The sequence below is a fragment of the Marinomonas hwangdonensis genome, from assembly GCF_003721245.1.
GTDB lineage: Bacteria > Pseudomonadota > Gammaproteobacteria > Pseudomonadales > Marinomonadaceae > Marinomonas > Marinomonas hwangdonensis.
This window is the reverse complement of the sequence record NZ_RIZG01000002.1, coordinates 346029-402386: the sequence shown is the minus strand read 5'-3', so window position 1 is coordinate 402386 and position 56358 is coordinate 346029. Positions and strand designations below refer to the sequence as shown.

Below are 56358 nucleotides of genomic sequence, written 5' to 3'. Positions count from 1 at the left end.
CGGTGTGATTGGTCAATAGGTATGCCCTATCTACGTGATGTAATGTATCTATATTTATCAAGATCTTTCGGGTAAGCTATGGATTTGTAAGAAAAATACACTGAAAGGATTGGTTTATTCATGCAAATTAGGCGGTTTCGAGCACCTGACATGCGGCAAGCGATACGCAAGGTTCGTGATGCTGTTGGCCCCGATGCGGTCATTTTGTCAAATCAACGTCTGCCTACTGGCGAGATAGAGATTGTTGCGGCCCTAGATTATGACGGATCTCTCCCTCCCTCTATGGCGCCAAAGCGTCAGCCTAACTACCAGCCAGAACGAACCGAAAATAAAACCGACCCCAGTGCCGAGTATCTAGAGCGCATTGAGAGAGCTAAGCAACAAGCACCTGTTCAGAATTCTCCTGTTCGTCCCACTGACAAACGCTCCTCTGTTGCATTTGAAATGCCACCTCTAGAAAAGGACAAAGAGGACATTGGTATTGCCGAATCTTTGTCTATTCAAAAGAATGAAAGCGATAAGCAATTGCGTGATATGGAGCAGGAGCTTAAGAATGTCAAAGCCATGCTTGAGCAGCGTCAACGCAGTGAAGAGCGTTCCGAGCTAAAAGAAAATGCGATCGAAATACGAACCCGTGAGAAACTTAAAAAGTTAGGTTTGTCTGATTTTGTTATTTCAAGGCTCATCGATGATATTGATCTTAAGGGGCGCGAAGATGACTGGAATCGTCTTCTTGCTCACTTGGCTGATTATATTCCTGTTCGTTCAGGCTCGCCAGAACTCAAAGGCTGTATCGCATTTATGGGGCCAACGGGTGTCGGCAAAACGACATCAATTGGTAAAATTGCCGCTCAGCATGTGTTAAAACATGGTTCGGATGGAGTTGTGCTAATTACTACCGATACCTATCGAATTGCGGCCCATGAGCAGCTAAGAACCTTTGGTCGTATTTTGAATGTGCCGGTTGAAGTAGTAAATGAATATTCCGATCTGAATGAAGTGTTGGCTAAATATGCCCATTATTCTTTGGTCCTAGTCGATACAGCGGGCATGAATCCGAGAGATTCAAACTTAGAGCGCCAGTTGCTGATGATGAAAAGAGCGCGCGCAAGTCTCAAAAAACTATTGGTTCTACCTTGTACAAGCCAAAGGCAAGTATTAAAGACAGTTGTCGATATTTATTCCCAAGTACAATTAGATGGCTGTGTCTTAAGTAAGTTAGATGAGTCGGCATCACTTGGTGAAGCAATTAGTGTTGTTATAGAAGAAGGGTTGCCCGTCGTTTATATTGCTGATGGTCAGCGAATTCCCGATGACATAGAACCTGCACGCGCACATAACCTGATCAGTAGAGCGGTTTATACGGCTGAGCACTACAGTCAGCTTTACGGATCATTAAAGTACGGTAGCTAGTAAAAATATGTTATTACTGAAAGCGTTGCACTAAACTATGTAGTACAGTTGGTGATCGCGACATGTTTAAATGATAAAGGTTGCTTAAATTTTTTTATGCAGATAAAGAGCGGATATAACACATATTCTAAAAAAGCAACGTTGGCTGTCGATGTGATAGTCGAGCAATATGGATATTTGGTAAAGAAAATTGCTTATCATTTATTGGCTCGATTGCCCGATAGTGTTGACGTTGATGACCTTATACAAGCCGGTATGATGGGGTTGATTGAGGCTTATAAACGTTTCGAATCCACGAAAGGGGCGAGCTTTGAAACGTATGCAGGTATCCGCATTCGTGGTTCTATCATGGATGAAGTACGTAAAACCGATTGGGCTCCTCGCTCCGTTCGCAGAAATGGTCGTGCTGTGTCTAGTGCAATAAGGGAGTTGGAAGCAACGCTAGGTCGTGATGCTTCCGATCTGGAAGTTGCGTCTCACATGGGTATCAAAATAGATGAATATCATGAAATGATACATTCTTCGCTGTCTACTCAGTTGTTTAGCTATGAAGAAATGCTAGACTCTGATACAACTAGTTTAGACAGTGTCGAGTCAGAGTCTCACAATACACCTTACTCATTAGTTGAGGAGGGGGATTTTCAGAGTCAACTGGCAAAAGAAATTGATAATTTACCAGAAAGAGAAAAGTTGATTTTGTCTCTTTATTATAATGAAGAGCTCAACTTAAAAGAAATTGGTGCTGTACTAGGTGTCAGTGAATCAAGGGTCAGTCAAATTCATAGTCAAGCGGCTATGCGATTAAGGGCTAGACTAAGCGATTGGCGAGATTAATTATGAGCGGTGAAATATTACCTTTGGGGTGTGGAGGTTGCATTGGATAAAAATATGAAAATCCTAATTGTTGATGACTTCTCGACAATGAGACGAATCATTAAAAACCTGTTACGGGATTTAGGGTTTACCAATACAGTTGAAGCAGATGATGGAACAACAGCCTTGCCGATACTTCAAGGTGGAACGATCGATTTTCTTGTAACAGACTGGAATATGCCGGGTATGACAGGAATTGAGTTGTTGCGTGCTGTGCGAGCGGATGAGAAATTAAAAAGCATTCCGGTTCTTATGGTAACGGCTGAGGCAAAACGTGATCAAATTATTGCCGCTGCGCAAGCGGGTGTTAACGGTTATGTTGTCAAGCCATTTACTGCGGTAGCCCTCAAAGAAAAAATTGAGAAAATATTCGAACGAATAGACGCTGCTAAATAAGGATTTTCGATGTCAAAAGTATTGGGGTCTGGATTAGTGGAATTTGAAAACCTAGTAAAAGACGGTGCGGTAGATCTTCTGAATCACCTTGAAGTGGGCGATTTCAGTGGGGCTATAAAAATAATCCAAGAATTGAGTGAGGCTCGTCACAATAGTTTTTACAACGAAGTGGGTTGTTTAACCCGTAGTTTGCATGATGCTATCCGTGATTTTCAAATTGATTCTATGGATTTAGTTATTGGTGAAGGTGGTAATGATTCCGCAACCAAAATTACTGACGCATCCGACCGCTTAAATTACGTTATTGAAACAACTAGTGCCGCCGCCAATAAAACTATGGACATGGTTGACAGTAGTGTCCCTGTTGCCAGTGAACTACAATCACAAGCACGGGCGCTAAGAAAAGACTGGGGACGTTTAATCCAACGTGATTTAACGCCGCAGGAGTTTCGTGATCTGTATAAACGCATAGATGTTTTCTTATCTTATGCGGACGAAAGTGCCACCACATTGCATTCAAACCTCAACACAATTCTCCTAGAGCAGGGTTATCAAGACCTTACCGGTCAAGTGATCACTAGAGTGAATGATTTAATTCGTGATGTAGAAGAAAAACTTGTGCATCTCGTTGCTGTTGCTGGACGCGTTGATAGTATCTCTGGTATGGAACATCAAGAGAGTGAAGCCGAACACGATGATACTCGTGGACACGGCCCATCTATCAATAAACAAAACAACCCTGAAGTACTGAATAGTCAAGACGAAGTAGACGACTTGCTATCAAGTCTTGGTTTCTAGAAGGAGCTGAGGATGAGTTTCGAGGTCGATGAAGAAATTCTACAAGATTTTTTGGTAGAAGCTGGTGAAATCCTAGAGCAGCTCTCTGAACAATTGGTAGACATTGAACAAAACCCTAATGATAAACAGTTACTAAATGCAATTTTTCGCGGTTTTCATACCGTCAAAGGTGGCGCTGGATTTTTACAGTTAACGGCATTAGTTGATTGCTGCCATTATGCCGAAAACGTATTTGATATATTGCGTAACGGCCAACGTAAAATAGATTCCAATTTGATGGATATCGTTTTACAAGCACTTGATGCAGTCAATGAAATGTTTGATACAGTGCGTGCTGGTGGTATTCCTGAGCGTGCCTCGCCTGAATTGATCGCGGCTTTGAGTGCCTATGCTTCTCCTCCGACAGAAGAAGAGCTTTCGGGCCAAAATGACGACGAAGATGATGAAGCATCAGACGATGAAGTAGTCGATGACGAGCCAGAAGAAAGCGAATCAGAGTCACTAACTGAGTCTGAGGAACCTGCTGATATATCAGACGATGAATTTGAATCTTTATTAGATGCGCTTGGTGGTGCCTCTTCAGAGGCGTCAGGTAGCAGCGAAAAAACAGCATCGGTCGCAGAAGTAAAATCAGATGATGAAATTACAGAAGACGAGTTTGATGCTTTATTAAACCAGCTTCATGGCAGCGGTGCTCCTGGTCTCAGTGATTCTTCGACAGACAAACCAGATAAAAAGGAGGCTCCAAAGGCAAATTCATCTGCTGAGTCTGCTTCTTCAGATGAAATTACGGAAGATGAATTTGAAGAACTGTTGAATAAGCTTCACGGTGAAAGTGGTTCTCCTAGTGGTAAAAAAGACACAGATAAAGACAGCTCAGAAAAGCAAGCTGGGTTAAGCGGAGGAGAGTCTGACTTAATTACAGAAGATGAATTTGAGTCTTTACTAGACACCTTGCAAAGTAAAGAGAGTAAGTCAAAGGCTGAACCAGAAAAGCCAAAAGTCGCGCCCAAAGCGCCTCCAAAGCCAAAAGCTAAGCCAGCTGAAAAAGCGAAAGTGGTCCCAGATCACCATGAGCCAGATCCTGATCAAAGCAAAGAAAAGTCCGCCAACTCGCCGGTAGTGCAAGAAACCACAGTACGTGTTGATACTAAACGTTTAGACGACATTATGAACATGGTGGGTGAGCTTGTGCTCGTTCGAAATCGCCTTGTTCGATTAGGTCTTCAAAGCGAAGATGAGTCAATGGGTAAAGCGGTATCAAATCTGGATGTGGTCACCGGAGATTTGCAAAACGCGGTGATGAAAACACGTATGCAACCAATCAAGAAAGTGTTTGGTCGTTTTCCACGTGTCGTGCGAGATCTTGCTCGAAGCATGAAAAAAGAAGTTAACTTAGTGCTTCGCGGAGAAGAAACCGATCTTGATAAAAACTTAGTAGAAGCCTTAGCTGACCCGCTTGTCCACTTGGTTCGCAACTCTGTGGATCATGGTATTGAATCACCAGACGTTCGCGAAGCAAGCGGCAAGCCTAGAATGGGTACGGTTACCTTGTCAGCGGAGCAAGAAGGTGATCACATATTACTTTCCATCGAAGATGATGGTGCGGGCATGGACCCTGATTTTCTTCGCAGTAAAGCTGTCGAGAAAGGGTTAATGGACGCAGACGCGGCAGAAAGATTGTCTGATAATGAAGCCTTTAACCTTATTTTTGCAGCAGGGTTTTCAACCAAAACCGTTGTGACCGATGTGTCAGGCCGTGGGGTCGGCATGGACGTTGTTAAGACCAAGATTTCTCAGCTTAACGGAACGTTAGACATTAAGTCAGCTTTAGGTCAAGGATCTAGATTTAATATCAAGGTTCCCCTAACGCTTGCCATTATGCCAACTCTTATGGTGACGTTATCGGATCAGGCGTTTGCTTTCCCATTGGTGAGTGTTAATGAAATTTTCCATCTTAATCTGAAAAAAACCAATGTCGTCGATGGACAACGAGTCGTTGTTATTCGCGGTAAGACATTGCCAATTTTTAACCTTAAAAACTGGTTAATTAAAGGGAATAATACGGCTGAGCTGCCTGCAGAGGCGCACGTTGTTGTTATCCAAGTTGGTATCAGTGAGGTGGGCTTTGTTGTTGATCAGTTGGTAGGCCAAGAAGAAGTGGTTATAAAGCCTTTAGGAAGAATGCTACAAGGCACAGCAGGTATGGCTGGTGCAACCATTACAGGTGATGGGCGTATTGCATTGATTCTGGATGTACCTAGCATGTTGAAAAGTTACGCATATAGGTAATATGTTTTTCATTTAGGAGATGTTTAATGCCTGTTAAGGTATTGGTTGTTGATGACTCTGGCTTTTTTCGACGCCGACTGGTTGAAATTTTTGAAGCAGATCCAAGGTTAACCGTTGTTGGTACAGCGAATGATGGTCGAGAGGCAATTGAGAAAGTACAGTCACTCTCTCCTGATGTGGTAACCATGGATTACGAAATGCCAGTGTTAGATGGTATAGCGGCTGTTCTTAATATCATGAAGCTCAAGCCTACACCTGTGTTAATGTTTTCTTCTTTGACACACGAGGGCGCTAAAGTCACTTTGGATGCTCTAGAAGCGGGTGCGGTTGACTTTATGCCTAAGAATTTCGAGGATATTTCTCGAGATTCAGCAGTAGTGAAGCGAGCTTTGGTAGAAAGAGTATTAACCGTTGCCAAAACACGGTTAGCGGGCAGTCGTCAGCCAGTGGCGGCGCTAGGACCAAGAGAAGCGCCAAAACCAATCGTCACTAGTCGTGGTGTTATCATTCCTCGAGCTAGAAAAAAAGTCAGTTTGGTGGCTCTTGGGACATCAACAGGCGGTCCAATGGCGTTGCAAACGGTGTTGACCAAGTTGCCAGCAGATTTCCCTGCGCCTATCGTAGTGGTGCAGCATATGCCTGCTGCTTTCACAGGAGCTTTCGCTGAGCGCTTAAACAATATTTGCAAAATTACTGTGCGTGAAGCAAAAGACGGTGATCGTTTAGTACCTGGTGTTGCACTTTTAGCGCCCGGTGGTAAGCAAATGATGATTGATTCAAGAAATGGCGGTTGCGTACGCGTTTTAGATGGCGACGATAGACTTAACTTTAAGCCTTCTGTTGATGTGACATTTGGTTCAGCGTCAAAATGTTATCCAGGTAAAGTACTTTCTGTTGTTATGACTGGCATGGGGGCTGATGGCCGCGAAGGCGCGCGCATGCTGAAGAGTTCAGGCTCAACAGTGTGGATTCAAAGTGAAAACTCCTGTGTTATTTACGGTATGCCCATGGCTGTTGAGAAAGCCAATTTAGCCGATGATATAATTGATTTAGACCACATTGGTGAGCGTATTGTACGTGAGGTAAGCTAATGGATTTTGTGACATTAGCTGGTTTGGTCATCGCTTTCAGTGCGGTGTTTCTAGCGAATTGGCTAGGAGGGGGGGAGGCGATTCTTTTACTGAATCTCCCTTCAGCCATTATTGTTATCGCTGGCAGTATCGGTGCCACTCTCATACAAAGTAGCATTCAAGAAGCCTATCGTGCTTTGTCTATTCTGAAATGGAGCCTATTCCCTCCCGTATATGACCTTGATGCCGCCCGCGCATTACTGAATAATTTAGCTCACAAAGCCAGAAGATTGTCTTTGTTGTCTCTTGAATCTGATATCGAAGCAATTAGGAATCCGTTTTCGAGTAGGGCCTTACAAATGGCCATTGACGGTACTGATCCTGATTTGCTCATGGACAGATTGCATGATGATGCCGTCCGCATACATGAAAAACGTATGCGGAGCGTGTCTTTTCTGGAGTCTATCGGTGGATATGCGCCTACATTAGGGATTATGGGGTCTGTGCTTGGTCTGATACAAGCCATGGCCAACTTAGATAGTCCTGAAGCGTTAGGTCATGGTATAGCGGTTGCCTTTGTATCAACGCTTTATGGTCAAGGTTTTGCTAACCTCATTATTTTTCCGATAGTAAAAAAGTTAACAGGACACATAGATAAAGAGCTGCTTTATCACCAGTTGCTCATTGACGGAATTTGTGGAATTGCCGTTGGAAAACACCCTTACCGTTTAGAACTTGAGCTTAACGCTTATGAGTGACACCTCGCGGCCCTTAAGGCATCGTCAAGCAACAAAGCGGCCAGTGGCATCGGCTTCTCAAGGGCGGGATCGCTGGATATTGTCTTACGCTGATTTTATCACTCTGTTGTTTGCTTTTTTCGTCGCTCTTTACTCTATTTCTCTTCAAAATCAAGGTGATGAGCAACGTCTTAAAGAGACACTTCAGGGTGTGTTTGATGCTGTTCAGAAGTCTGTGAAACCTATCAATATTGGCGAACCTGTCGTTGGGGAGCCACAAAGTGTCGACGTTGTGGATACCAAGCCAATTCCTGTTGCTCCGCCCGCTATTGAAGAAACCGTCTCTTCTGCTGTATATGCTTTATTAAGTCAGGTGGTGGAGAATCAGTTTTCAGGGCTCCATACAACAGGCCAAATTTCTGTCACGGAATCTGCTGACTGGGTGAATTTAGAGCTCAGATCGGGGTTGTTGTTTGGTCAAGGGGAATACGAATTGACCAATGAAGCGGTCGCTTTACTGATGTTGGTGGCAAATGTTTTAAAAGCTTATCCTTCGGTCATATTAGTTGAAGGTAATACGGACGATTTACCCGTTACTTCGCCTCGTTTGGTGTCAAATTGGCATTTGTCTGGTTTGCGTTCAGCCTCTGTTGTAGACGAATTAGTATACCAAGGAGTCGACCCTAAAATGGTCGCGCCCATCGGTTTTTCCAGTGAGCAGCCAAAAGTTAGGAATACAAGCGATTCTGCAAGAGAGCAAAATAGACGCGTCGTACTAAGGATTAGTAAACGAGAAGCGGATAATCTGCATGATTACTTGTTTCAGTAGTGTATTACTGTATATGATTGCAAACAATTAGTAGGCACATTAATAGCATAGGTTATCAGGGGAGTCGGAGTGCACATTTGGGCAGTGGCGAATCAAAAAGGCGGTGTTGGAAAAACCACCACTGTTGTTTCATTAGCAGGGTTGCTTGCAGACGCTGGTAATAGAGTATTAATGATGGATCTTGATCCACACGGTTCTCTGACCAGTTACTTTCGATTCGATCCAGATTCCGTTGAAAAAAGTGCGTACAATCTATTTCAAACCTCCGGTAAAATACCTGCAGATCTCCCCGCTTCGCTTATTATTAAAACGGGTCATCCGAATTTATCACTCTTACCTGCGTCAACGGCCCTCGCAACGCTTGAGCGTCATGCTCAGGCTCAAGGAGGTATGGGGCTAGTGATATCTAAAACACTAGCGATACTCTGGGATGAGTATGATTATGTATTGATTGACAGCCCACCTGTTCTGGGAGTCTTGATGATCAATGCGTTGGCTGCGTGTAAGCAACTTATTATCCCCGTACAGACGGAGTTTTTGGCTATTAAGGGGCTAGAAAGAATGGTCAGGACTTTAACGATGATTAATCGAGCCAGAAAGCGTCCTGTCCCTTTTTTAATTGTACCGACTTTATTTGATAGACGGACTCAGGCATCCAATAAAAGTTTACGAAGTTTAAAAGACACTTATGACGATCTGGTATGGCACTCGGTGATTCCAGTAGACACTAAATTAAGAGACGCCAGTACAGCAGGAATTGCACCCTCAGCTCTTGATCCTAACGCTAGAGGCATTAAAGCGTACGAGAGTTTGATGGAATCATTGCTGAACCCAGTAGGATAGTAACGATATATGAAAGAGACAAAGAGTAAAGACACTACTCTCATTGGGCCGCAAATTGCCTTGCAACGCTATCTTGACGATCTTTTGCAAGAGGCTACTGCGAAGGAAATGTCGGATCTGCAGGAAGAGGTGTCTTTTACAGAAGACCCTCAATCTAAAAACTTGTTTAAAGATTCTGAAAAAACAAAGATTATCGAGCCAGAGCCAGAGCCAGAGCCAGAGCCAGAGCCTAAAACGTCAAAAACTGATCCTTTGCCTTGGGCAAATGGTCGGTTTGAGTGCCTGCTTTTTTATGTCGGCGGATTAAAGCTCGCAGTGCCCCTAGTAGAGTTGGGTGGGATATTTCAAAGCGGTCAAGATAAGCTCACGGCTATTTTTGGTCAGCCAGAGTGGTTTATGGGAATGGCGAATATTGGAGACATCAACCTTCGAACAGTAGATACTGCTCGATGGGTCATGCCCAATCATTATGCAGGTGAAATGAAGGATAACTTTAAATTTGTTATTCAGTTAGACAGAACAAATTGGTGCGTTGCTTGTGAGCGAGTAGCAGAAGCTATCACTTTAGAACCATCGCAAGTAAAATGGCGGACAGACAGAAGCAAACGACCTTGGTTAGCTGGAACAGTAATTGAGCATATGTGTGCTATTTTAGACGTCCAAGGGTTTATTGAGCTGTTAGATGATCCAAAACATGGGTTTAAGAAGTCACTTAAATAATGGACAAAGGTTATTGAGTGCACTTAGGAGGAAATAATGGCAACAAATATAGCATTAAAAAGCGACACCCAGTCTGATGACCCAATGTTACAGTGGGTGACTTTCCGCTTAGAACATGAGATTTATGGCGTCAATGTGATGCAAGTAAAAGAGGTGCTTCGCTACTCTGAGATTGCAACCGTACCTGGTGCGCCCAGTTTTGTGTTAGGTATTGTGCATTTACGGGGTACTGTGGTCACTGTTATCGACACTTGCCAGCGTTTTGGTTTGCCATCTGGAGAGATCACTGACTCTACACGTATCATGATCCTTGAAGTTGAAGGCCATATTATTGGTATTCTTGTTGATGCAGTTTCTGAAGTGGTTTACCTGCGACAGTCAGAGATTGAACCATCACCTAATGTCGGTAACGATGAGTCATCCAAGTTTATTCAAGGTGTGTGTCATAAAAATGATACTTTGCTGATACTGGTTGAGCTTGCCAAGTTGCTTTCGGACGAAGAATGGTCTGATGTTGCTTCATTGTAAGTTGTTAAGGTAATGTTATAGATGGAATCTCAGTGGTTATTCAACTTCCTGCTAATGTTACAATTTGCCATCTTAATTGGTGTTATTGTGTGGGCGTTGCGTTTGTCTAAGCGTTTAAACCAGATGAAACAACGGCATGAAGAGTCTGAGCTAAACCAGAGAAAGCAGGTTCAAGTGCTTGCGTCTGGATCGATAGGTATGGGGCGTCGACTGGTTGCTATAGAAAAGAAATTAAACCTTGCTGTTGAGAAGCAGTCTGAGATTTTATCCAAAGAAGGTGGGGTCTCATACAACCGTGCTATGGAACTGTTGGAAATGGGCGCCACCGTTGATGATCTTGTTTCTAAATGCGGCTTGATACGTGCTGAAGCAGAACTGATTAGTTTGTTGAAACAAGAGTCACGAAGAAATTCCGACTACCATTGATGGCTTTTAATGCTGTGCGCAAAGGCAATAATCTCGGCAATCGCCAGATACAAGGCTTCAGGTATCTCTTCCCCCAAATCCAAAGTACTGAGCATTTCAACTAGCTCAGGACTTTGATGTAATAATACATTATTTTCCTTCGCAACCTGCATTATTTTGTCAGCCAATAATCCGCTTCCCTTGGCAGTAACCGTGGGTGCGGAGCGGTAGTCGTATTTCAACGCGACGGCTTTTTGCATTAGCTCCTCACATCAATGAGTGATTGCGTATTTAACGTCATACTGGTTTCTTTATCCAGTTTGGATTGAAATGTATCTAGCCTTTCCACCTCTATGTCTTTATCAAGTAATTGCTGGCGTAAACTAGGCATGTTTTTTTGCAGTATTTTCACTGTGTCTGGGTGTTCTGCCGCGAACATAATCCCTACTTTGTTACCTTGAATGCTGGCCCTTGCGTCAAATCGACCTGTTTCCTCGAAATCAAATTTTAATTTCACCAGCCAGCGTCTGTCCTGTAGTGCTTGTTCTTGTGTGCTGGCATCCTGATCGATTTCAACCTGCATCATGTGAAGGGTATTCCCATTTTTGATGGGAAGTTCAATATGCAGTGGGTAATTTGGCGTCGCCGTCGTGTTTTGGTCTGAAAGGTGCCGTAGTTGGCTTGTGGTGATGCGCTCGATAGCGTTAGCAATGTGTTCAGTCGGTGTGTTGCCAAGGCGTAGCGCGCCAATATTTTCTTGGCTATCCTTCAGGCGCATTAGATTGAGTTTTAAATCGGTGGGTGAGAGCGTTTTATTATTGAGCAGTAAGGATTCTGAGAATAATCCGCTGGTCTGAATCGCTTGTTTCATGTTGTCAGACGATGCTGTTAAAGCGTTTAAGTTGGGCAAGTTTTGAATAAGTTGCTGTAACGCTTGCTGGGTCTGTGGTGACAAAGAAGAAAGTGAGCTCCCCAACGTCTGTAGTTGCTTAATCATATGGGTCATATCTGTAAGTGATAATTGTTTTGGAAGGCTTTGTTTAAGCGCTTCCAAATACACGGGGTGGGTGCTCGTGTTGGATTTGTTAGGAATGGCTTGCACGTTATTATTGGCATCAACCATGACCCGGATTGTCTCCCCCAGTTTGAGTTTTGTGCTGGTCATTATGGGGAATTCGGTTTGACCATCACTCACCATGGTGATCTGTTGATTGGTGGTAGGCGCAGTAACGGTTAAATTCACCACACGGGAGGCCAGCATGACATTGTCTGCTTTGGTTGTGTTCGTGATGGAGGATTGAGATGCCCCCAGTGCTGGAGAGCCTGTCTTAAGTTGGTTGTTAGATAAAAGTTCAAGTGCTACTTGAGCGCCTTTTTTTTTGGTGATTTGCGCAGATTGAAGGGTGCTGACATCGATTGGATCGCCCGCGTTAATTAAACTGAAAGACTGGTTTGCGCTAGAGGCGTGTAATAACTGTGCGGGCTTGCCTTGAAAAAGGAGGCTTTCACTGCCACTGAGTTTAATGGTGCTCATGTTCTCAATTAGCTTAATTTCACTTCCAAGCTTGGCTAAGGGGCCAGCGTTATAAAGCACACTGCTGCTTGCATTGCTTTGTTTGTTGGATGAGGTATTTAGCATAGATCGTATATCAGAGATCATCTGGGCTGCCTATTTGTCCATAATTTTCATATAATGAGTGATCTTTGTTAGTGATAATGACAGGATGTTTACCCCTTCATTTTGTGTTCAAGTAATCACTTATAACTGATTTTGTATCGGCCAATTTGGATAAATCTTTTGCAATCTTCTGCTTCTTTAACAATATCAGACCTTTGGATTGAGCGTGGGGGAAATGACCTGTGTAAAGGGTTGTCCTTTAGTATTCATCCTGGTGAAGCCTGGCGTGTCTTAGGCGGTAATGGTACTGGGAAGACGTCTTTGCTGAAAGTGATAGCAGGGATTTCAATGCCCTTAGAGGGGGAGATTTTTTACTTGGGTCAAAACGTGACTTCAGATCGCAGCCCACTTCAGCAGGAAATGGTGTATCTTGGTCATTTAATGGGGGTGAAAAGTGCCTTAACGGTTGAAGAAAATCTTCGCTGGTACTGCCCTGAACGCTCACTAGAAGAGTTACACAATGTGGCTAAGGATTTAGGTCTTTTTCCGTTTTTAGCCTCGCTTGTTAAAACATTATCAGCCGGTCAACAGCGTCGAGTGGCATTGGCGCGTTTGTGGTTAAGTAAAAAAACACTTTGGCTATTAGATGAGCCGTTTGCTTCATTAGATGTTGAAGGGGGAGTAATGCTAGAAGTGTGTATTCAGCAGCATCTAACATCAGGCGGCTTAGTGTTGTTAAGCACCCATCAGAGCCTATCCTCAATTATTCCCCATGATGTTGTGTTGCAACCATGACGTACCGTTCTTTTCTTATCTATGAATTTTTGGTTTTGTGGCGGCGCAAGCAAGACGTTTTTAATGCGTTGTTATTTTTTATTATTGTCGTGATTCTATTTCCATTGGGGGTCAGCGCTGAACCCGCTTTTTTGGCTCAAGCGGCCTCTGGCATTATCTGGTGTGGCGTTGTCTTATCTATTTTGATCTCAATTGATCACATGTTTAAAGAAGATTATCAGGATGGTTCCCTTGAGCAGTGGATTGTCAGTGGTTTGTCTTTACCCCTGTTGATGCTGTTAAAAGTGATGGCAAATTGGGTGGTAATCATATTGCCGTTATTGATAATGATGCCTCTGTTAAGTGAAATGCTGTTTATGCCAAATACGAGTTTTTGGGCATTGGTATTGACCTTGCTAGTTGGGACGCCTGGTTTATTTTTGATTGGGGTGATGGGAGCGGCGTTAACGGTCTCGGTGAGACAAGGAACCATGTTAGTCATGTTATTGATTTTGCCCTTATATTTACCAGTATTGATTTTTGCAACGTCCGCCGTTCAGGCAGCTCAATCTGGGTTGCCCTATTCTGGATTTCTGGCCATGCTATTGGCGCTGTCTTTGATGTCACTGGTGGTGTCGCCTTTTATGACAGCCATGGCGATAAAAGCGAGTGTAAGCGGATGAGTTGGTTATGGTTTCATAAGTTGGGTTCTCCAAAATGGTTTTTCTTTTGGTCGAAATCTTGGGCTTTGCCTGTCTTTTGTATTGGTTGTTTTGGTCTTGTAGTGGGATTAGTGTGGGGGCTGGCATTCGCACCTGAAGATTACCAGCAAGGAAACAGCTTTCGTATTATTTATATTCATGTTCCTGTAGCGATGTTAGCGCAATCTTGTTATCTCGCAATGGGCGTCGCTGGTTTGATTTTTCTTGTCTGGCAAATGAAGATAGCGCCTATGTTCATCAAAGCCATAGCGCCTATTGGGGCAGTTATGGCGTTAATGGCTATGGTATCGGGGGCAATATGGGGTAAGCCAACATGGGGAACTTGGTGGGTATGGGATGCAAGATTAACCTCGGTCTTAGTGTTGTTTCTACTCTTTATGGGGGTTATTGCCCTGCAAAACGCATTAGAAGATATAACATTAGCGAATAAAGCCGCCGCCATAATGAGCGTGGTGGGGCTAATAAATTTGCCCATCATTAAGTATTCGGTCGTACTTTGGAATACCTTGCACCAAGGGCCGACGTTTACCATAACGAAAAAGCCCGAAATGCCCGCAGAGATGTGGTTGCCCTTGTTGATTGCTGTTGTTGGTTTGTATTGCTTAGTCGCGGGATTGCTGCTTTGGCGAATACAGTCTGAAATCATCCTGCGTGAGCATAGGTCAAATTGGGTAAAACAAGAGGTAATGGGCAATGGCCTTTGATAGTTTTGCGGATTTCTTGGCGATGGGAAGGCACGGAGTGTATGTCTGGTCGGCTTATGGTGGGTGTGCTTTGGTGTTGTTATTACTGATTTGGCAGACTCTTTCCATGCGTAACAAGGCGCGCGACACAGTGCGAAAACGTTTTTTAAGAGATCAAGCTCGCTAATGCATCCGCAAAGACAAAAACGCCTACTGGCGGTTATCGCTATCGTGTTGGTTTTGGGTGCTGCGCTTGCTTTGGTGATGTATGCCCTCAAGCAAAATATTAATTTGTTTTTTTCCCCTTCTCAGATTGCCATGGGCGAAGCACCCAGTAAAACTAATATTCGCGCGGGAGGATTGGTGGTAGAGGGCAGTGTACAGCGCGACCCCAATAGCTTGGCGGTGTCTTTTCAAGTCACGGACTTTCAACACAGTGTCACCATAGAGTATCAAGGCATTTTGCCGGATTTGTTTAGAGAAGGGCAGGGCGTGGTTGCGTTAGGACAACTGAACGAGCAGGGGACGTTTGACGCCTCACAAGTGTTGGCAAAGCACGATGAAAAATACATGCCCCCAGAAGTGTCGGAGGCATTGAAACCTGTTGAGAAACCGGCCCCCGTCGCTACACCCACTTATTATTAGTTTAGGTTTATTATGTTGCCTGAAATTGGTCAGTTTTCTCTGATATTGGCTTTGTTTTTTGCTTTATCCTTAGCCATCATGCCTTTGGTTGGCTACTGGAAAGGACATCAACTTTTACTGGAGACCGCCCGTCCGCTGACGTTTATCATGTCCGCCTTGGTATTGATGAGTTTTGTTATTTTAGCGGTGTCATTTTTAACGAACGACTTTTCTGTTTTGTACGTGAGTCAGAACTCCAGCATCAAGTTGCCTATTTGGTATAAATTCAGTGCTGTGTGGGGCGGGCATGAGGGTTCGCTGCTATTTTGGGTGCTCATATTAGTCGGCTGGTGTTCTGCTGTAGCGTTGAAAATACGTTCCTTACCTATGGATATTGGCCCGATTGTACTTGCTGTTTTGGGCAGCATTTGTGTTGGTTTCCTGTCTTTTCTGCTGTTTACCTCTTCGCCATTCGTGCGCTTATTGCCCGATACCCCCCCTGATGGGGGAGATTTAAATCCGTTGCTACAGGATTTTGGTTTGATTGTTCATCCACCTATTTTGTACATGGGCTATGTGGGGTTCGCAGTGGCTTTTGCTTTTGCTGTGACGGCATTAATTACGGGCAATTTGAACGCGGCATGGGCCCGCTGGGCGAGGCCTTGGACTGCCTGCTCATGGGCCTTCTTAACGTTGGGCATTACCCTTGGAAGCTGGTGGGCGTATTATGAATTAGGCTGGGGCGGCTGGTGGTTTTGGGATCCTGTTGAGAATGCCTCCCTTTTGCCTTGGCTCTCAGGAACGGCTTTGCTGCACTCGTTAGCGGTCACAGAAAAACGTGGGGTGTTTAAAAGCTGGACGGTTTTATTGGCGATTTTCACTTTTAGCCTGTCGTTATTAGGGGCTTTTCTGGTGCGATCGGGTGTATTGACGTCGGTTCATTCCTTTGCAGCCGATCCTACTCGTGGTGTTTTCATTTTGGGATTGCTTGTGGTATTCGTCGGTGGCAGCCTATTCTTGTATGCCATTCGTGCCTCTCAGGTGCGATCAAGTGTCACGTTTGGGGCGACGGGGCGAGAAGCATGGCTGCTGCTTAATAATATTTTATTAACAGTGCTAACCCTAACTGTTTTATTAGGGACTCTGTATCCTTTGATTTTCGATGCACTGAGATTGGGAAAAATCTCTGTTGGTGCGCCCTATTTTAATAGCGTATTTACGCCTATTGCCCTTTTACTTATTGTTTTTATGGCGGTCGGGCCTTTGTCGAAATGGCATAAAACGTCATTGAATAGCCTGTTAAAAGCGTGTGTTATCGCGGCGATCTTAGCGATGTTAATAGCGGGTGGTTTAGTCTATCGCTTTGAGTTTGGTTGGTTAGCTTGGGTGTGTTTGTCCGTGGCATCTTGGGTGTTGTTACTCTCTCTCGCTGATTGGTTTAGTAAGGTAACCGCAGGTTCAAAAGGCATGATTCCTCGTGCGCGCCAATTACCCAGAAACTACTATGGCATGTTATTGGCGCATATTGGTGTGGCGGTTACCTTGATTGGTATTATCTTGGTCAGTATCAATAGTCATGATTCTATGCTGCGATTGTCACCAGGGGATAAAGTGAGCATGGCGGGTTATGAATTCCGTTTTGATCGCATGGAGCAGATTCAGGGGTCAAACTATGTATCGAATAAAGGGCAGTTTACGGCGTATCAATCGGGTCGTGCGGTAGCTGTGTTGTATCCTGAGAAACGGTTTTTTACCACAAGGCAGCAAGTGATGACGGAAGCCGCACTGGATGCGGGGTTTACTCGTGACTTGTATATTTCTTTGGGTGAGCAACTCGATGAGTCCGCATGGGGAGTGCGCATTTACGTTAAATCCTTCGTGCGTTGGATTTGGCTTGGTGGCTTGATGATGATGGCGGGTGGTTTGTTAGCCGCGCTGGATAAGCGTTATCGCCAGCGAACAGGAGGTTAATAATGCGGCGTTTTGTATTTTTTCTACCCTTAGTGTGTTTTCTAATATTGGGTGGTGTTTTTTATTCGCAATTAGGCAAGGACAATCAATATGTACCCTCGGCACTTGTGGGGAAAAAGGTGCCAAATTTCACCTTGATCTCGTTAGAGAATGATCAAATGGTGACTCAAAAGGATTTGCCTCATGGACCATATCTGATGAATTTCTGGGGCACCTGGTGCCCAGCATGTCATATCGAACATCCTTTTTTAGTCGAGCTTGCTTTGAAGGGTGTTCCTATTATTGGAATTGATTATAAAGACCAGAAACACTTGGCGGAACAGTGGCTAATAGAAAAAGGCAATCCGTACCAGCAGGTATTGATGGACGAGATGGGGCTATTTGGCTTAGATATGGGGGTGACAGGTGCGCCAGAAACCTTTGTCATAAATAGCTCAGGTGTGATTGTGCATAGGCACCAAGGCGTCGTTAATGAGCAAAATTGGCCAGAGCTCAAAGGATATTTGAAATGAAGCGGTATAATCCTCTTGCCCTATGGTTGTGTGTGTTGTTTTCTATGTTGAGTTTTGCGCACTATGCTCTGGGGCAGGAGCAGATGACTTTTCGCTCTGAGTTAAATAAAACCCGCTATCAAAGTTTACTGGCAGAGTTACGTTGTCCAAAATGTCAGAACCAAAGTTTAGCGGATTCAAATGCGGGTATTTCGGTTGATCTTCGTGAGCAAGTCCACTTTATGATAGAGCAAGGAAAAACAGATCAGGAGATTGTTGACTATATGGTCGCGCGTTATGGCGCTTTTGTGTTGTACCGCCCTCAGCATTCTTCGGCGACGTTTTTGCTTTGGTATGGTCCTTTTATTTTGCTGGCGATCGGCTTTTTGGTTTTTACCACAGTGGTAATGAGCAATCGCAAACGACGAGGTCGTTCATTATCATGATGACTTATTTGTTCATGGCCATCATGATATTAGTGTGCATTGTCTACTTTTATTATGCCGTGAAACGCTCAGCGAGCCAGCTGACACATTCCTCTCAGGACAACTTCTCAAGGGTTAGGCGAGTTGAAATCGCACAGGAAGAAGCGATGGGGCGACTTACTCCTAGCGAAGCTCGACAGCTGCTAAATGATCTTGATCAAGAGGTTGACTCGCAAAGTAATCAGTCACGTCGATTCTTTAGTGCTGACGTGTCTTTAGCCCGTTGGACGATGTTTAGTGTTGTTGCTTTGTCAGTATTGGGTAGTGTGAGCCTATACCAACAGCTGGGGTACGCCACCGAGGTCGCCTTTACAGAAGATTTGCGAAAGCAACAACTGACACCAGAAAAGATAACGCGTTTTTTGCAATACCGAAGTGAACGTTACGAGAGAATAGAAGATTGGTATTTTTTAGCAACGGATTATATGAACGCGAATAAATACTCAGAGGCGGTGAGTGCCTTTGAAAAAGCGTTAGAAAAGCCGTCACAGAATGCGCAAGATCACACTGCCTTACTGGTGGAATATGCCCAAGCCATCTTTTATGCCAATGATAATCAAAGTTCGCCCAAAATGCTGGCGGTCGTTGAGGCCATCCTGCAACAAGACCCAACTCAAGCCATTGCACTTGATTTAAAGGGGGTAGCCGCCTTTTCACAACAGAATTATTTAGGCGCTGTACTGGCTTGGCAGGAAGCCATTCGTTACAGCCCGCGTTCGGTAGAACGTTTGGCTTTGCTATCAGACATTGCCAAGGCTCGGCAACGGGGTCGGATTGATTATCAGCAAGTTGCTCCTATTATTACTCACCAATTAGCGGTAAAAATAGAGTGGGACGAGGGTGACAGGAAGTGGCAGCCGGATGATGTTCTCTTGGTATACGCGGTAATAAAGGGGCAAAAAATGCCGGTGGCAATACAGCGGATTTTCCCTGACGACTTGAACCAGCCGATTTTACTAACAAATCTTGATGCTTTAATGCCAACGGTGACTCTCGCGGAAACGGAGACAGTCGATTTGATGGTAAAATTGTCGAGTATTCATGACAAGGATCTGACAAAAGGGCGGATTATCGGTATAAAAGAGAGTTTACTCATAAATACTAAAGAGATTTTCGCAATCAACGTGGCCTTGTAATTGAATCCTGAGGCGCTTCGTTTGATAATACCGTAACTTTAATTGATGCTATTCGGAATGTGTAATGGAATTTAGCTTGCGTGAATGGCTAATCTTGATTGGGGTCGTCATTATTATAGTGATTCTCATTGATGGATTTCGTCGCTATAAAAAGGGTCAAGAACTTACCCATCTTGAAGAAGATCTTACTGATTACGACGATTATGACAGTGACACTGCAGATCTACAAATGCCCATTCGGCATAAAAAAGCAGCGTCTGTGTCGGTAGATCCTATTGTAAATGCGTTTGAAAGTGCTCGTCAGACGGCTAAATCGCCCCTCGCCGATGTGCCTCATAAGGTAGATTCTGGTCCGGAGCTTTATCGAAGTGACGATTTACATCTTGATGAGTTAGCCTCTTTGGTGCCAGAGCGTGACTTTGGTGATTCTGCGGTGTCTGAGCAAAATTACTCTGATGACGGCTTTTACGAACACGATGATTTGGATCTTGATTTCGCTGAAGGTAGCAGTAAATCGTCTACTTATGATGATTATGAACACAATTATTCTCAAGTGGATGTAGGGCAGCCTACTTCGACCCATTCTATTAAAGAAGCGAATGAAGCCGAGCAGCAGGCGAGTCCTGCAGAGATTGAAGAAGTGATTGTGATAAACATACTTGCTCCTGATGGTAAGCCATTTGCGGGTATGGAGTTGCTACAACTGATTTTGAATTGTGGCATGCGCTATGGCGAGATGGACATTTTCCATCGTCACGAGGATGGTTTTGATCGTGGTCGAGTGCAATTTAGTATGGCCAATGCGATTGAGCCAGGTACCTTTGACCTTGATACTATGGGCGAGACAGAAAGTCCGGGCGTGAGCTTTTTTATGGGACTACCAGGGCCTAAGAACAGCATGAAAGCGTTTGATTTCATGCTCGAAACGGCTCAAACCTTAGTACGCAACTTGGGCGGCGAATTGCGTGATGAACGACGCTCGCCGATGAGTGAGCAAACCATCGCACATTGTCGACAACGAATACGTGATTTTGAGCGCCGTCGGTTAATGCGCAATAAGCAGTAAGATAAACCAAGGCCCCGAGGGGCCTTGTTTTTTGCCATTAATATTTACTACAAGCCAAAAGCAATCGAGTTAATTGATCTATGAGCCAAGAGACAAACATGACGCATCAGCAGATGCTGGAGTTGATTCAGCAACTTAACGATTACAGCTATGCTTATCATGTAAAAGACGATCCCATCGTTCCTGATGCAGTATATGACCGTGATTATCGCCAGCTTCAGGATATAGAGGCCAAACACCCAGATTGGATTCAAGCGGAATCTCCCACTCAGCGTGTCGGTGAAAAGCCCGACAGCGGTTTTGCCAATGTCGCTCATACAGTGCCCATGTTGTCTTTGGACAATGCTTTCGACAATGAGTCCTTGTCAGATTTCGATCAGCGTATTCGTAAACTGCTCAAAGTGGACTCTATTACCTATTGCTGTGAGCCTAAATTAGATGGTTTGGCGATTAGTTTACGTTATGAAAACGGCCGTTTAGTTAGAGGTGTGACTCGTGGTGATGGTTTGTCTGGTGAAGACATTACGTCAAATATTAAAACGATTTATTCTGTGCCGCTGAAGTTACGCACGCAAACGCCGCCTACTGTTCTAGAGGTGCGCGGTGAAATCTATATGCCGAAACAGGGCTTTGAAAAGCTCAATGCTTTAGCGTTAGAGCAGGGTGAAAAGACGTTTGTTAACCCACGTAATGCGGCGGCAGGCAGTTTACGCCAGCTTGACCCTAAGATTACCGCGACTCGTCCTTTAGTGATGTGTGCCTATTCGATTGGCTATGTGGAAGGTTGGGATCAGCCTAAAAGCCATTACGAGGGGTTGCTACAGTTGAGCGAGTGGGGCTTTCGTATCAATGATCTGATGGCGACAGCAGAAGGGGCGCAAGCTTGTATTGATTATTACGAGATGCTTAACGAAAAGCGTGCTGATTTGTCCTATGACATTGATGGTATTGTTTACAAAGTCGATCAAATCGCTCAGCAGAATCAATTGGGTTTTATTGCTCGAGCACCACGCTGGGCGATTGCTAGGAAGTTTCCTGCGCAAGAGGAAATGACCCGAGTGCTCGGAGTGGACTTTCAAGTGGGTCGTACGGGGGCGATTACCCCGGTCGCACGATTAGAGCCTGTGTTTGTTGGCGGTGTAACGGTTTCTAATGCGACCTTGCACAATAAAGATGAGATAGCGCGTTTGGGTGTCAAAGTGAACGATTATGTGATTGTTCATCGCGCAGGCGACGTGATACCTAAAGTCGTTCAGGTCGTGTTAGACAAGCGCTCCGCTGACGCGACAGAGGTAGTGTTTCCAGAAATATGCCCTGTGTGTGGTTCCGCCTTAGAACAAGTGGCAGGCGAGGCTGTGATTCGCTGTACTGGCGGTTTAGTGTGTGGGGCGCAGCTAAAAGAGTCCCTAAAGCATTTTGTTTCTCGTAAAGCCATGGACATTGATGGTTTAGGCGATAAGTTGATTGAGCAGCTGGTGGATCAAGAACTGGTTAAAACACCGGTGGATATTTTTACCCTCAGTGAGAAGAAAGACACTCTGTTAGCGATGGAGCGCATGGGGCAGAAATCGGTTGAGAAGCTGCTTGCTTCTATTGAGACGGCAAAGAATACACAGTTTAATCGCTTTATCTATGCGCTAGGTATTCGTGAAGTGGGTGAAGCGACGGCTCGGGCCTTAACAACTTACTTCACGGCGCTGGAAGATTTAATGGCGGCCGATCAAGATGCTTTGGTAGAAGTAGAGGATGTGGGGCCTATCGTTGCGCAACATGTCAGGCTGTTTTTTGATCAAGAATTAAATCGAGAAACCATCAAAGGTCTGCTAACGGCTGGGGTTGTCTGGGAGAAAAAGCAGCCAGTGTCAACGGATGAATTGCCGCTTTCTGGCAAAACCTACGTGGTAACTGGTTCTTTAAGTCAATTTAGTCGTGATCAAGTAAAGGATAAATTGCAGGCATTAGGTGCTAAAGTTAGTGGTTCTGTATCGGCGAAAACAGACTGCTTAGTTGCCGGTGAAAAAGCGGGTTCGAAACTTACCAAAGCCCAATCCCTTAATGTACCAATCATTGACGAAGCTGGGGTTATTGCCCTGCTGAGTCAACATGGAGCAATATAATTGGATACTTTAATACCCTACGATTCGTTAGCCCCAGATACCTTAGAGACCATTTTGGATGATATCGTGTCCCGTGATGGCACCGATTATGGCGATTACGAGTTGTCAGTGGCGCAAAAACGCCAACAGGCACTGCAATCTTTGAAAAAAGGCGAAGCGGTGCTTTTGTTTGATACAGAAAGTGAAACCATCAAGATGGTACGAAAAGAGGATATGACCCACTACGATCTTATGTGAAGAACGAGTGGATCATGACAAAAATAGCGATAATCTTACTCTGAACAGTCACGCAGGCAGTGGTTAATGTTGTGATCCATAATGCGAGAAGGTTCTTGTTCTGTGTTGCGTCCCACGACCTTTGCCGGCACACCGGCCACCGTTGTGTGATGTTCAACGGCTTCTAGTACAACGCTGCCTGCACCGATTTTCGCCCCTTCACCGACCTCAATATTGCCAAGGATTTTCGCGCCAGCACCAATTAATACGCCGGTGCGAATCTTAGGATGGCGATCACCGTGCTCTTTGCCAGTACCACCAAGGGTCACAGATTGTAAAATAGAGACGTTATCTTCGATGACGCAGGTTTCTCCCACTACCAAGCCCGTAGCATGATCCAGCATGACACCGCAGCCGATTGTGGCCGCGGGATGAATATCTACACCAAATACCATGGACATTTGCCCCTGCAAATACAAGGCTAAGCTTTTTCGGTTATTACGCCACAGCCAGTTTGCAACACGGTAAGTTTGTAATGCGTGAAAGCCTTTAAAAAACAGCAGAGGTGTTGTAAAAGTATCGCAAGCCGCATCACGCTCTTTGATGGCTAAAATGTCTTGCTCGATGCATCGTACAATGCCAGAGTGAGTATCTGCCATGGCTTCTTCAAAGACTTCTCGTAAAACCATAGCGGGTATTGATATGCTATCAAGCTTGCTAGCGAGTAAAAAACTCAACGCTGAGCACAGTGACTCATGACGTAAAATGGTCGTGTTGAAATAACTGGCTAAAATAGGTTCATCTTGTGCAAGCTTGTGTGCCTCAGCTTGTAAAGACGACCATAGATTGTCAGAAGTCACGGCTTGTTGCATTGAAGTACTCAAGGGGTATCCACCTATGTCGATTCACGTTTAGAATGTAGGTTATAAGGTTAGGGTTAAACAATACAAGGGGCAATTTAGAGATTGCCTAAAAAGATGGAGATAACATGTCTAAAAAAAATGTTGCTGATGCACTGCATATCTTTTATGAATTAAATACAACGATTTCGGATGCGTATTGGGAAACCAATGATATTGACCAAAAAGATCGTTTTTTTGCGATGAAAGGCATACTACAAGACGAGCTTGATGAATTGCATAAATTGAGTTTGCAGGATCATGTTTATCCGTATGAGCCTATTAACCCAAGCTTGTTGCAACTAAGTGAAACCTTACGCGCTTTGTTGCCAGAATTGAGCAAGTACGTTTATCGACCACAAACCTCTAGTCGCTTTAAAGATTTGATTCCAAGCGCTTGTGAATTATTCGAGTTGTGAGTTTGATTCAGCCGACTACCTTAAGTAGTGATTAGCTCAATAATATATCTCTTGTGCGGCAGCATTGAGTGAAGGGTACTCCGCTCTAATGCTGCTGCCTAGGTTTTTAGCGTACCGCCTTCAGAAAAGACTTTCTTTGGGTTCATTGCTGAGTTCACTGCTTTCGCTTTAGGTCGCGAATTAAAAAGCGACTTGGGTGAAGTAGGTGCCCGATGTCTTGCTCCAAAGGTGAGGGAGTTTGGGTTATCAAGCTGGCTAAATATTCCCCGCTTAGTGGCGTTGAGACTAAGCCTCTAGAGCCATGTCCAATGTTGACGTACAGTGTTTGACAGGGTTCGGCAACCTGGTCAGTTTTCCATTTTGCGTTTTTACTTAACGTCGAAAACGCTTGTTGATAAGCCGCTTCAGATTGCACTGGCCCAACAATAGGTGTGTAGTCAGCAACAGCGCAACGAAACGACACTCGGCCTTCGCAATCTTCGGTTTTAAAGGGGCTGTTTTTCAGCCCTAATAAACCTTCCAATATATTGAGATTTCTTTGATGGCCTTCTTCTCTAACCGTCTTGTCGTTGTCTTTTAAATCATAGGTTGAACCAAAGTGGAGTTCGCCATTGATAGGGGGGGAGAAGTACCCAAATTCACATAGAACACTGTCGATTTGAATAACATCTGGATCAATGCCACTGTCTAGGCATGCGCGTACCGCGTCGTCTTGCTTCATCTGAGAAACTTGTCCGCGGATCGCGGAGGTAGGCAGGTGGGGCGTAAGTTGCAGTTGGTTCGTGGCGTTTGCTGTGCACAAGACCACATGAGAGAACTCTGTTATCTGAGCGTCGGATTTGGCCTGCCACACCGAGACCCTACTTTCAGAGCCTAGGTTGTCAGAGCCAGAAAAAGACGACGTGCTAGCTAAATTTAATGTTTTGAGTGGTGTGTTGAGTCGCACCTCAATGTTCGGATGAGACAGCAAGTGTTCACAAAGAACCTGTGGTGCAACCCAGCCTGACAAAGGTAGAAAAATACTGTCTGGTTTTTGTGTTGATGCGTGCAGCACGCTATCAGGGTAGAGTTGTTGGCTCAAAAGCTTTTGAAAGCGTTCAGCTTCCTTAGCGTTTTTGGGGATCTGGATTAAGCCACACTGGTCCCAAAAAGGGCGCTTATGATCAAGAGCACTGCTTAATGTGTTAAAGAAACGTGCAGCGTGCAGATAAGCGCTTAAATAAAAACGGTTTAACCTAGTATCTTGAGCCGTCAGTTTGGGGTACAACATGCCTTGAGGATTGCCGGATGCCTCACCTGCGATGATGTTGCCTTGCTCCCAGACTTGTACTTTAACGCCTTGTTTTGCTAGAGCGTATGCCGTGTTGGCCCCTGCTAAGCCTGATCCAACCACCAAGACGCGAACGGGCGTGTTATTACTTGGGGTGTCATGACAAACATTAAACCAGGCTTGTCCCTGCGCCATGCGTTCGGTTAATGGTTTGCAAGTTTTGTTGAGTTCACCCACCGTCATTTCGCGTTTCTGTCCGAACCCTTTGACTTTTCGAACATCAAAGCCCACGCTTTTTAAACCTCTGCGAACAATGCCAGCGGCCGTAAAGGTTGAAAAGGTGGTACCTTGATGGCTGAGTCTGTGTATGTGTTGAAATAATGTATCTGTCCACATTTCAGGGTTTTTACTGGGGGCAAAACCATCCAAAAACCAAGCATCTATATCTGCATTTAAAGCGGCAAAACCGTCTTCAGCGTCACCAAACCAAAGTGTTAGCTGCACTCGTCCTTGCTCTAATTCCACCCGATGAAAGCCGTGACAAACATCCGGGTAAGCGTCTATGAGCTCCGCACTGAATGCACTCAAAGACGGCCACATTTTTAGCGCGTCCGACAACATCTCTTTGGTTAATGGGAATTTTTCGACTGAAATAAAATGCAGTTGTTTATCACAGGGTGCGTGCTCTAAAAAAGCGTGCCAAGTGCAGAGGAAGTTTAACCCGGTACCAAAGCCCGTTTCTGCAATGACGAATGCCGATTGTTGGCATCTTGCCCAGCGCTCGACAAGCTGATTGTTTTTTATAAAAACGTGCCGAGATTCTTCCAGCCCAGATTCTTGGTCAAAATACACGTCGCTGAATTGGTCGGAATGAGGCGCGCCATCGTCCCCCCAACTCAGATGCGGAGAGCTCAGTTGGTAGCTAGTCAACACGGACAACACTCTCAATCGTAACGGGCGTAGTAGGGACGTTCTGGTAAGGCCCAACATTGGAAGTAGACACAGCGGCAATAGCGTCAACAACCTCCATACCGCTAATCACTTTACCAAACACTGTGTAGCCTGCACCGCCACGAACACCGTGATTTAAGAAGGCATTGTCGACATGGTTGATAAAGAATTGTGATGTCGCACTGTTTGGGCTTTGCGTACGAGCCATGGCCAAAGTACCGCGATTGTTGGCTAAACCATTGTCCCCTTCGTAAGCCACCGCTTGGTGTGTCGTTTTGCGCGCTAAATCTTCAGTGAAGCCGCCACCTTGCACCATGAAGCCTCGAATAACACGGTGAAAAATGGTGTTTTCATAGAAGCCTTCGTCGACATAGCGTAAAAAATTCGCGACCGTTTTAGGCGCAGCTTCGTCGTCTAGATCAACTCGAAAAGTTCCTTGATTAGTAACAATGTCGACTTCTATCGCATGTAAATGCGAACAAAAAGCGAGAAGAACCAGACTAGTAATGATAGATTTGCGCATGAAAGAAGATTCCTTAATAAATGTAACACGAACGTTATTGTAGCGGAGAGAAAGCAAATGCGAACTGCAGCCGTAGAAATTGAATATTGTACCTTATGTCGTTGGATGTTGCGCGCAGCCTGGCTCTCTCAGGAGCTACTTACTACATTTGACGGTGATATTAAAAGTGTGACCTTGTTACCAACCCAGGGTGGTATTTTTAAAGTTCGAGTCAATGGCACAGAGATTTGGTGTCGCAAGGCCGAAGCGGGTTTTCCAGAAGCAAAGGTATTAAAACAAAGAATGCGTGATGTGATTGATCCAGAGCGGAACCTAGGGCATTCAGATACATAGATTGCCTCCAACCGCCTTTTTTTCCTCCTTGTCTTTGGGGAGATAAAAGGCGGCTGGAAAGTGTTTCGTATTTTAAATCTTTGGGAACACTTGTTTAAAAGGTTTTACGGTCACTTTTTGGTATACGCCAGCGTCCACATAAGGATCTGCGTCGGCCCAGGTTTGAGCGTCTTCTAATGTTGCGAACTCTGCCACTACCACACTGCCAGAAAAGCCCGCATTTCCAGGATTGTCTGAGTCTATCGATGGATTGGGACCAGCTAGGACCAAACGGCCCTCGTTGTGCAACACTTCCAAGCGTGCCAGATGAGCAGGTCTTGCTTCAAGTCGATCGTTCAGACTGTTAGGCACATCTTCACCAATAATTGAGTACAACATGTTTGTTTCCTTTTTATAATTGCAATAAGGTTTTTTTGCCGACAACGGCGGTGTATTTGTAGATGTCTGTTTTAACGTAACAGGGCTAATAAATAGCAGAAAAATGTAAAACAAGCCCATAATAAGGACTTACAAGAAAGTCGAATAGTAATTTCATAAAAAAACCAACTTATGTATGCTGTTGTTACTCTACTCATCATTACTTTAAAAGAACATAGACTTCATGCCTGAATCCGAACGTTATCGAAAAGTCGATTTGCACTCACATTCTACTCGCTCTGATGGACAGCTTACGCCAACGGAGTTAGTCGATCTCGCGGTGGAGCAGGGCGTCTCTTTGTTTGCGCTGACGGATCATGACAGCCTCGATGGCATTGTCGAAGCTCAAGTACGTGCCGCTGAGCATAACTTAAGTTTTATTAATGGTGTTGAATTGTCGACGCAATGGAACGGTATTCCTCTGCACATGGTCGCGTTGAATTTCGATCTAAACAATCCTGCCTTGCTTGAGGTAGTCACACAGAATCAAACGATTCGTCTCGACCGAGCGCGCCGTATTGCCGACTTACTGATTAAACAAGGTTTGCCGGACTTATTTGATGAAGCCATTGCCTTGGCGGGAGACAGTCAGCTTGGGCGACCGCATTTTGCCAGCTTATTGGTTAATAAAGGGTTAGTAAAAGACGCCAATAAAGCTTTTGATCGTTATTTAGGTAACAAAAGATTAGGGCAGTTGCGCGATGTTTGGCCAGAGTTAGAAGAAGTATTGACCGCGTTATCTGGTCAAGGAATGGAGTTGATTTTAGCGCATCCCAAACGTTACCCCCTTACAGTGACGAAGTTAAAGCGTCTGCTAAGTGATTTTAAAAAATGGGGAGGAACAGGTATCGAAGTGGTTTCTGGTAACGAGCGCCCTGACAGTGTCCGTTTGTTAGAGCGTTTATCAAAAGAATTTTCTCTAAAAGCCTCCGTCGGCAGTGACTATCATGGGCCATTTGGACCATGGATGCAGGTGGGAAAATTTACTCAGATACAGGAAAGTCACCTTGATTTGATATGGCAGAACTGGCCATAACTCAAGGCGTATCTTTATTAGCGTGTTATAATACAAAACTACCCTTGATGCACATAGTCCATTTAATACACACAGCCCGTTAAATACGTTTAGAAATGGAGAATAGGTTGAGCCAATTTTTTCAGATACACCCCGAAAACCCCCAAGCAAGATTGATCAAACAGGCCGCTGAGGTAATTCGAAACGGGGGCGTCATTGCCTATCCAACGGATTGTGGTTATTCGCTTGGTTGTCACCTTGGTGATAAAACCGCGCTGGATCGGATTCGCGCTATCCGTCGTCTAGACGATAAACATAACTTTACTTTGGTGTGCAAAGATTTGTCGGAAATTTCAACCTATGCGAGGTTCGATAACCGCTTGTATCGTTTGCTTAAAAATAATACACCAGGGCCTTATACTTTTATTTTTAATGCCACCTCTGAAGTGCCTCGACGTCTACTTCATCCAAAGCGAAAAACCATCGGCGTTCGCATTCCAAACAGTCCAATCGTATCGGCTTTATTGGCTGAACTGGGCGAACCTATCATGAGTGTGTCACTGATTTTGCCTGGCGAAACAGACCCCATGATGGACCCTTATGATATTCGTGACACCTTGCAACACGCTTTGGATTTAGTTATTGATGGGGGGTTTTGTGGGATGGAGCCGACCACTGTGGTGAAAATGGATGCCGATAGTATCGAAATCGTTCGTGTTGGGGCGGGTGACCCTAAACCGTTTGAGTAAATTATTGAATTTTCAGCTGTCAAGGCCGATGGTCTCTGGCTTATAATGCGCGACAGTGATGAAAAAATGAACGCTAAATGCGCATAAAATAGTCAATTAATATTATCAAAACTGGGTTGCTGAGAAGCATTCCCTCTAAGAGGTTCGTAATGGACGAAAAGTTACAAAAAGTATTAGCAAGAGCAGGTCAGGGTTCACGTCGTGAGATGGAGACTCGTATTCGTGAGGGTCGTGTATTGGTTAATGGTGTGGTTGCTACATTAGGCGATCGCGTCAGCACTAAGGATACGATTACGATTGATGGCTACGAGATCGTAGCGACCGAAGCCGGTGAAAACCGTCGAGTGATCATCTACAACAAGCCAGAAGGCGAAGTCTGTACTCGCAAAGACCCTGAAGGTCGACCTACCGTATTTGATAAATTACCCAAATTACGTGGTGAGCGCTGGATTGCGGTAGGGCGTCTCGACATCAATACATCTGGTCTTTTGTTGTTCACCACAGATGGTGAGCTGGCAAACCGTTTAATGCACCCATCGACGGAAATAGATCGCGAGTATCTTGTTCGGGTTATGGGTGAGGTGAAAGAAGAGAACTTAGCGGCTTTGAAGAAAGGCATTATATTAGACGACGGTGTCGCGAAATTTACTGACATTGTTGACGGCGGTGGTGAAGGTATTAACCGTTGGTTCTATGTCTGTTTGATGGAAGGTCGTAACCGTGAGGTTCGTCGTTTGTGGGAATCACAAGGTGTGAAAGTGAATCGCTTGAAACGCGTTCGTTTTGGCCCTGTATTTTTGCCGTCGAAAGCCAAAGTCGGTCGTTGGGTAGAGATGGAAGAAACAGAAGTAAACTCTCTGTGTTCTATGGTGGATTTGAAGCTATCTGAGCTAAAACCTAAAACTCAGCAACAAAAGCTTGAACTGAAACGCCATAAAAATAAAGCCACAGCAGGCGGCGCTCGCCGTGGTGGTGCGGCGAAAGGTTTTGATTGGCAGAGCAGCGATAAGCAAGAATTTAAGCCCAAGAAACCGGGTAAAAGATCCTTTCGTTAAAATACAATACAGTTTGGAGTAGTAAGAGCATGGGGCGCTGGATGTTTGCATTGTTGGTTATTTTGGTCGTGGTTTTTTTTGTTTACGTCAAAGTAAGCAGTAAAATGCCGGAAGACCTTGGCATCACGGAGGGTGTCTTAAAGTCCTGCCCAACGGCTCCAAACTGTGTATCTAGTCAAGCGTCTAGTGATGATGAGGTACATTATGCTGACCCTATCATCTACACTGGCGAGCGCAAAGCAACGCAACTACTCATTGAATCAAGTATGTTAAATCACTCTGATATGAAGGCGCGTCTTGTCACCAGTGAGCTAGGTTATGTTCACTTTAAAGTGAAAAGTCGTCTGATCGGTTTTATTGATGATGTTGAATTTTATCTGCCAGAAGGCGACAGTATTGTGCATTTTCGCTCGGCTTCGCGCGTTGGTTATTATGATTTTGGTGTCAATCGTGAGCGAGTAAGTAACATTCGTGCGTTGTTATCGAACGGGTCATCATCGAATTAATTACTCATCAATAAAGGTTACCTGCACTGAATAAGGAACATCTGTGAGTCTGGAAAAAAATACCATTTTGATTGTTGAGGACGATGAGCGTCTCGCTTTGTTGACCCAAGAGTATTTACAAAAAAATGGTCTAAATGTGGCCATTGAGCCTGATGGTCGAAATGCGATATCGCGTATTATTGCCGAGCAGCCCTCTTTGGTGATTTTAGATCTAATGCTGCCTGGCGCCGATGGCTTTACGGTATGTCGCAGTGTGCGTCATGAATATACTGGTCCTATTTTAATGTTAACAGCCCGAGGCGATGACGTAGATCAGATTCTTGGTCTTGAAATTGGGGCGGATGATTATGTTGCTAAACCCGCAAAGCCTAGGGTGTTGCTAGCACGTATCCAATCCTTATTGCGTCGGAGCAGCCAAAGTGCAGAGATCTCTTTTGAATTGCCAAAAGAAGATCAAAACATTGTTTTTGGTCCGTTAAAAATAGACAATTCTCGTCGTGAGGCTTGGCTAAAGGAAGATGAATTAGAGTTGACCAGTGCGGAATTTGATCTTTTATGGCTGCTAGCAAGTAATGCAGGGCGTATCTTAAGCCGCGAGGAAATCTTCAGTGAGCTTCGTGGTATTGAATATGACGGTCAAGATCGCTCGGTTGACGTTAGGATTTCTCGCATACGTTCTAAAATTGGTGACGATCCCATTCATCCTCGACGAATAAAAACCATACGAAGTAAAGGTTACTTGTTCGTTAAAGAAGTTTAATAGCAAATGAACGGCGATGTTTGGCGCTTGTATCGGCACCTCATTTTAGGGGGTGTCGTAGTCGTCGTGAGTTGTTACATCGTTATGACATTTGCGCAAATTCGCTTTGGTGAAATGAGAGTGGAAAGACTGCTCTGTGTGGATGCGAATTTCAGTGCTGCTCTTCTACTAACACAAGCCAGTGAAACCGTTGCAGATTCCCGCTTGTCTTGGCAACGAATAATCACTGAGCCTCTACCGCTCGCCACTGTCTCTTCCTATATTGCTAATAAAAAATGGCTTAAACTACCGGATAATAGTTATCAGCTTACTTTTGGCCCTCCTGATAACCCTGTTTTAATAGGTAGCGCCTCTCAGGATAGTTATTTTTTCTTACTCGAATCGCTTATTGCGTCGTTTTTAGCCTCCAGTCACCTCGATTCGTCAGAAAAGAGGCAGTTATTGCGTGACATGCCTTGTGTATCCGAAAAAGCGTACCCTATTGACTTCGTCAATCCCGCCTTAGGGGTGACTTTAATTCATCGATCTTATGGCGAACAGGGCTTTATCTGGAAAAGTGCTGAGATGGACAGTCCTGTGTACTTTTCTGTTACCCATGATGATGAATTCTCCTTAACACTCTTAGCTGTTGCTGCGGTGGGCATAAGTATCACGGTAATGTTGCTGGTTATTTGGCGTGAGCTTTTGTCGCTGGACTTCAAGCGTAAAACATTTGAAAGTATAACTCGGCAAATTGCCCGAGGTCGAAGTGGTTTGCCCAAAGGTGTGCCAGATAGCAGTGGTACGCTAAAAGAATTGGCGTATTCATTTGATTCTATGTCATCGCATATCCAGCGACTCCTCAATGTTCAACGAGAAATGATAAACGCTATTTCCCATGAGTTAAGAACACCGATTGCTCGTTTACGATTTGGCTTGGAGGTCATGAAAGACGACGTTGATGACAATGTGACGAAAACAATAGAGGCCTTAGAAGGTGATGTTGAAGAGCTGAATACACTAGTAGATGAAGTGCTCACTTATGGGAAATTAGAAAGTGGCTCACTGTCTCTTAATTTTAGTGAGGCATCCATTGCGTCAGTGGTGAACACCATTTTGCATCATAACCATTTATTGCTGCAGCACTTGCATGTAACCGTGTCGATAACGGGCGACGATCAAGCGTTAATAGATGAGCATCACCTGAGCAGAGCAATACAAAATCTAGTATTAAATGCAGCAAAATACGCTGAAAGTGAAGTGGTTATAACGCTTTCTAAAGACGATGCGCGCTGGCAGCTAGACATAGAAGACGACGGACCCGGTATCGCGTTTGAAGACAGAGATAAGGTGTTCATTCCTTTTGAGCGGCTGGATAACAGCCGTACCCGAGCATCAGGGGGTTATGGACTGGGCCTAGCCATTGTTCAACGGATTGCTTTTTGGCACGGTGGTGCCGTGCTCATTGACGCCAGTGATTCAGGCGGGGCGAGATTCAGTTTGATTTGGTCTCGTGATCAGCATCAGCACACCTTGTCCTGATGCTTTAGTGATTTGGAAAATGTTTTGTTAGCGCAATCTTACAGCTCAGGCGCCAATATACCTTTGAGGTTTTTAAAGCAGGTTTTTGATGCAGTATTGATTAGATCTTCCATGTAGGCATTATCTCGCTGATCTTTTCTGATAGCCAGATACAACTTACACCATACGCCTTCCTCACCTAATGACTTGGTAATGACATATTGCCGATTAGTGTATTCTGTTAACGCCCAGTTTGGTAAACAGCATACACCACGACCACTTGCGACCAGTTGCATCATCATTAGCGTCAGCTCGCTATGACGTATTTTTGCCGGTGAAACGTCGGCTGGATTCAAAAAGTGCTTAAAAATATCTAGGCGTTCTGTCTCAACGGGGTAGGTGATCAAAGTTTCTTTAGTAAAATCGTCGGGTGTTAAAAAGTCTTTTTTAGCCAGAGCGTGATGTCGAGAAAGAGCCACCTGAGACTCGTATTGAAACAAAGGAATGTATTCAATATTGGGAATGTCTTGCGGATCAGACGTAACAACAAGATCTAAATCTCCACGAGCCAAAGCGGGTAATGGCATAAAACCAAAAGCGGTGGAAAGGTCAAGTTCCACATCGGGCCAGTGTTCACGAAAATGGTCTATGGTGGGCATAAGCCATTCATAGCAGCTGTGGCACTCGATCGCGATATGCAAGCGCCCACTTTCACCTTCTGCAAAGCGTTGTATGTCGCGCTGAGCAGAGCGGAAAGAAACAAGCACATCATCAGCCAATTGTAATAGGCGTAAGCCCGCACTGGTAAATCGAACGGGTTTGGTTTTTCGAATGAAGAGTGGGCAGCCCAATTTTTCTTCAAGATCTTTGAGCTGATGAGAGAGGGCGGATTGTGTTAAGTGGACCCGCTCGGCGGCTTCGACTAAGCTTCCTGTTTCTCTTAGTGCGGTCAGTGTTTTTAAGTGCCTAACTTCAATAATGCTCATAGTAATTCACTGTTGATGAGTTTTCTTCAATGCCTAGGGGCAAAAAAGGCTCGCTGGAAAGGGGATTCCAAGCGAGCCTATTGTGTTAGCGACACAGCAAAAATTCAAGTAGCGCTTTTTGTGCGTGTAGGCGGTTTTCGGCTTCATCCCACACCACACAGTCAGGATGATCAATGACGTCAGCAGCCACTTCTTCACCCCGATGAGCAGGGAGGCAATGCATGAACAGAGCGTCTTGATTTGCTTTGGCCATCAGCTCAGCATTGACTTGAAAGCCGTCAAAGTCTTTCAGACGCTGTTCTTGTTCATCTTCTTGACCCATAGAGGCAAACACGTCAGTGACGATCAAATCTGCGCCTATGGCGGCCTCGTGAGCGTCATGCAAAACCGTTACTCTGTCGTTGTGTTCAGCGACTAATTCGGCATTGGGCTCGTACCCTTTAGGGCAGGCAATGACCAGTTGAAAGTCGAGTAAGACAGCGGCGTTGATGTAGGAGTTACACATATTGTTGCCGTCTCCTACCCAAACCACCTTTTTGCCTTCAATTGAGCCACGATGCTCTTGATATGTCTGCATATCGGCCAGTAGCTGACAGGGGTGGTAGTCGTCGGTCAGTGCGTTGATCACTGGCACAGAAGAATATTTAGCAAAAGTTTCGACGGTTTTGTGATCAAAGGTACGAATCATCACCGCATCCACCATACTAGAAATAACACGAGCACTGTCTTCAACAGGTTCGCCGCGACCAAGCTGGGTGTCGCGAGAAGAAAGAAACAGAGCATGGCCACCAAATTGTGCCATACCAGCTTCAAAAGATACCCTAGTTCGTGTTGATGACTTCTCAAAAATCATCGCTAGAACTCGACCTTTTAATGGTTGAAATAACGTGCCTTCGTGATGGATCTTCTTAAGCTCAGAAGCTCTCATTAATAACTGTTTTAACTCATCGGAGGTTAGATCCTTCAGAGTAAGAAAATGTCTGGGCGACACGCTAGGACTCCTTGATTGTCTTTTGAAAAGGGAATCGAACAATTTAATACACTCGGGTGAACGAGTAAAGGGTAATTGACAAGAGAAAGTGCAAAGGAAAGGCGCTTTTTGGGGTTGTAAATAGGTCCTAAGACCCCATAAACTGAAGCAAGTTATAACGCATAAAATGTCTTACATTTTGCAAGGGTTTATAGGCACTATTTTCCATGATGAGTGCAGAGTTTCAAAGCGAGGTTTTTTGATATGAGTAATACAATCGAAACAATTAAAGAGCAAATTAGCACTAACGACATTTTGCTTTACATGAAAGGCAATCCGCGTGCTCCTCAGTGTGGTTTTTCGTCAAAAGCTGTGCAAGCTTTGATGTCTTGCGGTGAGCGTTTTGCGTTCGTCAATATCCTAGAAAATCCAGACATTCGCGCCGAGTTGCCCAAATTTGCTAACTGGCCCACTTTTCCTCAGCTTTGGGTAAAAGGTGAGTTGGTAGGCGGTTGTGATATTATTGTCGAGATGGCAAGCAACGGTGAGCTACAGGCTTTGATCAACGACGCCGTGGGTTCTTCTAAAGAGTCATAGCGTTTAAAGTTATGAAATACTAATTAATCAAGGAGATGTTAAAGATGTCAATTTTAGTCGGTAAAAAAGCACCAGATTTTACAGTTCCAGCCGTATTAGCAGACGGTCAAATTGTGGATTCTTTCAATTTGGCAGAGACGATTAAAGGAAAGTACGCTATCGTATTTTTCTATCCTTTAGATTTCACATTCGTTTGTCCTTCAGAGATCATTGCTATGTCTCACCGTATGGACAAGTTCCGTGAGATGGGCGTAGAAGTTATTGGTGTGTCGATCGACTCTCACTTCACGCACAATGCATGGCGTAATACTCCTGTTGAACAAGGCGGTATTGGTGCGGTTGAATACACGCTTGCTGCTGACATGGACCATGCCATTGCGAAAGCGTATGGTATCGAGTCTGAAGGTGGTGATTCTTACTACCCAGCGGGTGTGGCGATGCGTGCGTCTTTTGTTATTGACCAAAAAGGCATTGTGCGTTCACAAGTGGTAAACGATGAACCAATTGGTCGTAACATGGACGAGTTGGTACGTGTGGTTGATGCGCTTCAGTTCTTCGAAGAGCACGGTCAAGTTTGCCCAGCTGGCTGGAACAAAGGTGACAAAGGCATGACAACGTCACCAGAAGGCGTTGCTGCTTACCTTTCTGAAAGCGCTAAATCACTGTAAAACGGTTTAGAAAGCTCATAAAAAACGTGCATTACGATTTCGTAATGCACGTTTTTTTTGTTTACGATATTGAGTGTGCGTAGGGACTATTTTTCGTAGAGCTCAAGGGGTAAGCCATCTGGGTCAGCAAAAAAGGTAAAACGCTTCCCCGTTAGCTCATCCACGCGAATGGCTTCGGTTTCTATACCCTTTTCATGCAAGTGTTCTATGCAGCTTGATAGGCTCTCTACCGCAAAAGCTAGATGTCTTAATCCCTGAGCTTCGGGTTGGGAAGGTCGAGGGGGCGGCGATGGGAAAGAAAAAAGTTCAATCTGCTGCGTTGAGTTAATGGCTAAGTCCAGTTTGTAGGATTGTCTCGCCTCTCTGTAGGTTTCGCGGATAATCGGAAACCCTAATATAGTATGGTAAAAATGTTTAGAGACCGTGTAGTTTGAGCAAATAATGGCGATGTGGTGAATATGAGAAACGTCAAACACAAGATATCTCCTTACTGTTTCGATTGCGCTTTTAATTCATTTGCTACATCGATCACCTGTCGTCTAAACCAAATGTGGCTGGCGTCGTGATGCAATAGCGGGCTCCAAATCATCTTGAGTTCAATCTTAGGGATGTTGAAGGGCGGCGGCAAAATGACTAAATCAGGGTTTTTCTTATTCACCATGGCCACTTTTTTCGGTAAGGTCGCGATCAGATCCTGTTCCAAAGCCAAATGCATGGCAGTGTGATAGCTTCGAGTAAAGACACGAATACTCCGCTTGTGTCCTAAGGCTTGGAGCGCCTCATCGACCCATCCTAGCTTTTGCACATCATTAGGATCCATTCCCACGCCTACCCCAAAGCCGGTTTTACTTACCCAGATATGTTGTGCTTCTAGATAAGCGTCGATATCAAAATGATCTTTAAGGGGATTCTTTGAACTCATCATGCAGACAAAAGTATCCAGCCACACACTTTTTTGATGAAAAGACTGAGGCAATTCTTCAAAGCGATTGATGGCCATATCAATTTTGCCTGCTTCTACATCATGGAAGGTCACATCGCTGGGTGTCATAATATCAAGTGTGATGCCAGGAGCGTATTCGCGAAGTCGATTTAGCAATTTTGGAATCACCGTTGACGCGGCGTAATCACTAGCCATAATGCGGAACACGCGAGTACTTTTCTTCTCATCGAAGTCGGCTTCAGGCTGTAACGCTTCTTCTAATTCCAGTAAGACTTTACGTACAATAGGTTGTAAGCGTAAGGCTTTTTCTGTGGGCTTCATGCCTTCACTGGTTCGCACAAGCAGAGGGTCATTGAGCAGATCTCGTAAACGTTTTAAGCCGTTGCTCATAGCAGGCTGAGTGATGTTTAGTTTGCTAGCAGAGCGAGTAACATTGCACTCTCGCAACAGTACGTCGAGGTAGATCAGCAGGTTAAGATCGATTTTATTAATGTTCATAAAATACTTGTCGCTCGTAAAATGAATCTTTGTAAAGGAGCTTTATAAGAGACCAATAAACATCGTATCACAGCCTTGACCTCTACAATGTCGAAAGAACCGGGGCGGCACAGCAGAGGTCGATAAACCGTTGTGCGTTTTGGGTTAAGGCGGTATTTTTTGGTGTTACAATCAACAGATTTCGGTTTAGTTCCAGAGGTGTCTGGTATAGACGGATGAGACCCGCGTTAAGTTCCTGTGATATCGCCATTTTTGATAAACATCCCAACCCCATTTGATGAATTACGGCTTGCTTTACGGCTTCCATATGAGCCAATGAGAGCACGACATTTAACTGAGGGATTTTACTGGCTGTGGCTTGCTCTAAGATATTGCGAGTACCCGATCCTGATTCCCGCATGACCCAATTGGCTTCCGTGAGGTCTTCCCAAGACAAATGCTCAGAGCGATCTTCTTGCGCGGAGCCGAAGACCACGAGTTGGTCTTTTAGCCAAACTTGAGACATTAGTTCAGCGTGTTGGCAATAGCCTTCGATAAAGCCCACTTCGGCTTTGCCAGTCAGCAGCTGTTGAATCACACTTTGGGTGTTACCAATGTCTAAATTAAAGCGAATATTAGGGTGTTGATGTTTAAATAAAGACATTTGTTTGGGGAGCAAATAATTGCCTACGCTGACACTGGCTGCAATATGCAAAGATCCACTCAATTCGTCATCGTTACCCATACTTTCTATCTGTTCTATTTGACTAAGAACAGCGCGGGCTTGAGGCAGTAAGTGCCTAGCTTGGGGCGTAATTTGTAGGCGTTTTCCGTGACGTCGAAAAAGTGGTCGCCCCAATAAGGCTTCTAATTCTCGTAAGGCTTGGCTGGCAGCTGGCTGGCTGATTGCAACCAACTCGGCCGCTGCCGTAACAGAGCCTGTATGCACAACGGCTTCGAAAATTTGTAATTGTCTAAGTGTGATTCTCATTCGGCTATTGTAGCCTTGTTTGGGTTTTAATGAGTAGCGCTAAAGTGCTCATATCCATAAAACCTTTCGCGTGTCTTGGCTTCTTGTTTTAATTTGTTAGAGTGGGTTTGTAAATGTGCTCATATATCCCATGAGGGGAAAAGAGCGTCTTGTTTTGGCAATGTGTTAGGTTGCTGGTCTAATGGGTGAAGATAGTTTTTTATGAAAAAAACAGACAAAAAAACAGAAAAAATGATTTGTATGGCCTTGACCCAAGTGTGTGAAACTGCATTAGAATCGGTCGACGATTTTGTCTGGATTACCCATATGGTAAATTATTTAAGCCTTGCTTCATCCCTTAATGTGGTTTGTGTTTTTAAAACAGACGATGGTTTATCACGTGCTTACCAGTCCAAACAGCATGAATACCTCTATCAATTAATAAACGACCAACTTAATCGTGTGAATATTAAGTTGAGTCGTCTTGATAAGCAGGTGCATTTTGACACAGAAGAGGCTTGTCAACGAAGCCACGCTGGTAAGTGGAAAGAACGACTTACGAAATTTTCTGCGCAACATTTAAGTCAGCACCTAAACAAGCGTACCTTGCATTAAAACTGCATAGGGGAGGTGTTTAGAGCTGGAGTGGTTTTTTTAGATTGTTTGGTTAGGCAGTTCGCATAGGCTTTTTGCAAACTGATCGACACTTGCCCAGTCGGTAAACTCCATATTCGTTTTGGGGTCGGTGGGGCCTTTTGTCATCCACATAATAAAACGAATCATATTGCGATCAAGAAAGCCGTATTTTGCGTAATTTAGCTTACCTGCAAAAACACCCTGTAATGACGGCTGCCAATCAAGTTGCGCTAGGAACTTAATAATATAAGGATTGGTGTTGGGGTGGCATTTTTCTGGCTTTCTAGCAACCAGATTGACCGTATAAAACCCCGTGGTTTTGCTGTCTAGCTTGGCTTTATTGTCTGTAATGAAATCCGCTACGATTTTTTGATGTTTGCCGTAACGAATGCTTGCGCCAATAATGATCTTTTCATGGCTGTCTAAGTGGCTGGCCGTCACTTCTTCGATAGGCAATACCGTGACGGCTTGCCCTTGTTGTTCAATAACAGCTTGCATTTTTAGGCTGATTTTTTTTGTATGACCGTCTGTAGTGGAGTAAATAAGTAACGATTTAGACATGGTGATTCAGAAAAACTGCCTCTAGTATGATGGGGATAGCTGAATGGAGTACACACAAATATACACTCATTTTGGTGCGGCCAACATGATATTGCTCAGTTGTTATAAACACTCAAAAACCTCCTGTAAAGGGTGATCTGTTAGTTTTTTTGAGGGTTTATCGCGAGTTGATATTGTTTTGTGTGCTTTTAGAAACAAAAAAGGCCTACTTTACATAGGCCTTTTTACTATAAATATGGCATTTTAATCGACTGAGCTGTGTTTTCTTGCTCGGGCATCCGACTGTGCACTGCGATAAAATTTTTCCTGTGGCTTAGATTTCGTGACAGAGTCATCGTCATTGTCGTTATTATGAACCAGTAAAAAATCAGCCACACGTTGCTCGTCTAAGCGTTTTGCTTTAACTGCCGCCTTGATGGCGCAACCAGGTTCGCCTTCATGTCGGCAGTCACTAAAACGGCATTCTTTTTCAAGCGCAAGAATATCAGCAAAGCTGGATGCTAAATTACTCTCTAATTGTGCAAGCTGTAATTCTCTCATATCTTCTGTGTCTAGCAATATAGCGCCAGAAGGCATAATTTTTAAGACTCCAGATTCCCCAATGTTAATTTGTTGCTTGCCGTCTCCGGTCGTTTTCATCAAGGTATTAATCAGAGCGGATTTCCCCGAGCCAATTGCACCTAGCAAAGCAATGGTTTTGCCTTTTTTCAGCAAAGGAGATAAGCAGCGAAGACTATCTGCATCAAGGGCGTTAACGGTTTCAACAATCAATAGTGGGTCTAATTTCTCCACTTGGGCGCGTTTTTCAGAAATGTCATCGCACACATCAGCTTTGGTTAAGATAACGACAGCATCCGCTTGCGCTTCATGGGTTATTTCTAAATAGCGCTTGATTAGGGCCAGATTAAAGTCTTCATTTAAAGCACACATCAAAAACACGGTATCTATATTTGAAGCGATATTTTCAAAAACCGAGCTGGGTTCCAAGCGGCGTATGAATTGATGCTCCATGTCGGTTACCACCCAGTCTCCCACTGTCATCATGGGAATGGCTGAATGTCCGTCTAATGTGGAAAAACCGAACTCGCTGACTATTTCGTATTGGTTGCCATTTTTAGAACAAACACGCGCAATACGATTAGACTCTAAATCTTCCAATGATAACTGTTGTTGAAAGTAAGCTTGCCAGCCTAAGTCCAATAAAGTGAACGTGGAATCCATTAATACTACCCCGAGCGAAATACGCCATCGTAAATAAGAAGCAAAACGCTTCAACTAGTACAACCGAACATAAAGAATTTTTATGTTCTAGCCAAAAAACGACACTAACACTGCTGAATGATAAACGGCCGATGAAAGCGACAGTTTGCGAGATTAGCACAGTGTGAGAGCGCCACAAACAGAAATATTAGCGCAAAAAGAAAGCACTGTTATTTCTATTTTTATACCGAAATATCAATAAACAAAAGAATAAATAGCCGTAATAAAAAGCCCATTTAATTACGCACCAAGTGTTTAAATGGATTGCTTTTTAGGCACCTGCTGAGTAATGCAGTGAATATTGCCACCGCCTAACAAAATATTTCGCGCAGGAACACCTATCACTTGGTGGTCGGGAAAGGCGGCTTGTAATATTTGCTGGGCTTTTTGGTCGGTTTTCTCATCAAGTAATGGAAAGACAACACCTTGATTACAAATTAAAAAATTAGCATAGGATGCGGCCAAACGTTCACCAGCTTGTCGATTCATATAAGCGCTTTTGGTTAAGTTTTTCGTTTCTTCTTCAGAGACAAACAAAGGCCCTGGTAGAGGGAGCTGGATGATATCTAAAGAGCGCCCTTTAGCATCCGTTGTTTCCTTTAAGACCTTAAGAGCGTCTTGGCTAATCGCGTACTGAGGGTCACTAGGGTCGTCGCAAACGGTGATCGCCACGACACCTGGGCGAATCACGTGCAATATGTTATCGATATGACCATTCGTTTCATCGTTAAATAAGCCATTTTTTAACCAAATGACTTTATCGACATTGAGATAGCTAATGAGCAGGGCTTCTATGTCTTCTTTGCTTAAGTGCGGATTCCGACTTGGGTGAAGTAAGCATTCTTCTGTGGTGAATAGGGTGCCTTCGCCATCAACGTGAATGGAGCCACCTTCTAAAATCAAAGGGGCCTGGTAGACAAGATCTTGCGTCACCTCGGCCATGCTTTGGGCTACCGCGTTGTCTTGTTCCCATGAATCGTAGAGGCCGTCTAACTTACCGCCCCAGGCATTAAATTCCCAGCTATTGGCTCGACGCTCGCCTTTATCGTTGACAACATAAGTGGCACCAATATCTCGCATCCAGCAGTCATCAGAAGGGATTTCTATCAGCCTAATAGACCCCGGTAGTGCCATACGTGCTGACTGAAAGTGGTTAGCGCCCACAATAAAGGTAACGGGTGTAAATTGGGCAATCGCGGATGCAACGTCGATAAATTCTTGTTGAGCGTATTGACCTTTTTCTCGCCAGTTGTCTTCGCGAGTCGGCCATGCCATCCACACTTGCTCTTGCGGTTCGTGCTCCGCTGGCATTCGAAAGCCATCCTGCTTCGGTGTTGTTGTTAGTATGGCGCTCATAATGTGTCCTTATTTCTGCTGTCGACTGAATGGTATTGGTCAAAGTGGAGGATTCAAATACTGACGATCTGCGCCAATTCTATGGGAGAGGCGCAAACTTTCAAGGAGATTTTGATTTTAACGGATAATTTAGTCATATTTTTTGCGTCTTTACATTTCCCCGACGGAAAAAGTTACTGACTGTAAGTGTAAAAACTGCATCCCAGTCCACTGTTGTGTTACTGAATGGTAAGTAATAAATCATTTAATGCATTTAAATCAATAGGTTATGTTTTATTTTTAAGGCTGGCACGATGTTCGCAATGAACCAAGAGAGTTCAGCCCATTAAGTGCAGTAATGATCTTGCTTGAATGGCTAAGTTGACTATGAAGAGAGCCAAAAAGACGATTTTTTTATGCTCTCAGATTTTTTTAAAGTAAATGGAGGTTATTGTAATGACGATGAAACGCACTTTTCTCACCACAGTGTTGGTTCTTATGACAGCAGGAGCCTTAGTAGCATGTGGCCAAGATGCTGAACAAAAAAACGTAGAGGAATCTATGTCCAATGCCGCTGATGTTGTAGAGCAGACTCTAGACGATGCAGGCGACGCGATTGGACAATCAGTAGACAGTGCGGGTGACACCTTGAATAACGCCGGTGACGCTATTAATGACACCATGACGGATACTGGTAACGCCATTGAAGATGCGTGTGAAGACGTAAAAGAAGGCGTAGAGGCAACAAACTCGAATTGTTGATATGTAGTGGTACTTTAATGCGCTTAAACCGCCTCTCTTATTATTAATAGAGGCGGTTTAAGCAGGCTTAACAAAAAAAACCTTGTTTATGCGACTGACACTCGTGCATTTTCAAACTTATCCAGTTTGTTATAAAGTGTTTTAATACTGATCCCAAGTTGAAGTGCGGTGTCTGTTTTATTGCCATGATTATTTTGCAATGTTTTGAGAATGGCAATTTTTTCTATGTCCTCAAGACGCATTCCAATCGGAATACCGGAGGTTGCACGATGCTTTTTTTGTTGTTGAAGATCATCAATAATAAGATGTTCAGGACCAATACTCGTATCAGCAAGAATATAGGCACGTTGAATAGCATGCTTTAACTCTCTGACATTGCCTGGCCAATGATAATCACGGATTTTTTTTAAACTCTGTTCAGAGAATGATTTATGCTGAGCGTCTTTGCTATTTTGGTAAGCTAAAAAGTGTTGAGCAAGACCACATGCATCGCCGTCACGATCTCTTAGTCGGGGCGCTATGATGGGGAATTGCGCTAATCGAAAATACAAGTCTTCTCGGAAAGTCCCGTTACGAATAACGTCATCTGGAATACGATTTGTGGCGGCCAGAATACGCACGTTGGCTTTTTTAACAGACTGAGCACCGACAGGTTTGTATTCACCGCTTTCAAGTACTCGCAATAATTTGACTTGCTGTTCGTAAGGCATTTCTGTGACTTCATCTAAGAAAAGCGTTCCACCTTCTGCCTGCTCGAACACCCCTTTATGATCTTTATGTGCGCCGGTAAACGCGCCTTTGACATGTCCGAATAATTCGCTGTCGATAAGTTCCGAACTAAAGGCACCGCAGTTAATCGCCACAAAAGGCCCTTCAGCGCGCTGACTAAATACATGGAGTGTATTAGCAATTAACTCTTTACCTGTTCCGCTTTCGCCCATGATAAAGGCGTTCGCCTGAGTCCCTGCCACTTTACGGATCGTCCGGTAGAGTGCATGCATGGAAGGGGAAGAACCGACTAGAAGGCCAAACTGATCAAGATAGCTGGTTTGCTGACAAGCAGGCGCTTGGGTCTGGTTTCGCTCATCAAAAATTGCCATGAGTGATGACTCTACCAAGGTAAAATCAAAGGGTGCTCGATAATGGAACCCAGCCCCTTTGCGCATTAAATTATCCAGTACCGTGTCAGGCTTGCCTTTACTAAAGAATAGAAACTCCGTTTGATGAAGCGTTCGGCTATTGATTAAAGCCTCCAAAGCAACGTCATGAGAGTCATTTACTTCAATCAAAGCGACATCGCATTGGGCATAGGAAAGTTGATCTAGCCAGCTTTCTTGCTGGTGGCTAACATTAAGCTGAAATTGCCTAACGCCCTCTAAAGACAGTAAGTTTGATGCTAATAATGGGTCGTGAACATGCATAAAGAGCGTTGGCGTCGGCATTGTTAGGTCCCTTAATAGATCCGAATAGTATTGATGTTCGCCATCTGATCATAAGGAAGAAGCCAGTCATAGACTGGCCTCTTAACTTTGCGTTAAACATTGCCTTAATTATCCTTATTTGCACAAAGCTCACCATATAGTGAGAGCAAATAACAAAGAAGATTAGCTAATTAGCCGCGCACGCTTTTTACTGAGTCTAGTTATTAGCCACAATGCGATATTCTATCTTGCCAACAATACGGCCTTGATTATTAGGTGTTGAAACATCGAAACTGGCGCTGTTTTTCTCTCTATTAGGGTTAACCGTAGAGATAATTTCACCGTTTACAACCAGTTGGTATTTTTCTGAAAAGGTAATTGTCATGTCTTCAGATAAAGGGTTTTCAAACAAGATATTTTCCTTTAACCGAATAACTCGACTTTCGCCTCTCAGCCATTGCCCAACCAGCGGCTGAGCGTCAAATTTTGTTGTGCCATGAGAAACGGTGGCTTTTGATAAGAATACTTGTATTAAATCACCATTCATTATGATGTTTTGACGTTCAGAGGTCTGTTTGTTTAAAGCCGCAAGTGTCTGATTAGTGTTGTTAGTGTACCTTGTAAGCTGATCGATTGCGTTACTCAGGGTGTTCCCTGCAAGTGTATCAGCGGGGGGAAAGCTCGGCACCTTCTCGGCGCTTCCTGTGCGGTGCTTTAACTCAATAAACGCTTGGTTTGCCAATTGTTTTTGAGTGTTAAATTGCGCTAAAAGCGTGTGATCGTGAACGATGATATCACTCACCTTTCTTGTCACGTTTTCATCTGACGGTATTGTGCTCTTCGTCTCCGCTGTAGTGTTTAGCGCATCCGCATGAACCTTGACTGAATCATCAACAGACGTATTTTGAGTAGGGTGTTGCTCTACTTTTTCTGTGCCTAAGTCTTGTGAAATTGGCATCGAGCAGGCGCTGAGGAAAAGCGCAGCAAGTAAAAGGCCATTACGAAATGTAGACATTAAATAATCCTAGGATTAAAAAAATAAGATTTGAGTATGCGTTAAGGTAAAAAATATGTCGAGTTGAAGTCTGTATCGCTTTTAATACATGCTGTTTCCCGTATGCATAAATCACTCACCTGGTTCCTGTTGAGAGTGGTTCCACAAAATGCACTCATCAAGCGTGATCCCTTTGCCTCCGAAGATATCTAACGCGCTACCAATGGTTAGATCCACATTACCGTTGGAAAGGTCGTGCACACGTTTAAGGTCCGCTAAAGAGCGCGCGCCTCCTGCGTAAGTCACTGATACCGGGCAGTTTAGCCCCAGTAGAGCGACTAAGTCTTCATCGATACCGGCTTGCAAACCCTCTACGTCGGCAGCATGAATGAGAAACTCGTCGCAATGGTTAGCCAGCTCAAGCAAATTAGCATGATTGATCTGAGTCGAAGTTGTCGTTTGCCAGCGATCCGTAGCAATATACCAACCGTCCTGAGTGCGTCGACAACTAAGGTCTAACACCAAGCGGTCTGTGCCCGTTTCGCGTTTGATTTTGTCCAGTCTGTCCCAAGAAAACTCGCCTTTGTCAAACAAATAAGACGTTACAATAACGTGGGAAGCACCAGCAGATAAATAGCTCGCGGCGTTAGTGTTATTTACCCCACCACCAAATTGTAGGCCATTCGGGTAGGCACGTAGGGCACTGATTGCTTCGCTTTGATTGCCTTTGCCTAAGGCGATAACGTGACCCCCTTTTAGGTTGTGGTCACGGTACAGTGCCGCATAGTATTCTGCGTTGAATTCACTAATGAAATTTTCTGTTGCGCCTGCGTCATTGAGGCTACCACCGACAATTTGTTTAACCTTGCCTTGGTGAAGATCGATACAAGGACGAAATAGGGTCACAGAAAGCTCCTTAAGATTTATTTAAACCAATATATATTGTAACCGATATTTTACCCATAAACGATGCGACAAAAGCAGATATATCTTTAGCCTGCTACAATAGCGAAATTCCTGTATTAATTGACAATAAAAGCATCATAACTATGTTAAAAATTACTCTCGCGGTAGGCATACCCGACCACGAAATAGAGTTGACAGCCATTCGGTCGCAAGGGGCGGGCGGCCAGAATGTTAATAAAGTGTCTTCTGCCATTCACCTAAGATTTAATGTCGCTGGGTCTTCCTTGCCAGAATTTTACAAAGAACGCCTGCTGGCTCTAAGCGATTCTCGCCTCACAAAAGAAGGTGATATTGTACTAAAAGCACAGCAGCATCGAACCCAAGAACTGAATCGAGAAGACGCTCTTGCCAGACTAAAAGCTCTCATCCTGGATGCCGTTCGAGTGCAAAAAGCCCGACGCCCAACCAAACCTTCCCGCTCGTCTCAGAAAAAACGCGTTGATCAGAAAAAACAAAAAGGCCAAATCAAAAGTTTAAGACGAAGTAACTGGGATTAGCCTAAAAGAGGGGCTAGTTTGTTTTGACCTTACCACGTTGGCAGGTAGTATAGAAAATACGTTATTCAAATAATAAAAGGGATCAGCGAAAATGAAATTAGAGTCACTAGCATTGCATCACGGTTATACCTCAGAAGCGACCACAAAAGCTGCTGCGGTTCCGATTTACCAAACCACGTCCTACACATTCGATGATACACAGCATGGCGCAGACCTCTTTGACCTCAAAGTTAAAGGCAATATCTACACGAGAATTATGAATCCAACCACGGATGTGCTTGAACAACGCGTTGCTGCCATGGAAGGAGGTATTGCAGGTCTAGCAGTAGCGTCGGGTATGGCGGCTATAACGTATGCAATTGAATGCATCTGTGATGTAGGCTCTAACATTGTTAGCACCAGCCAGTTATACGGTGGCACCTACAATTTGTTTGCCCATAGCTTTCCTCGTAAAGGCATAGAAACACGTATGGTTTCAGCCGACGATTTTGCCGGTTTTGAAGCCGCGATTGACGACAACACCCGTGCTATTTTTTGCGAGTCTATCGGTAATCCAGCAGGAAACATTGTCGATATTGAAGCACTTGCGGCCATAGCCAATAAACATGGCATTCCGTTGATTGTAGACAATACGGTAGCGACGCCATTTTTATGTCGCCCCTTCGAATTGGGCGCGCACATAGTGATTCATTCTTTGACAAAGTACATTGGCGGTCATGGCACGACAGTAGGTGGCATTATTGTTGATTCTGGCAAATTTGACTGGGTGGCCAACAAAAAACGTTTTCCGATGCTTAACGAACCTGATCCTTCCTACCACGATGTTGTGTATACGGAAGCCTTAGGTGAGGCTGCATACATAGGTCGTTGTCGTGTTGTACCTCTGCGAAACACAGGCGCTGCATTGTCTCCCCATAGTGCTTTTTTGATTATGCAAGGCTTAGAAACGCTTGGTTTAAGGATGGAGCGTCATTGTTCTAATGCGGAGCAGCTAGCGACCTATTTGCAAAATCACCCTAAAGTGGATTGGGTTAATTATGCTGCGCTGCCAGATAATAAATACCATGCTATGAGTCACCGTATTACTCACGGAAAGGCGTCCGGTGTGCTTAGTTTCGGTATAAAAGGAGGGGTTGAAGCAGGTACACAATTTATTGATTCTTTGAAAATGGTGCTGCGTCTTGTGAACATAGGGGATGCTAAGTCGTTGGCCTGTCATCCAGCTTCCACAACTCACCGTCAATTAAATGATGAAGAGCTTGCAAAAGCCGGTGTGAGCAGGGATTTGGTGCGTATATCGGTAGGGATCGAAAATATTGACGATATTATCGCCGATATTAGCCAAGCGTTGGATGCAGTAGGCGAATAATCTTGGCGATGGAGCCGCTTAATATTTAATGGTTTGTATACAGTATAGCCATAGAGACATAATCACGGAAAAATACTCGTAGAAAAAAAGATCATCTCGAAGTTAACTTCAGATGGTCTTTTTTTTGCTTACCATGCTACGAAAGAAGTCAGTAACCAGCGTCAAGACTTTGTAAGAAGCTGTTAATTGTAATTAACAGGCTACTTCTTCCATTCACTCTCCATATCTTGATCTAACGCAATGTTTCCAATCTAAACAGCACTCATAATCTGACCTTATAGTAAGCCTCGAATGGTTCGAGGTTTCGGTGGACGTTAGATAATAAGAGCACTCAGGAAAAAAAGTGTCTGCAAGCGTCTTTTATCACAATCAAATGAATAGGTTGAAGTCATTATGATTAACGAAGCTGTAGTGGAACTATCGCGGTTTCAGTTTGCTTTTACTGCTCTGTATCACTATTTGTTCGTCCCTTTAACGTTAGGGATGGCTTTCTTACTGGCCATTATGGAATCCGTCTACGTGATTACCGGTAAGCAAGTTTACAAAGATATGGTGAAGTTCTGGGGTAAGCTGTTTGGTATTAACTTTGCGCTAGGTGTAACAACAGGTTTGACGATGGAGTTCCAGTTTGGGACGAACTGGTCTTACTACTCTCATTATGTTGGCGATATTTTTGGTGCACCTTTGGCGATCGAAGGTTTAATGGCTTTCTTTCTTGAGTCAACATTGGTTGGTTTATTTTTCTTTGGATGGGATCGTCTTAGTAAAGTAAAGCATTTAATGGTGACTTGGGGTGTAGCATTAGGTTCTAACTTATCGGCTTTGTGGATCTTAATCGCCAATGGCTGGATGCAAAATCCAGTGGGTTCCGAATTCAACTACGAAACCATGAGAATGGAGTTAGTGGACTTTGGCGCGTTAATCCTTAACCCTGTGGCGCAGGTGAAATTTGTTCATACTGTTTCTGCGGGTTATGTTACTGGCGCCATGTTTGTTCTCGTTATATCAAGCTACTACCTATTAAAAGGCCGTGATCTTGAATTTGCTCGTCGATCATTTGCTATCGCAGCGGCGTTTGGTTTGGCATCCATCATGAGTGTTATTCTGCTTGGTGATGAGTCAGGCTACGAGCTAGGCGAAGTTCAAAAAGTCAAACTCGCCGCTATCGAAGCAGAATGGGAAACGCAAGAAGCGCCAGCTGATTTCACTTTGATTGGCTTCCCAAACCAAGAACTCCAAGAAACTGAGTATGCGATAAAGATTCCAGGCTTAATGGGCTTGATAGCGACGCGTTCTCTTGACAAAGAAGTAGAGGGCATCAAAGAGCTAAAAGAGCATAATCGCCAGCGTATTATCAATGGCATTTATGCCAACCAGCTGCTTGAACAGCTGCGAAGTGGTTCAACAGACCCGCTTGTTAAAGCGAACTTTGAAAAAGTAAAAGACGATCTAGGTTATGGTTTATTGGTCACCGCATTTAATGAAGACATTAACAAAGTAACCTCTGAAGAAATCGATATGGCAGTAGACTACTCAATTCCTGAAGTCGCGCCACTGTTCTTTGCATTTCGTATCATGGTGGGATGTGGCTTCGTTATGTTGTTCGTTTTCGCTGCTGCATTTTATCAAAACGCGCGTCGCCGCATCGGAAATAACCGTACTTTCTTAAAGTTCATTATGTTGTGTCTACCACTGCCTTGGATTGCGAATGAGGCGGGTTGGTTTGTTGCAGAATATGGTCGCCAACCATGGGCAATTGGTGAAATTCTCCCAGTGCATGTTGCTGTATCCAGTTTAACAGCGACAGAAATTTGGATCACGATTGCAGGTTTTGCTGTGTTGTATACCACGTTCTTGATTGCTGAAATGTACCTGATGATTCGCTTTGCGAAGCAAGGCCCTTCAAGCTTGCACACAGGACGCTACGCACTTGAACAAGAAACAGCTCAGCTAAAGCAGGAGGTGTAAGATGGATTACGAATTATTAAAAGTTATTTGGTGGGTACTGATTGGCGTTTTGCTGATCGGGTTCTCCGTTACTGATGGTTTTGATATGGGCGTCGGTAGCTTGCTAAAAATCATTGGTGGGACGGATTCTGAACGCCGTATTATGATCAACTCGATTGCTCCTCACTGGGATGGCAACCAAGTTTGGTTTATCACAGCGGGTGGTGCTTTGTTTGCGGCTTGGCCTGTGGTGTACGCGACGTCGTTTTCGGGTTTTTACTTTGCGATGATGTTGGTTTTGGCAGCGTTATTCTTCCGTCCAATCGGTTTCGACTACCGCTCTAAGCTGGAAAATTCTAAGTGGCGCACGACTTGGGATTGGGGAATTGTGTTTGGCTCCGCTGTTCCGCCGATTATTTTCGGTGTGGCATTTGGTAACTTGTTGCAAGGCGTACCGTTTCAGTTTGACCAATTTCTACGCGTGACTTACACAGGCTCTTTCTTTGGCTTGTTAAACCCCTTTGCGATTCTGTGTGGCTTGGTCAGTCTGATGATGTTGATGACGCAAGGTGGTGCTTGGTTACTAATGAAAACCGATGCTAATCTGCATCTTAAAGCGAGCCGTGCCACTGCTATAACAGGTGCATTGGCTGCCGTGTTTTTTATCGTAGCGGGTATTTGGTTAGCATTGGGTATCGACGGTTATGTCATTACCAGTGCAATTCAAACGAATGAAGCCATTACGCCATTAATGAAAACCGTTGAGCTGCAATCAGGCGCTTGGTTAGCAAACTATGAAAAAGTACCTGCACTTATGTTGGCACCTTTAGTTGGCATTGCTGGTATGTTGTTTGCGGCACTTGCCGGATTGATGAAGAAAGGTGCTTTGGCGTTCTTGAGTTCGTCATTGGGTATTGCGGGCATTATTATCACAGCGGGCGGTTCCATGTTTCCGTTCTTGATGCCTTCTTCTAGCTATCCGAGCATGAGTTTGACAATGTGGGATGCAACCTCCAGTCAGCACACTATGATGATCATGTTTGTGGTGGCTTGCATCTTCGTGCCTATTGTTTTGGCATACACATTGTGGAGTTACTTAGTGATGTATGGTCGTTTGACGAAGAAACACATCGAAGAAAACAATCATTCACTGTACTAGTCATTGTCTAAGTAAATAGAGCTCACCGAGCTCTATTTTAGAACGAAAAAATAGAGGGGTAAATTATGTGGTATTTCGCTTGGATTCTAGGTGTTCTACTGGCTTGTTCGTTTGGAATTATTAATGCTTTGTGGCTCGATTTTAAAGGCTATGAAGGCGAAGAGGAGCAGCAGTAACCCTTATGTCAACAATGAAAAGGGCAAAGAAGACAACTCGACCTGGTCGAGTTAAAACACCTGAAGTGGCTTTTTTAGAAAAATTAGCGGGTCAACAATCAACGAAATACCGCTTAGCGAAAGGCTTTGGTGTACTGTTTGCGATAGCTTTGGTGTTGCAAGCTTGGGCATTAGCCAATGTTTTTTCTGACATGGCACTGCATCAGTCTTTTTCGATGTCCTTTTTAGTGTTGGGGTTGTTTGCTTTATTAGTGCGCGCCCTCGCCAACTTTGGCCGAGAGCGCGTGTGCGCGAGTGCAAGCCGTGACATACGTTATGGTTTACGTCGCATACTGTTGTCGCACCTTACTGAACTTGGGCCAGCGCGCCTAAGAATAGAAGAGGATGCGGCGTTGTCGACTCGTGTGTATGAACAAGTCGATGCCCTAGACGATTTCTACAGCCGCTATAAACCTCAAGTGTTTATGGTGATGCTCATTCCTTGTGTGATTTTGTTGTCTGTTCTTCCCATTTCTCGAATTGCTTTTTTTGTCTTCATGCTGACAGCGCCCTTGGTAATTGTCTTCATGATTTTCGTAGGTCATAAAGCCGCCCAAGCCAATCGTCGTCAATTTGGTGTATTGGCCATGTTATCCAATCAGTTTATGGATTTAAGTCAGGGGCTCGCGGAGTTAAAACGCCTTAATCAGACCGATCAAGCCAGAGTCCGCTTGTCAGAAAGTGCGACGAATTATCAAAAAACAACCATGAGCGTGCTGATCTTAGCGTTTTTATCGACCGCGACATTAGAGTTGTTTGCTTCGTTGTCGATTGCAATGATTGCTTTGTATTTGGGGTTGGGGTTGCTGGAACTTTTGCCATGGCAAGTAGGTTCGTCACCTGTGACCTTGACTCAAGCGATGTTTTTATTGCTGTTGGCCCCCGAGTTTTATTTACCGCTTCGTCAGCTGGGTAATGATTATCACGCTAAGCAAAAAGCCGAAGCGGCCGCCACAGATTTACTCGAAATACTCAATGTATCTGTAAATCAAGGTGTGGCTAAAACCACAAAAACAACGGATGCCGCAGACACAGTTCCATCGTCTCAAAAAGTGGATACTAAAGACTTACTCCGTTTTCAGAAACTAAGCTGGCTTGACGCCGGTCGCTATCGATTTGCCCCTATTACTGCCAGTATTCAGGCGGGGGATCGCGTGTGGTTAAGCGGTGAATCGGGTGTGGGAAAATCCAGCCTGCTGCATTTGTTGTTAGGATTTGAAGAAAAATATCAGGGCGATTTTTTAGTGAACGGCCAGCCATTTCGTTCAATCAACCTTTCTGCTTGGCGCTCAACATTGGCTTGGTTACCTCAAACACCAGAATGGGTAAACGGCAGCATTCGTCGTAACTTATTATTGGGGATAGATACACCGAGTGATGTCGCCTTACGGGCTGCCTTAGTACAAAGCCAATGTGATGAATTTATCGACGTGTTACCAGCGGGGTTAGAAACAAAACTGACTGAATTGGGTTCTGGGCTTTCTGGCGGTCAAATGCAGCGCTTGTCTATTGCTCGGGCATTATTGTCTAAAGCCGATGTTTGGCTACTGGATGAGCCTTGCTCTGGACTAGACAAAGAAACGGCACAAGCCGTATTAGTGACATTGGAGCGCGCCTCCAAGGGCAAAACCTTACTCATCGTAAGTCACGATACACACCCTATTGCATGGGCGAATAGACATTGGGTGTTAACATCAGGAGGTTTGCATGAAGCGACTGTCTAATAAAACCGCGAAGTTATCACTTAAGCGCCTTTTACTGGCTAATCCTTGGAGTTTTGTGATTCCCATTTTACTGGGTGTATCGGCCAGCTTAGCAGGTGTGGCCTTGCTGGGAATTTCCGGCTGGTTTATTTCAGCAACTGGTCTAGCTACTGCATTTGGTGTGGGTGTTTTTTTTAACTATTTAACCCCAGGTGCCATTATTCGCTTCATGGCAATTGTTCGTACTGCAGGGCGTTACGGTGAGCAAGTCAGCGCGCATAATCACTTGCTTAGCTTGCTGCGCACTTTACGGCTGTGGGTGTGGGACCAGCGAGTCGCAAAGGACGCGGCGAATTTGCACGAGCAAAGCCGAGGAGATTTGCTGCAACGCCTAGTCAGTGATCTTGATCAGATTATTCGTTGGCCCTTGGTGGTTTTTCTTCCTTGGTTGTATGCGCTAGTGGCGTATCTTGCCGTGGCCATATTGGCTTACGTGATACTGCCAGATTTGCTGTGGCCCTTGGCTATCGCGGGGACTTTTCATGTGTTAGTCGTACCCTTTGTTTGCGGTCGAATTGCCAGTCACTCAGTTCATGTCGGGCAGATTTTAGGCGTTCATCGTCGCAGCCGCTTTGTGAGTTTGTTTTCGGCTCTGATTACGCTCACTATTCGTGGTCACTGGAAAGATTATTCGCAACGTCTTGCTCAGTTAGACGAAAAACAGCGACATACGGAAATGCGCATACAGCAAGCGGTCACCCTAGGGCGATTGTTAGCCTATGCCGTGACTATCCTCTTATTGATGAGTAGCATCCTATTATTGGCAAGTACTGATCCACTGTCTGGCCGTTGGGTACTGATCAGCAACGTACAGGGAACTTGGGTGGTCGGTTACATATTGTCTTTATTGGCTGTTAATGAACTTGTGTTACCTCTGGTCCAGTCTTTTGTTGCACAAGGTCAATCACAGGTGGGGCTGCGCCGTCTTAACCAATTACATCACGACGCTCTACCACAAAAAGTGAGTAGCACGGATGCCATCCAGCGCATAGAATGCAAAGAGTGGCGCGGTTTTCATGGTTCCAGTGGCATGGGAAATAAGGTACTTGATTTGACCGTAGAGTCAGGTGAACAGGTATGGGTTCGAGGAGCAAGCGGCTCCGGTAAATCCACCTTGTTGGCCTCACTAGCGGGTGACTGTTTGTCGTCCGGGAACGCCTTTATTAACAATGAGCCCTGTGAGTTATACAACAACTTAATGTATCAAACTCGACTCAGCTATTTGCCACAATCCCCTTACATATTCCAACAAAGCATTGCCGCAAACCTATTACTGGGTAACCCAGAGGCTTCGGACGAAACACTCTGGGCCGCTCTGCGGGCTGTTGCTTTGGCAGATTGGGTAAAAAGTCTCCCCAACGGTTTAACAACACTGCTCAGTTTCCAGGGGCGCAATCTATCGGGCGGACAACGTAAACGCCTCGCTTTAGCCCGTTTATTGCTTCGAAAATCTCCGGTGTTACTACTGGACGAACCTTTTGATGGGCTAGACAAAGCCACCATTGAGACGATTTGTCACTCGCTACAGAACGACTACAAACCGGATATTTTGATCCTCGTCAGCCACGTTGGGAGTCGCATCGGCGACAGCTCAAGAGTCATAGAACTCTAAGTTTTCTCCCCTTTCTTCAAGGGGACGAAAGCTCTTTTTCCCTCCCCTTATGTCTTCCAAGGGGAGGGCTAGGGTGGGGTTATTTTCTTCTTTGGGTTCTATTCAAACACTTTGTATTCCCAACCTTTTTTCCGCACTTTAATTCAGGGAAAAGCTGAGCGGGTAACTTTTTGCAAGCGCCCAAAAAGTAACCAAAAATTCGCTTTAAGATCTTTAATGCCTGATTTTCCTCATAGGAGCATGATTGCTACCTACGCTCGTTATATCATAAGGCATGGATTGCCCATTTGGCGGGAGACAGCTCTTCAAACAATTACTCTGAAACTCCATAAAGTCGCGCAACTTCGTCGCGTCGAACTGACTTTATCGTATCTATTCGTGTAAAACCAAAGCGTAGGGCATCATGTGCGCAGCGTAATGTGCCGATTGAAAGCGAAGCTTTCTTTGTTGAATGCACTTTTAATACGATATGAAACAGTAAAGCGCGAGGGTGAAAATATCTGCGATTGTTGATTATAAAGGTTTAAATTTACTCTATCCCCAACTATTATAGATATTGTATAAAGTACTAGCTTCTAGTCACTTAAAGGTACATATAAGTACTGTATGTGGGATATATATTTGTATATTGAAGTGTTTATTTATTTTTGGCTTTTTTTTGATCTAATGCTTTTTTAAAGTAGTGCTATATTGTTAGGCGTGTTAAAAAAAAGATTGATATTTTATACTGTAAAAAAATACTTTATTTTTCTCTAGAATATAACGGATTATTAATGATCATTCGAAGTGTGAAGATTAACAGAAAAGAGCTTTCTTTAGTAGATGAGTCTTATTCAAAGGAAAGAAATAACTATACGATTCTTGTTGGAAGTAATGGGACAGGGAAAAGTCGAATGTTGAGGCGAATCGTTAATGGAATAAGAAATAACAATTTGTCTTATAAGACTGTCCCAATTAAATATGGTAAACATGCTGAAATAGAATATGAAGGGGATGTTCTTTCAATATATTCTTCGTCTTCTGAAACTAACTCTTATATTAGAACT

62 protein-coding genes (2 of these 62 running past the window's edge) are annotated in these 56358 nt (G+C 44.3%); 45 read left to right on the top strand and 17 right to left on the bottom strand.

The genetic code is table 11. From position 1 onward, the window contains the following. From flhA to EBI00_RS04830, 13 genes are all read left to right on the top strand, one after another. Positions 1–19: the 3' end of a flagellar biosynthesis protein FlhA gene (flhA, locus tag EBI00_RS04890; RefSeq protein WP_123094791.1), read on the top strand. Its footprint begins 2099 nt before the window's first position; the window shows 19 of its 2118 coding nt (coding positions 2100–2118); its start codon lies off the left edge, out of view; the stop codon is at positions 17–19. A gap of 101 nt (positions 20–120) precedes the next feature. After that, positions 121–1413 (top strand): flagellar biosynthesis GTPase FlhF, encoded by a 1293-nt coding sequence (gene flhF / locus EBI00_RS04885; protein WP_123094790.1) that lies wholly within the window; start codon positions 121–123, stop codon positions 1411–1413. Between the two features lie 96 nt (positions 1414–1509). Next, positions 1510–2247: an RNA polymerase sigma factor FliA gene (locus tag EBI00_RS04880; RefSeq protein ID WP_123094789.1), complete on the top strand. Its 738-nt coding sequence runs from the start codon at positions 1510–1512 to the stop codon at positions 2245–2247. A 54-nt stretch (positions 2248–2301) separates the two neighbouring features. After that, positions 2302–2682, top strand: a complete 381-nt coding sequence (locus EBI00_RS04875; RefSeq protein ID WP_204355562.1) for a chemotaxis response regulator CheY — start codon at positions 2302–2304, stop codon at positions 2680–2682. A gap of 9 nt (positions 2683–2691) precedes the next feature. After that, positions 2692–3480, top strand: a complete 789-nt coding sequence (locus tag EBI00_RS04870; RefSeq protein ID WP_123094788.1) for a protein phosphatase CheZ — start codon at positions 2692–2694, stop codon at positions 3478–3480. A 12-nt stretch (positions 3481–3492) separates the two neighbouring features. Continuing rightward, positions 3493–5772: a chemotaxis protein CheA gene (locus EBI00_RS04865; protein ID WP_123094787.1), complete on the top strand. Its 2280-nt coding sequence runs from the start codon at positions 3493–3495 to the stop codon at positions 5770–5772. A gap of 26 nt (positions 5773–5798) precedes the next feature. Beyond that, the gene (locus EBI00_RS04860; protein ID WP_123094786.1) at positions 5799–6863 is read left to right on the top strand and encodes a protein-glutamate methylesterase/protein-glutamine glutaminase; all 1065 of its coding nucleotides are present in this window, start codon (positions 5799–5801) and stop codon (positions 6861–6863) included. Further along, on the top strand, positions 6863–7600 hold the full coding sequence (locus EBI00_RS04855; protein WP_123094785.1) for a flagellar motor protein: 738 nt from the start codon (positions 6863–6865) through the stop codon (positions 7598–7600). Before EBI00_RS04860 ends, EBI00_RS04855 begins: the two co-directional genes overlap by 1 nt. Beyond that, positions 7593–8408: an OmpA family protein gene (locus EBI00_RS04850; protein ID WP_123094784.1), complete on the top strand. Its 816-nt coding sequence runs from the start codon at positions 7593–7595 to the stop codon at positions 8406–8408. The genes EBI00_RS04855 and EBI00_RS04850 overlap by 8 nt, the downstream gene beginning before the upstream one ends. Before the next feature lie 69 nt (positions 8409–8477). After that, complete coding sequence (locus EBI00_RS04845; RefSeq protein WP_123094783.1) at positions 8478–9251, top strand: ParA family protein; 774 nt, start codon at positions 8478–8480, stop codon at positions 9249–9251. A 9-nt stretch (positions 9252–9260) separates the two neighbouring features. Beyond that, positions 9261–9971: a chemotaxis protein CheW gene (locus EBI00_RS04840; RefSeq protein ID WP_123094782.1), complete on the top strand. Its 711-nt coding sequence runs from the start codon at positions 9261–9263 to the stop codon at positions 9969–9971. 36 nt (positions 9972–10007) lie between these two features. Beyond that, the gene (locus EBI00_RS04835) at positions 10008–10499 is read left to right on the top strand and encodes a chemotaxis protein CheW (RefSeq protein WP_123094781.1); all 492 of its coding nucleotides are present in this window, start codon (positions 10008–10010) and stop codon (positions 10497–10499) included. A gap of 21 nt (positions 10500–10520) precedes the next feature. Next, positions 10521–10925, top strand: a complete 405-nt coding sequence (locus EBI00_RS04830) for a DUF2802 domain-containing protein (RefSeq protein WP_123094780.1) — start codon at positions 10521–10523, stop codon at positions 10923–10925. Here EBI00_RS04830 and EBI00_RS04825 read toward each other — a convergent pair. Then, positions 10916–11164 carry an EscU/YscU/HrcU family type III secretion system export apparatus switch protein gene (locus EBI00_RS04825; RefSeq protein ID WP_123094779.1) on the bottom strand — a complete coding sequence of 83 codons (249 nt, stop codon included), beginning with the start codon at positions 11162–11164 and terminating at the stop codon, positions 10916–10918. The two genes, EBI00_RS04830 and EBI00_RS04825, sit on opposite strands and share 10 nt — an antisense overlap. After that, positions 11164–12564, bottom strand: coding sequence for a flagellar hook-length control protein FliK (fliK, locus tag EBI00_RS04820; protein ID WP_123094778.1), 1401 nt, complete (start codon positions 12562–12564; stop codon positions 11164–11166). Before fliK ends, EBI00_RS04825 begins: the two co-directional genes overlap by 1 nt. A gap of 138 nt (positions 12565–12702) precedes the next feature. On the opposite strand from fliK, the gene ccmA reads away from it, so the two are divergent. From ccmA to EBI00_RS04760, 12 genes are all read left to right on the top strand, one after another. Continuing rightward, positions 12703–13317, top strand: a complete 615-nt coding sequence (ccmA, locus tag EBI00_RS04815; protein WP_123094777.1) for a cytochrome c biogenesis heme-transporting ATPase CcmA — start codon at positions 12703–12705, stop codon at positions 13315–13317. After that, entirely contained in the window at positions 13314–13979 is a 666-nt protein-coding gene (gene ccmB, locus EBI00_RS04810; RefSeq protein WP_174714889.1) for a heme exporter protein CcmB, read from the top strand. The genes ccmA and ccmB overlap by 4 nt, the downstream gene beginning before the upstream one ends. Beyond that, on the top strand, positions 13976–14722 hold the full coding sequence (locus EBI00_RS04805; protein WP_123094776.1) for a heme ABC transporter permease: 747 nt from the start codon (positions 13976–13978) through the stop codon (positions 14720–14722). Before ccmB ends, EBI00_RS04805 begins: the two co-directional genes overlap by 4 nt. Further along, complete coding sequence (gene ccmD, locus EBI00_RS04800) at positions 14712–14888, top strand: heme exporter protein CcmD (RefSeq protein ID WP_123094775.1); 177 nt, start codon at positions 14712–14714, stop codon at positions 14886–14888. The genes EBI00_RS04805 and ccmD overlap by 11 nt, the downstream gene beginning before the upstream one ends. Further along, positions 14888–15346, top strand: coding sequence for a cytochrome c maturation protein CcmE (gene ccmE / locus EBI00_RS04795; protein WP_123094774.1), 459 nt, complete (start codon positions 14888–14890; stop codon positions 15344–15346). Before ccmD ends, ccmE begins: the two co-directional genes overlap by 1 nt. Positions 15347–15358: 12 nt before the next feature. Beyond that, positions 15359–17296: a heme lyase CcmF/NrfE family subunit gene (locus tag EBI00_RS04790; RefSeq protein ID WP_123094773.1), complete on the top strand. Its 1938-nt coding sequence runs from the start codon at positions 15359–15361 to the stop codon at positions 17294–17296. Positions 17297–17298: 2 nt separating this feature from the next. Further along, complete coding sequence (locus tag EBI00_RS04785; protein ID WP_123094772.1) at positions 17299–17808, top strand: DsbE family thiol:disulfide interchange protein; 510 nt, start codon at positions 17299–17301, stop codon at positions 17806–17808. Further along, the gene (locus EBI00_RS04780; protein ID WP_241556951.1) at positions 17805–18233 is read left to right on the top strand and encodes a cytochrome c-type biogenesis protein; all 429 of its coding nucleotides are present in this window, start codon (positions 17805–17807) and stop codon (positions 18231–18233) included. Before EBI00_RS04785 ends, EBI00_RS04780 begins: the two co-directional genes overlap by 4 nt. After that, positions 18230–19408 carry a TPR domain-containing protein gene (locus tag EBI00_RS04775; protein ID WP_241556950.1) on the top strand — a complete coding sequence of 393 codons (1179 nt, stop codon included), beginning with the start codon at positions 18230–18232 and terminating at the stop codon, positions 19406–19408. Before EBI00_RS04780 ends, EBI00_RS04775 begins: the two co-directional genes overlap by 4 nt. Positions 19409–19472: 64 nt before the next feature. Next, positions 19473–20474, top strand: coding sequence for a cell division protein ZipA (zipA, locus tag EBI00_RS04770; RefSeq protein ID WP_123094771.1), 1002 nt, complete (start codon positions 19473–19475; stop codon positions 20472–20474). Between the two features lie 98 nt (positions 20475–20572). Further along, positions 20573–22591 carry an NAD-dependent DNA ligase LigA gene (ligA, locus tag EBI00_RS04765; protein ID WP_123094770.1) on the top strand — a complete coding sequence of 673 codons (2019 nt, stop codon included), beginning with the start codon at positions 20573–20575 and terminating at the stop codon, positions 22589–22591. Then, positions 22592–22828 carry a YheU family protein gene (locus tag EBI00_RS04760; RefSeq protein ID WP_123094769.1) on the top strand — a complete coding sequence of 79 codons (237 nt, stop codon included), beginning with the start codon at positions 22592–22594 and terminating at the stop codon, positions 22826–22828. It begins immediately after the preceding gene. Between the two features lie 35 nt (positions 22829–22863). On the opposite strand, the gene cysE is transcribed toward EBI00_RS04760, so the two are convergent. Continuing rightward, the gene (gene cysE / locus EBI00_RS04755; RefSeq protein ID WP_123094768.1) at positions 22864–23679 is read right to left on the bottom strand and encodes a serine O-acetyltransferase; all 816 of its coding nucleotides are present in this window, start codon (positions 23677–23679) and stop codon (positions 22864–22866) included. Positions 23680–23795: 116 nt separating this feature from the next. On the opposite strand from cysE, the gene EBI00_RS04750 reads away from it, so the two are divergent. After that, positions 23796–24125 (top strand): hypothetical protein, encoded by a 330-nt coding sequence (locus tag EBI00_RS04750; RefSeq protein WP_123094767.1) that lies wholly within the window; start codon positions 23796–23798, stop codon positions 24123–24125. 154 nt (positions 24126–24279) lie between these two features. On the opposite strand, the gene mnmC is transcribed toward EBI00_RS04750, so the two are convergent. Next, positions 24280–26328 carry a bifunctional tRNA (5-methylaminomethyl-2-thiouridine)(34)-methyltransferase MnmC2/FAD-dependent 5-carboxymethylaminomethyl-2-thiouridine(34) oxidoreductase MnmC1 gene (mnmC, locus tag EBI00_RS04745; RefSeq protein ID WP_123094766.1) on the bottom strand — a complete coding sequence of 683 codons (2049 nt, stop codon included), beginning with the start codon at positions 26326–26328 and terminating at the stop codon, positions 24280–24282. Further along, entirely contained in the window at positions 26318–26869 is a 552-nt protein-coding gene (locus EBI00_RS04740) for a peptidylprolyl isomerase (RefSeq protein WP_123094765.1), read from the bottom strand. The genes mnmC and EBI00_RS04740 overlap by 11 nt, the downstream gene beginning before the upstream one ends. A 57-nt stretch (positions 26870–26926) precedes the next feature. On the opposite strand from EBI00_RS04740, the gene EBI00_RS04735 reads away from it, so the two are divergent. Next, positions 26927–27202 carry an Rdx family protein gene (locus tag EBI00_RS04735; RefSeq protein WP_123094764.1) on the top strand — a complete coding sequence of 92 codons (276 nt, stop codon included), beginning with the start codon at positions 26927–26929 and terminating at the stop codon, positions 27200–27202. Positions 27203–27274: 72 nt separating this feature from the next. Here the strand turns inward: EBI00_RS04735 and EBI00_RS04730 are convergent, their stop codons facing one another. Then, positions 27275–27580 (bottom strand): YciI family protein, encoded by a 306-nt coding sequence (locus EBI00_RS04730; protein WP_123094940.1) that lies wholly within the window; start codon positions 27578–27580, stop codon positions 27275–27277. Between the two features lie 223 nt (positions 27581–27803). Here EBI00_RS04730 and EBI00_RS04725 point away from each other — a divergent pair, with 223 nt between their 5' ends. The 6 genes from EBI00_RS04725 (at position 27804) to EBI00_RS04700 (ending at position 33225) form a co-directional block, all read left to right on the top strand. Then, entirely contained in the window at positions 27804–28655 is an 852-nt protein-coding gene (locus tag EBI00_RS04725; protein WP_123094763.1) for a PHP domain-containing protein, read from the top strand. A gap of 107 nt (positions 28656–28762) precedes the next feature. Further along, positions 28763–29383 (top strand): L-threonylcarbamoyladenylate synthase, encoded by a 621-nt coding sequence (locus EBI00_RS04720; RefSeq protein WP_123094762.1) that lies wholly within the window; start codon positions 28763–28765, stop codon positions 29381–29383. Between the two features lie 149 nt (positions 29384–29532). Next, positions 29533–30438 carry a 23S rRNA pseudouridine(2605) synthase RluB gene (rluB, locus tag EBI00_RS04715; RefSeq protein ID WP_123094761.1) on the top strand — a complete coding sequence of 302 codons (906 nt, stop codon included), beginning with the start codon at positions 29533–29535 and terminating at the stop codon, positions 30436–30438. A 41-nt stretch (positions 30439–30479) separates the two neighbouring features. Further along, positions 30480–30944 (top strand): DUF1499 domain-containing protein, encoded by a 465-nt coding sequence (locus tag EBI00_RS04710; protein WP_241556949.1) that lies wholly within the window; start codon positions 30480–30482, stop codon positions 30942–30944. 43 nt (positions 30945–30987) lie between these two features. Beyond that, positions 30988–31704 carry a winged helix-turn-helix domain-containing protein gene (locus tag EBI00_RS04705; protein WP_123094759.1) on the top strand — a complete coding sequence of 239 codons (717 nt, stop codon included), beginning with the start codon at positions 30988–30990 and terminating at the stop codon, positions 31702–31704. A gap of 6 nt (positions 31705–31710) precedes the next feature. After that, a complete protein-coding gene (locus EBI00_RS04700) occupies positions 31711–33225 on the top strand; it encodes an ATP-binding protein (RefSeq protein WP_123094758.1) in 1515 nt (504 codons plus the stop codon). Between the two features lie 38 nt (positions 33226–33263). Here EBI00_RS04700 and EBI00_RS04695 read toward each other — a convergent pair whose 3' ends face one another. Both EBI00_RS04695 and argF read right to left on the bottom strand, forming a co-directional pair. Further along, positions 33264–34190, bottom strand: a complete 927-nt coding sequence (locus EBI00_RS04695; RefSeq protein ID WP_277749189.1) for a LysR family transcriptional regulator — start codon at positions 34188–34190, stop codon at positions 33264–33266. Between the two features lie 85 nt (positions 34191–34275). Then, complete coding sequence (gene argF, locus EBI00_RS04690; RefSeq protein ID WP_123094757.1) at positions 34276–35181, bottom strand: ornithine carbamoyltransferase; 906 nt, start codon at positions 35179–35181, stop codon at positions 34276–34278. A gap of 243 nt (positions 35182–35424) precedes the next feature. On the opposite strand from argF, the gene grxD reads away from it, so the two are divergent. Beyond that, positions 35425–35757, top strand: a complete 333-nt coding sequence (gene grxD / locus EBI00_RS04685) for a Grx4 family monothiol glutaredoxin (RefSeq protein ID WP_123094756.1) — start codon at positions 35425–35427, stop codon at positions 35755–35757. 44 nt (positions 35758–35801) lie between these two features. Then, positions 35802–36425, top strand: coding sequence for a peroxiredoxin (locus EBI00_RS04680; protein WP_123094755.1), 624 nt, complete (start codon positions 35802–35804; stop codon positions 36423–36425). Positions 36426–36511: 86 nt separating this feature from the next. On the opposite strand, the gene gloA2 is transcribed toward EBI00_RS04680, so the two are convergent. The 3 genes from gloA2 to EBI00_RS04665 all read right to left on the bottom strand — a co-directional run bounded on the left by gloA2 (position 36512) and on the right by EBI00_RS04665 (position 38836). Further along, positions 36512–36901, bottom strand: a complete 390-nt coding sequence (gene gloA2, locus EBI00_RS04675; protein ID WP_123094754.1) for an SMU1112c/YaeR family gloxylase I-like metalloprotein — start codon at positions 36899–36901, stop codon at positions 36512–36514. An 11-nt stretch (positions 36902–36912) separates the two neighbouring features. Next, positions 36913–37866, bottom strand: coding sequence for a LysR family transcriptional regulator (locus EBI00_RS04670; RefSeq protein WP_123094753.1), 954 nt, complete (start codon positions 37864–37866; stop codon positions 36913–36915). Positions 37867–37948: 82 nt separating this feature from the next. Further along, positions 37949–38836, bottom strand: coding sequence for a LysR substrate-binding domain-containing protein (locus EBI00_RS04665; protein WP_123094752.1), 888 nt, complete (start codon positions 38834–38836; stop codon positions 37949–37951). A 201-nt stretch (positions 38837–39037) separates the two neighbouring features. Here EBI00_RS04665 and EBI00_RS04660 point away from each other — a divergent pair, with 201 nt between their 5' ends. After that, entirely contained in the window at positions 39038–39430 is a 393-nt protein-coding gene (locus EBI00_RS04660; protein WP_123094751.1) for a Fis family transcriptional regulator, read from the top strand. A 39-nt stretch (positions 39431–39469) separates the two neighbouring features. Here EBI00_RS04660 and hemG read toward each other — a convergent pair whose 3' ends face one another. The 3 genes from hemG to aguA form a co-directional block, all read right to left on the bottom strand. Continuing rightward, on the bottom strand, positions 39470–40012 hold the full coding sequence (gene hemG, locus EBI00_RS04655) for a menaquinone-dependent protoporphyrinogen IX dehydrogenase (protein ID WP_123094750.1): 543 nt from the start codon (positions 40010–40012) through the stop codon (positions 39470–39472). 243 nt (positions 40013–40255) lie between these two features. Next, a complete protein-coding gene (rsgA, locus tag EBI00_RS04650; protein WP_123094749.1) occupies positions 40256–41233 on the bottom strand; it encodes a GTPase RsgA in 978 nt (325 codons plus the stop codon). A gap of 294 nt (positions 41234–41527) precedes the next feature. Continuing rightward, a complete protein-coding gene (gene aguA / locus EBI00_RS04645) occupies positions 41528–42628 on the bottom strand; it encodes an agmatine deiminase (RefSeq protein WP_123094748.1) in 1101 nt (366 codons plus the stop codon). A gap of 435 nt (positions 42629–43063) precedes the next feature. Between aguA and EBI00_RS04640 the strand changes: the two genes are divergently transcribed. Beyond that, a complete protein-coding gene (locus EBI00_RS04640) occupies positions 43064–43369 on the top strand; it encodes a hypothetical protein (protein WP_123094747.1) in 306 nt (101 codons plus the stop codon). Positions 43370–43455: 86 nt separating this feature from the next. Here EBI00_RS04640 and EBI00_RS04635 read toward each other — a convergent pair whose 3' ends face one another. From EBI00_RS04635 to hisA, 3 genes are all read right to left on the bottom strand, one after another. Beyond that, complete coding sequence (locus tag EBI00_RS04635) at positions 43456–44811, bottom strand: sigma-54 interaction domain-containing protein (protein ID WP_123094746.1); 1356 nt, start codon at positions 44809–44811, stop codon at positions 43456–43458. A gap of 196 nt (positions 44812–45007) precedes the next feature. Beyond that, complete coding sequence (locus EBI00_RS04630) at positions 45008–45805, bottom strand: hypothetical protein (RefSeq protein WP_123094745.1); 798 nt, start codon at positions 45803–45805, stop codon at positions 45008–45010. Between the two features lie 111 nt (positions 45806–45916). After that, positions 45917–46690, bottom strand: a complete 774-nt coding sequence (hisA, locus tag EBI00_RS04625; RefSeq protein WP_123094744.1) for a phosphoribosylformimino-5-aminoimidazole carboxamide ribotide isomerase — start codon at positions 46688–46690, stop codon at positions 45917–45919. A 143-nt stretch (positions 46691–46833) separates the two neighbouring features. Between hisA and arfB the strand changes: the two genes are divergently transcribed. From arfB to EBI00_RS04585, 8 genes are all read left to right on the top strand, one after another. Further along, a complete protein-coding gene (arfB, locus tag EBI00_RS04620) occupies positions 46834–47247 on the top strand; it encodes an alternative ribosome rescue aminoacyl-tRNA hydrolase ArfB (RefSeq protein WP_123094743.1) in 414 nt (137 codons plus the stop codon). Positions 47248–47338: 91 nt separating this feature from the next. Beyond that, positions 47339–48616, top strand: a complete 1278-nt coding sequence (locus tag EBI00_RS04615) for an O-acetylhomoserine aminocarboxypropyltransferase/cysteine synthase family protein (RefSeq protein WP_123094742.1) — start codon at positions 47339–47341, stop codon at positions 48614–48616. A gap of 393 nt (positions 48617–49009) precedes the next feature. Further along, positions 49010–50584 (top strand): cytochrome ubiquinol oxidase subunit I, encoded by a 1575-nt coding sequence (locus EBI00_RS04610; RefSeq protein ID WP_123094741.1) that lies wholly within the window; start codon positions 49010–49012, stop codon positions 50582–50584. Position 50585: 1 nt separating this feature from the next. Next, positions 50586–51722, top strand: coding sequence for a cytochrome d ubiquinol oxidase subunit II (cydB, locus tag EBI00_RS04605; protein ID WP_123094740.1), 1137 nt, complete (start codon positions 50586–50588; stop codon positions 51720–51722). 65 nt (positions 51723–51787) lie between these two features. Further along, complete coding sequence (gene cydX / locus EBI00_RS04600) at positions 51788–51898, top strand: cytochrome bd-I oxidase subunit CydX (RefSeq protein ID WP_123094739.1); 111 nt, start codon at positions 51788–51790, stop codon at positions 51896–51898. A gap of 5 nt (positions 51899–51903) precedes the next feature. Beyond that, a complete protein-coding gene (cydD, locus tag EBI00_RS04595; protein ID WP_123094738.1) occupies positions 51904–53661 on the top strand; it encodes a thiol reductant ABC exporter subunit CydD in 1758 nt (585 codons plus the stop codon). Further along, the gene (locus EBI00_RS04590; protein ID WP_241556948.1) at positions 53645–55312 is read left to right on the top strand and encodes an amino acid ABC transporter ATP-binding/permease protein; all 1668 of its coding nucleotides are present in this window, start codon (positions 53645–53647) and stop codon (positions 55310–55312) included. Before cydD ends, EBI00_RS04590 begins: the two co-directional genes overlap by 17 nt. Positions 55313–56085: 773 nt before the next feature. Then, positions 56086–56358 carry the 5' portion of an ATP-binding protein gene (locus EBI00_RS04585; RefSeq protein ID WP_123094737.1) on the top strand. The gene runs 1122 nt beyond the window's last position, so only the first 273 of its 1395 coding nucleotides appear in the window; the start codon lies at positions 56086–56088; its stop codon lies beyond the right edge, outside the window.

Coding starts and splice junctions, on each gene's coding strand:
- ccmD (WP_123094775.1), top strand. CDS start 14,712: ATGGCCTTTGATAGTTTTGCGGATTTCTTGGCGATGGGAAGGCACGGA.
- EBI00_RS04665 (WP_123094752.1), bottom strand. CDS start 38,836: ATGAGAATCACACTTAGACAATTACAAATTTTCGAAGCCGTTGTGCAT.
- EBI00_RS04635 (WP_123094746.1), bottom strand. CDS start 44,811: ATGCCGACGCCAACGCTCTTTATGCATGTTCACGACCCATTATTAGCA.
- EBI00_RS04615 (WP_123094742.1), top strand. CDS start 47,339: ATGAAATTAGAGTCACTAGCATTGCATCACGGTTATACCTCAGAAGCG.
- cydB (WP_123094740.1), top strand. CDS start 50,586: ATGGATTACGAATTATTAAAAGTTATTTGGTGGGTACTGATTGGCGTT.
- EBI00_RS04695 (WP_277749189.1), bottom strand. CDS start 34,190: ATGAGCATTATTGAAGTTAGGCACTTAAAAACACTGACCGCACTAAGA.
- cysE (WP_123094768.1), bottom strand. CDS start 23,679: ATGCAACAAGCCGTGACTTCTGACAATCTATGGTCGTCTTTACAAGCT.
- EBI00_RS04670 (WP_123094753.1), bottom strand. CDS start 37,866: ATGAACATTAATAAAATCGATCTTAACCTGCTGATCTACCTCGACGTA.
- EBI00_RS04850 (WP_123094784.1), top strand. CDS start 7,593: ATGAGTGACACCTCGCGGCCCTTAAGGCATCGTCAAGCAACAAAGCGG.
- EBI00_RS04710 (WP_241556949.1), top strand. CDS start 30,480: ATGTTTGCATTGTTGGTTATTTTGGTCGTGGTTTTTTTTGTTTACGTC.
- fliK (WP_123094778.1), bottom strand. CDS start 12,564: ATGATCTCTGATATACGATCTATGCTAAATACCTCATCCAACAAACAA.
- rluB (WP_123094761.1), top strand. CDS start 29,533: ATGGACGAAAAGTTACAAAAAGTATTAGCAAGAGCAGGTCAGGGTTCA.
- cydX (WP_123094739.1), top strand. CDS start 51,788: ATGTGGTATTTCGCTTGGATTCTAGGTGTTCTACTGGCTTGTTCGTTT.
- EBI00_RS04775 (WP_241556950.1), top strand. CDS start 18,230: ATGATGACTTATTTGTTCATGGCCATCATGATATTAGTGTGCATTGTC.
- EBI00_RS04590 (WP_241556948.1), top strand. CDS start 53,645: ATGAAGCGACTGTCTAATAAAACCGCGAAGTTATCACTTAAGCGCCTT.
- EBI00_RS04750 (WP_123094767.1), top strand. CDS start 23,796: ATGTCTAAAAAAAATGTTGCTGATGCACTGCATATCTTTTATGAATTA.
- hemG (WP_123094750.1), bottom strand. CDS start 40,012: ATGTCTAAATCGTTACTTATTTACTCCACTACAGACGGTCATACAAAA.
- EBI00_RS04875 (WP_204355562.1), top strand. CDS start 2,302: ATGAAAATCCTAATTGTTGATGACTTCTCGACAATGAGACGAATCATT.
- EBI00_RS04735 (WP_123094764.1), top strand. CDS start 26,927: ATGCGAACTGCAGCCGTAGAAATTGAATATTGTACCTTATGTCGTTGG.
- aguA (WP_123094748.1), bottom strand. CDS start 42,628: ATGAGCGCCATACTAACAACAACACCGAAGCAGGATGGCTTTCGAATG.
- EBI00_RS04825 (WP_123094779.1), bottom strand. CDS start 11,164: ATGCAAAAAGCCGTCGCGTTGAAATACGACTACCGCTCCGCACCCACG.
- EBI00_RS04780 (WP_241556951.1), top strand. CDS start 17,805: ATGAAGCGGTATAATCCTCTTGCCCTATGGTTGTGTGTGTTGTTTTCT.
- EBI00_RS04680 (WP_123094755.1), top strand. CDS start 35,802: ATGTCAATTTTAGTCGGTAAAAAAGCACCAGATTTTACAGTTCCAGCC.
- EBI00_RS04660 (WP_123094751.1), top strand. CDS start 39,038: ATGAAAAAAACAGACAAAAAAACAGAAAAAATGATTTGTATGGCCTTG.
- EBI00_RS04860 (WP_123094786.1), top strand. CDS start 5,799: ATGCCTGTTAAGGTATTGGTTGTTGATGACTCTGGCTTTTTTCGACGC.
- EBI00_RS04640 (WP_123094747.1), top strand. CDS start 43,064: ATGACGATGAAACGCACTTTTCTCACCACAGTGTTGGTTCTTATGACA.
- EBI00_RS04880 (WP_123094789.1), top strand. CDS start 1,510: ATGCAGATAAAGAGCGGATATAACACATATTCTAAAAAAGCAACGTTG.
- EBI00_RS04725 (WP_123094763.1), top strand. CDS start 27,804: ATGCCTGAATCCGAACGTTATCGAAAAGTCGATTTGCACTCACATTCT.
- EBI00_RS04855 (WP_123094785.1), top strand. CDS start 6,863: ATGGATTTTGTGACATTAGCTGGTTTGGTCATCGCTTTCAGTGCGGTG.
- EBI00_RS04835 (WP_123094781.1), top strand. CDS start 10,008: ATGGCAACAAATATAGCATTAAAAAGCGACACCCAGTCTGATGACCCA.
- ccmE (WP_123094774.1), top strand. CDS start 14,888: ATGCATCCGCAAAGACAAAAACGCCTACTGGCGGTTATCGCTATCGTG.
- EBI00_RS04700 (WP_123094758.1), top strand. CDS start 31,711: ATGAACGGCGATGTTTGGCGCTTGTATCGGCACCTCATTTTAGGGGGT.
- EBI00_RS04870 (WP_123094788.1), top strand. CDS start 2,692: ATGTCAAAAGTATTGGGGTCTGGATTAGTGGAATTTGAAAACCTAGTA.
- arfB (WP_123094743.1), top strand. CDS start 46,834: ATGTTAAAAATTACTCTCGCGGTAGGCATACCCGACCACGAAATAGAG.
- EBI00_RS04840 (WP_123094782.1), top strand. CDS start 9,261: ATGAAAGAGACAAAGAGTAAAGACACTACTCTCATTGGGCCGCAAATT.
- cydD (WP_123094738.1), top strand. CDS start 51,904: ATGTCAACAATGAAAAGGGCAAAGAAGACAACTCGACCTGGTCGAGTT.
- EBI00_RS04630 (WP_123094745.1), bottom strand. CDS start 45,805: ATGTCTACATTTCGTAATGGCCTTTTACTTGCTGCGCTTTTCCTCAGC.
- EBI00_RS04785 (WP_123094772.1), top strand. CDS start 17,299: ATGCGGCGTTTTGTATTTTTTCTACCCTTAGTGTGTTTTCTAATATTG.
- EBI00_RS04610 (WP_123094741.1), top strand. CDS start 49,010: ATGATTAACGAAGCTGTAGTGGAACTATCGCGGTTTCAGTTTGCTTTT.
- EBI00_RS04740 (WP_123094765.1), bottom strand. CDS start 26,869: ATGCGCAAATCTATCATTACTAGTCTGGTTCTTCTCGCTTTTTGTTCG.
- rsgA (WP_123094749.1), bottom strand. CDS start 41,233: ATGGATTCCACGTTCACTTTATTGGACTTAGGCTGGCAAGCTTACTTT.
- grxD (WP_123094756.1), top strand. CDS start 35,425: ATGAGTAATACAATCGAAACAATTAAAGAGCAAATTAGCACTAACGAC.
- EBI00_RS04865 (WP_123094787.1), top strand. CDS start 3,493: ATGAGTTTCGAGGTCGATGAAGAAATTCTACAAGATTTTTTGGTAGAA.
- EBI00_RS04805 (WP_123094776.1), top strand. CDS start 13,976: ATGAGTTGGTTATGGTTTCATAAGTTGGGTTCTCCAAAATGGTTTTTC.
- ligA (WP_123094770.1), top strand. CDS start 20,573: ATGACGCATCAGCAGATGCTGGAGTTGATTCAGCAACTTAACGATTAC.
- EBI00_RS04830 (WP_123094780.1), top strand. CDS start 10,521: ATGGAATCTCAGTGGTTATTCAACTTCCTGCTAATGTTACAATTTGCC.
- zipA (WP_123094771.1), top strand. CDS start 19,473: ATGGAATTTAGCTTGCGTGAATGGCTAATCTTGATTGGGGTCGTCATT.
- flhF (WP_123094790.1), top strand. CDS start 121: ATGCAAATTAGGCGGTTTCGAGCACCTGACATGCGGCAAGCGATACGC.
- ccmB (WP_174714889.1), top strand. CDS start 13,314: ATGACGTACCGTTCTTTTCTTATCTATGAATTTTTGGTTTTGTGGCGG.
- EBI00_RS04790 (WP_123094773.1), top strand. CDS start 15,359: ATGTTGCCTGAAATTGGTCAGTTTTCTCTGATATTGGCTTTGTTTTTT.
- EBI00_RS04730 (WP_123094940.1), bottom strand. CDS start 27,580: ATGTTGTACTCAATTATTGGTGAAGATGTGCCTAACAGTCTGAACGAT.